This window comes from Ancylothrix sp. D3o (assembly GCF_025370775.1).
Lineage (GTDB): Bacteria > Cyanobacteriota > Cyanobacteriia > Cyanobacteriales > Oscillatoriaceae > Ancylothrix.
Window position 1 is genome coordinate 173,014 of the sequence record NZ_JAMXEX010000003.1, and the last position, 57,671, is coordinate 230,684.

59 protein-coding genes and 1 pseudogene (2 of these 60 only partly in view) are annotated in these 57,671 nt (G+C 43.1%); 30 read left to right on the plus strand and 30 right to left on the minus strand.

Going from position 1 to position 57,671, the window contains the following annotated elements:
* Nucleotides 1–522 carry the 3' end of an ABC-F family ATP-binding cassette domain-containing protein gene (locus NG798_RS08065; RefSeq protein WP_261221774.1) on the plus strand. Its footprint begins 1,404 nt before the window's first position, so 522 of the gene's 1,926 nt are visible here — the last part of the coding sequence; its start codon lies beyond the left edge, outside the window; the stop codon is at nucleotides 520–522.
* A gap of 73 nt (nucleotides 523–595) precedes the next feature.
* Complete coding sequence (locus tag NG798_RS08070; protein ID WP_261221776.1) at nucleotides 596–1,222, plus strand: TenA family transcriptional regulator; 627 nt, start codon at nucleotides 596–598, stop codon at nucleotides 1,220–1,222.
* 56 nt (nucleotides 1,223–1,278) lie between these two features.
* Here the strand turns inward: NG798_RS08070 and NG798_RS08075 are convergent, their stop codons facing one another.
* The 3 genes from NG798_RS08075 to NG798_RS08085 are packed head-to-tail and all read right to left on the minus strand — an operon-like array spanning nucleotide 1,279 to nucleotide 4,435.
* Nucleotides 1,279–2,424, minus strand: a complete 1,146-nt coding sequence (locus tag NG798_RS08075; RefSeq protein ID WP_261221778.1) for a restriction endonuclease — start codon at nucleotides 2,422–2,424, stop codon at nucleotides 1,279–1,281.
* A gap of 12 nt (nucleotides 2,425–2,436) precedes the next feature.
* Complete coding sequence (gene yhdJ / locus NG798_RS08080; protein ID WP_261221780.1) at nucleotides 2,437–3,288, minus strand: adenine-specific DNA-methyltransferase; 852 nt, start codon at nucleotides 3,286–3,288, stop codon at nucleotides 2,437–2,439.
* A gap of 22 nt (nucleotides 3,289–3,310) precedes the next feature.
* Nucleotides 3,311–4,435, minus strand: coding sequence for a class I SAM-dependent RNA methyltransferase (locus tag NG798_RS08085; RefSeq protein ID WP_261221782.1), 1,125 nt, complete (start codon nucleotides 4,433–4,435; stop codon nucleotides 3,311–3,313).
* Between the two features lie 158 nt (nucleotides 4,436–4,593).
* Here NG798_RS08085 and NG798_RS08090 point away from each other — a divergent pair, with 158 nt between their 5' ends.
* The 3 genes from NG798_RS08090 to NG798_RS08100 all read left to right on the plus strand — a co-directional run bounded on the left by NG798_RS08090 (nucleotide 4,594) and on the right by NG798_RS08100 (nucleotide 5,852).
* Nucleotides 4,594–5,013 carry a peptidylprolyl isomerase gene (locus tag NG798_RS08090; protein ID WP_261221784.1) on the plus strand — a complete coding sequence of 140 codons (420 nt, stop codon included), beginning with the start codon at nucleotides 4,594–4,596 and terminating at the stop codon, nucleotides 5,011–5,013.
* A 51-nt stretch (nucleotides 5,014–5,064) separates the two neighbouring features.
* Nucleotides 5,065–5,541 (plus strand): pentapeptide repeat-containing protein, encoded by a 477-nt coding sequence (locus NG798_RS08095; RefSeq protein WP_261221786.1) that lies wholly within the window; start codon nucleotides 5,065–5,067, stop codon nucleotides 5,539–5,541.
* Between the two features lie 182 nt (nucleotides 5,542–5,723).
* Nucleotides 5,724–5,852, plus strand: a complete 129-nt coding sequence (locus NG798_RS08100; RefSeq protein WP_261221788.1) for a hypothetical protein — start codon at nucleotides 5,724–5,726, stop codon at nucleotides 5,850–5,852.
* A gap of 62 nt (nucleotides 5,853–5,914) precedes the next feature.
* Here NG798_RS08100 and NG798_RS08105 read toward each other — a convergent pair whose 3' ends face one another.
* From NG798_RS08105 to NG798_RS08145, 9 genes are all read right to left on the minus strand, one after another.
* Entirely contained in the window at nucleotides 5,915–7,396 is a 1,482-nt protein-coding gene (locus tag NG798_RS08105; RefSeq protein WP_261221789.1) for a glutamate synthase subunit beta, read from the minus strand.
* A 267-nt stretch (nucleotides 7,397–7,663) separates the two neighbouring features.
* Entirely contained in the window at nucleotides 7,664–7,969 is a 306-nt protein-coding gene (locus NG798_RS08110; protein WP_261221790.1) for a S1 RNA-binding domain-containing protein, read from the minus strand.
* A 17-nt stretch (nucleotides 7,970–7,986) separates the two neighbouring features.
* Nucleotides 7,987–8,337, minus strand: a complete 351-nt coding sequence (locus NG798_RS08115) for a hypothetical protein (RefSeq protein ID WP_261221792.1) — start codon at nucleotides 8,335–8,337, stop codon at nucleotides 7,987–7,989.
* Between the two features lie 25 nt (nucleotides 8,338–8,362).
* On the minus strand, nucleotides 8,363–8,926 hold the full coding sequence (locus NG798_RS08120; protein WP_261221794.1) for a Uma2 family endonuclease: 564 nt from the start codon (nucleotides 8,924–8,926) through the stop codon (nucleotides 8,363–8,365).
* An 86-nt stretch (nucleotides 8,927–9,012) separates the two neighbouring features.
* On the minus strand, nucleotides 9,013–9,480 hold the full coding sequence (locus NG798_RS08125; RefSeq protein WP_261221796.1) for a hypothetical protein: 468 nt from the start codon (nucleotides 9,478–9,480) through the stop codon (nucleotides 9,013–9,015).
* Between the two features lie 149 nt (nucleotides 9,481–9,629).
* Nucleotides 9,630–10,052 carry a putative toxin-antitoxin system toxin component, PIN family gene (locus NG798_RS08130; RefSeq protein ID WP_261221798.1) on the minus strand — a complete coding sequence of 141 codons (423 nt, stop codon included), beginning with the start codon at nucleotides 10,050–10,052 and terminating at the stop codon, nucleotides 9,630–9,632.
* On the minus strand, nucleotides 10,045–10,335 hold the full coding sequence (locus tag NG798_RS08135; protein ID WP_261221800.1) for a hypothetical protein: 291 nt from the start codon (nucleotides 10,333–10,335) through the stop codon (nucleotides 10,045–10,047). Before NG798_RS08135 ends, NG798_RS08130 begins: the two co-directional genes overlap by 8 nt.
* Before the next feature lie 45 nt (nucleotides 10,336–10,380).
* The gene (gene gltB / locus NG798_RS08140; RefSeq protein WP_261221801.1) at nucleotides 10,381–14,973 is read right to left on the minus strand and encodes a glutamate synthase large subunit; all 4,593 of its coding nucleotides are present in this window, start codon (nucleotides 14,971–14,973) and stop codon (nucleotides 10,381–10,383) included.
* Nucleotides 14,974–15,497: 524 nt separating this feature from the next.
* A complete protein-coding gene (locus NG798_RS08145) occupies nucleotides 15,498–15,917 on the minus strand; it encodes a secondary thiamine-phosphate synthase enzyme YjbQ (protein WP_261221803.1) in 420 nt (139 codons plus the stop codon).
* Between the two features lie 254 nt (nucleotides 15,918–16,171).
* Here NG798_RS08145 and polA point away from each other — a divergent pair, with 254 nt between their 5' ends.
* From polA to NG798_RS08185, 8 genes are all read left to right on the plus strand, one after another.
* Nucleotides 16,172–19,093 carry a DNA polymerase I gene (polA, locus tag NG798_RS08150; RefSeq protein ID WP_261221805.1) on the plus strand — a complete coding sequence of 974 codons (2,922 nt, stop codon included), beginning with the start codon at nucleotides 16,172–16,174 and terminating at the stop codon, nucleotides 19,091–19,093.
* A gap of 119 nt (nucleotides 19,094–19,212) precedes the next feature.
* Nucleotides 19,213–19,503 carry a nucleotidyltransferase family protein gene (locus NG798_RS08155; protein WP_261221807.1) on the plus strand — a complete coding sequence of 97 codons (291 nt, stop codon included), beginning with the start codon at nucleotides 19,213–19,215 and terminating at the stop codon, nucleotides 19,501–19,503.
* The gene (locus tag NG798_RS08160) at nucleotides 19,493–19,759 is read left to right on the plus strand and encodes a DUF86 domain-containing protein (RefSeq protein ID WP_261221809.1); all 267 of its coding nucleotides are present in this window, start codon (nucleotides 19,493–19,495) and stop codon (nucleotides 19,757–19,759) included. The genes NG798_RS08155 and NG798_RS08160 overlap by 11 nt, the downstream gene beginning before the upstream one ends.
* Nucleotides 19,760–20,254: 495 nt before the next feature.
* Complete coding sequence (locus NG798_RS08165; protein ID WP_261221811.1) at nucleotides 20,255–21,655, plus strand: NB-ARC domain-containing protein; 1,401 nt, start codon at nucleotides 20,255–20,257, stop codon at nucleotides 21,653–21,655.
* A gap of 127 nt (nucleotides 21,656–21,782) precedes the next feature.
* Nucleotides 21,783–21,992, plus strand: coding sequence for a type II toxin-antitoxin system HicB family antitoxin (locus NG798_RS08170; RefSeq protein ID WP_261221812.1), 210 nt, complete (start codon nucleotides 21,783–21,785; stop codon nucleotides 21,990–21,992).
* A 2-nt stretch (nucleotides 21,993–21,994) separates the two neighbouring features.
* On the plus strand, nucleotides 21,995–22,141 hold the full coding sequence (locus NG798_RS08175; RefSeq protein WP_261221813.1) for a hypothetical protein: 147 nt from the start codon (nucleotides 21,995–21,997) through the stop codon (nucleotides 22,139–22,141).
* 136 nt (nucleotides 22,142–22,277) lie between these two features.
* The gene (locus NG798_RS08180; RefSeq protein ID WP_261221815.1) at nucleotides 22,278–22,487 is read left to right on the plus strand and encodes a hypothetical protein; all 210 of its coding nucleotides are present in this window, start codon (nucleotides 22,278–22,280) and stop codon (nucleotides 22,485–22,487) included.
* Entirely contained in the window at nucleotides 22,484–22,750 is a 267-nt protein-coding gene (locus NG798_RS08185; RefSeq protein ID WP_006633401.1) for a type II toxin-antitoxin system RelE/ParE family toxin, read from the plus strand. Before NG798_RS08180 ends, NG798_RS08185 begins: the two co-directional genes overlap by 4 nt.
* Nucleotides 22,751–22,900: 150 nt before the next feature.
* Here NG798_RS08185 and psbA read toward each other — a convergent pair whose 3' ends face one another.
* On the minus strand, nucleotides 22,901–23,962 hold the full coding sequence (psbA, locus tag NG798_RS08190) for a photosystem II q(b) protein (protein WP_261221820.1): 1,062 nt from the start codon (nucleotides 23,960–23,962) through the stop codon (nucleotides 22,901–22,903).
* Between the two features lie 457 nt (nucleotides 23,963–24,419).
* Between psbA and NG798_RS08195 the strand changes: the two genes are divergently transcribed.
* Nucleotides 24,420–26,063 (plus strand): CHASE3 domain-containing protein, encoded by a 1,644-nt coding sequence (locus NG798_RS08195; protein WP_261221821.1) that lies wholly within the window; start codon nucleotides 24,420–24,422, stop codon nucleotides 26,061–26,063.
* 59 nt (nucleotides 26,064–26,122) lie between these two features.
* On the opposite strand, the gene NG798_RS08200 is transcribed toward NG798_RS08195, so the two are convergent.
* Nucleotides 26,123–26,473 (minus strand): histidine triad nucleotide-binding protein, encoded by a 351-nt coding sequence (locus NG798_RS08200; protein ID WP_261221822.1) that lies wholly within the window; start codon nucleotides 26,471–26,473, stop codon nucleotides 26,123–26,125.
* Nucleotides 26,474–26,745: 272 nt separating this feature from the next.
* Between NG798_RS08200 and NG798_RS08205 the strand changes: the two genes are divergently transcribed.
* On the plus strand, nucleotides 26,746–28,275 hold the full coding sequence (locus tag NG798_RS08205; protein ID WP_261221824.1) for a YifB family Mg chelatase-like AAA ATPase: 1,530 nt from the start codon (nucleotides 26,746–26,748) through the stop codon (nucleotides 28,273–28,275).
* Nucleotides 28,276–28,340: 65 nt separating this feature from the next.
* Here the strand turns inward: NG798_RS08205 and NG798_RS08210 are convergent, their stop codons facing one another.
* The 4 genes from NG798_RS08210 to NG798_RS08225 form a co-directional block, all read right to left on the minus strand.
* On the minus strand, nucleotides 28,341–28,844 hold the full coding sequence (locus NG798_RS08210; RefSeq protein WP_261221825.1) for a helix-turn-helix domain-containing protein: 504 nt from the start codon (nucleotides 28,842–28,844) through the stop codon (nucleotides 28,341–28,343).
* A 51-nt stretch (nucleotides 28,845–28,895) separates the two neighbouring features.
* On the minus strand, nucleotides 28,896–30,188 hold the full coding sequence (locus tag NG798_RS08215) for a transposase (RefSeq protein ID WP_261221827.1): 1,293 nt from the start codon (nucleotides 30,186–30,188) through the stop codon (nucleotides 28,896–28,898).
* Nucleotides 30,189–30,407: 219 nt separating this feature from the next.
* On the minus strand, nucleotides 30,408–30,548 hold the full coding sequence (locus NG798_RS28160) for a hypothetical protein (RefSeq protein WP_375338955.1): 141 nt from the start codon (nucleotides 30,546–30,548) through the stop codon (nucleotides 30,408–30,410).
* Nucleotides 30,549–30,858: 310 nt separating this feature from the next.
* Complete coding sequence (locus NG798_RS08225; RefSeq protein ID WP_261221829.1) at nucleotides 30,859–35,001, minus strand: PAS domain S-box protein; 4,143 nt, start codon at nucleotides 34,999–35,001, stop codon at nucleotides 30,859–30,861.
* A 268-nt stretch (nucleotides 35,002–35,269) separates the two neighbouring features.
* On the opposite strand from NG798_RS08225, the gene NG798_RS08230 reads away from it, so the two are divergent.
* From NG798_RS08230 to purB, 5 genes are all read left to right on the plus strand, one after another.
* Entirely contained in the window at nucleotides 35,270–35,455 is a 186-nt protein-coding gene (locus NG798_RS08230) for a hypothetical protein (protein ID WP_261221831.1), read from the plus strand.
* 578 nt (nucleotides 35,456–36,033) lie between these two features.
* A complete protein-coding gene (locus NG798_RS08235) occupies nucleotides 36,034–36,411 on the plus strand; it encodes a sensory rhodopsin transducer (protein ID WP_261221833.1) in 378 nt (125 codons plus the stop codon).
* An 81-nt stretch (nucleotides 36,412–36,492) separates the two neighbouring features.
* Entirely contained in the window at nucleotides 36,493–38,142 is a 1,650-nt protein-coding gene (locus tag NG798_RS08240; RefSeq protein ID WP_261221834.1) for an alpha-amylase family protein, read from the plus strand.
* Nucleotides 38,143–38,177: 35 nt separating this feature from the next.
* Nucleotides 38,178–39,140 (plus strand): TIGR03885 family FMN-dependent LLM class oxidoreductase, encoded by a 963-nt coding sequence (locus NG798_RS08245; RefSeq protein ID WP_261221836.1) that lies wholly within the window; start codon nucleotides 38,178–38,180, stop codon nucleotides 39,138–39,140.
* Nucleotides 39,141–39,670: 530 nt separating this feature from the next.
* Nucleotides 39,671–40,966 carry an adenylosuccinate lyase gene (gene purB, locus NG798_RS08250; protein ID WP_261221837.1) on the plus strand — a complete coding sequence of 432 codons (1,296 nt, stop codon included), beginning with the start codon at nucleotides 39,671–39,673 and terminating at the stop codon, nucleotides 40,964–40,966.
* Nucleotides 40,967–41,012: 46 nt separating this feature from the next.
* Here the strand turns inward: purB and NG798_RS08255 are convergent, their stop codons facing one another.
* A complete protein-coding gene (locus tag NG798_RS08255) occupies nucleotides 41,013–41,768 on the minus strand; it encodes an SH3 domain-containing protein (RefSeq protein WP_261221838.1) in 756 nt (251 codons plus the stop codon).
* 279 nt (nucleotides 41,769–42,047) lie between these two features.
* Between NG798_RS08255 and NG798_RS08260 the strand changes: the two genes are divergently transcribed.
* On the plus strand, nucleotides 42,048–42,713 hold the full coding sequence (locus NG798_RS08260; protein WP_261221841.1) for a M15 family metallopeptidase: 666 nt from the start codon (nucleotides 42,048–42,050) through the stop codon (nucleotides 42,711–42,713).
* Between the two features lie 12 nt (nucleotides 42,714–42,725).
* Here the strand turns inward: NG798_RS08260 and NG798_RS08265 are convergent, their stop codons facing one another.
* The 4 genes from NG798_RS08265 to NG798_RS08280 form a co-directional block, all read right to left on the minus strand.
* Nucleotides 42,726–43,532, minus strand: coding sequence for a M48 family metallopeptidase (locus tag NG798_RS08265; protein ID WP_261221842.1), 807 nt, complete (start codon nucleotides 43,530–43,532; stop codon nucleotides 42,726–42,728).
* A 117-nt stretch (nucleotides 43,533–43,649) separates the two neighbouring features.
* Complete coding sequence (locus tag NG798_RS08270; protein ID WP_261221844.1) at nucleotides 43,650–44,351, minus strand: TIGR00266 family protein; 702 nt, start codon at nucleotides 44,349–44,351, stop codon at nucleotides 43,650–43,652.
* Nucleotides 44,352–44,523: 172 nt separating this feature from the next.
* Nucleotides 44,524–45,207, minus strand: a complete 684-nt coding sequence (locus NG798_RS08275; RefSeq protein ID WP_261221845.1) for a TIGR00266 family protein — start codon at nucleotides 45,205–45,207, stop codon at nucleotides 44,524–44,526.
* A 61-nt stretch (nucleotides 45,208–45,268) separates the two neighbouring features.
* Nucleotides 45,269–45,931, minus strand: coding sequence for a TIGR00266 family protein (locus tag NG798_RS08280; protein ID WP_261221847.1), 663 nt, complete (start codon nucleotides 45,929–45,931; stop codon nucleotides 45,269–45,271).
* 250 nt (nucleotides 45,932–46,181) lie between these two features.
* Here NG798_RS08280 and NG798_RS08285 point away from each other — a divergent pair, with 250 nt between their 5' ends.
* The 6 genes from NG798_RS08285 (at nucleotide 46,182) to NG798_RS08310 (ending at nucleotide 51,024) form a co-directional block, all read left to right on the plus strand.
* Nucleotides 46,182–47,405: an NACHT domain-containing NTPase gene (locus tag NG798_RS08285; protein WP_261221849.1), complete on the plus strand. Its 1,224-nt coding sequence runs from the start codon at nucleotides 46,182–46,184 to the stop codon at nucleotides 47,403–47,405.
* Nucleotides 47,406–47,735: 330 nt separating this feature from the next.
* Nucleotides 47,736–48,038 (plus strand): NfeD family protein, encoded by a 303-nt coding sequence (locus tag NG798_RS08290; protein ID WP_261221851.1) that lies wholly within the window; start codon nucleotides 47,736–47,738, stop codon nucleotides 48,036–48,038.
* A 102-nt stretch (nucleotides 48,039–48,140) separates the two neighbouring features.
* The gene (gene rsmA / locus NG798_RS08295) at nucleotides 48,141–48,995 is read left to right on the plus strand and encodes a 16S rRNA (adenine(1518)-N(6)/adenine(1519)-N(6))-dimethyltransferase RsmA (RefSeq protein WP_261221853.1); all 855 of its coding nucleotides are present in this window, start codon (nucleotides 48,141–48,143) and stop codon (nucleotides 48,993–48,995) included.
* Nucleotides 48,996–48,997: 2 nt separating this feature from the next.
* On the plus strand, nucleotides 48,998–49,966 hold the full coding sequence (gene ispE, locus NG798_RS08300) for a 4-(cytidine 5'-diphospho)-2-C-methyl-D-erythritol kinase (RefSeq protein WP_261221855.1): 969 nt from the start codon (nucleotides 48,998–49,000) through the stop codon (nucleotides 49,964–49,966).
* Between the two features lie 15 nt (nucleotides 49,967–49,981).
* Nucleotides 49,982–50,317: a DUF3082 domain-containing protein gene (locus NG798_RS08305; RefSeq protein WP_261221857.1), complete on the plus strand. Its 336-nt coding sequence runs from the start codon at nucleotides 49,982–49,984 to the stop codon at nucleotides 50,315–50,317.
* Between the two features lie 65 nt (nucleotides 50,318–50,382).
* Nucleotides 50,383–51,024 (plus strand): methyltransferase domain-containing protein, encoded by a 642-nt coding sequence (locus NG798_RS08310; protein WP_261221859.1) that lies wholly within the window; start codon nucleotides 50,383–50,385, stop codon nucleotides 51,022–51,024.
* Between the two features lie 36 nt (nucleotides 51,025–51,060).
* Here the strand turns inward: NG798_RS08310 and NG798_RS08315 are convergent, their stop codons facing one another.
* Nucleotides 51,061–51,309, minus strand: coding sequence for a hypothetical protein (locus tag NG798_RS08315; protein ID WP_261221860.1), 249 nt, complete (start codon nucleotides 51,307–51,309; stop codon nucleotides 51,061–51,063).
* 150 nt (nucleotides 51,310–51,459) lie between these two features.
* Nucleotides 51,460–51,585 (minus strand): hypothetical protein, encoded by a 126-nt coding sequence (locus tag NG798_RS08320; protein WP_261221861.1) that lies wholly within the window; start codon nucleotides 51,583–51,585, stop codon nucleotides 51,460–51,462.
* Between NG798_RS08320 and NG798_RS08325 the strand changes: the two are divergent.
* The 3 genes and pseudogenes from NG798_RS08325 to hemG form a co-directional block, all read left to right on the plus strand.
* Nucleotides 51,585–51,758, plus strand: a pseudogene (locus NG798_RS08325) (cryptochrome/photolyase family protein); the annotation flags it as partial. The gene NG798_RS08320 and the pseudogene NG798_RS08325 sit on opposite strands and share 1 nt — an antisense overlap.
* A gap of 607 nt (nucleotides 51,759–52,365) precedes the next feature.
* Nucleotides 52,366–52,590: a DUF2811 domain-containing protein gene (locus NG798_RS08330; RefSeq protein ID WP_261221863.1), complete on the plus strand. Its 225-nt coding sequence runs from the start codon at nucleotides 52,366–52,368 to the stop codon at nucleotides 52,588–52,590.
* 21 nt (nucleotides 52,591–52,611) lie between these two features.
* Nucleotides 52,612–54,054, plus strand: coding sequence for a protoporphyrinogen oxidase (gene hemG / locus NG798_RS08335; protein ID WP_261221865.1), 1,443 nt, complete (start codon nucleotides 52,612–52,614; stop codon nucleotides 54,052–54,054).
* Nucleotides 54,055–54,156: 102 nt separating this feature from the next.
* Here hemG and NG798_RS08340 read toward each other — a convergent pair whose 3' ends face one another.
* From NG798_RS08340 to NG798_RS08360, 5 genes are all read right to left on the minus strand, one after another.
* Complete coding sequence (locus NG798_RS08340) at nucleotides 54,157–54,879, minus strand: response regulator transcription factor (RefSeq protein WP_261221867.1); 723 nt, start codon at nucleotides 54,877–54,879, stop codon at nucleotides 54,157–54,159.
* A gap of 736 nt (nucleotides 54,880–55,615) precedes the next feature.
* On the minus strand, nucleotides 55,616–56,596 hold the full coding sequence (locus NG798_RS08345; RefSeq protein WP_261221869.1) for an RsmB/NOP family class I SAM-dependent RNA methyltransferase: 981 nt from the start codon (nucleotides 56,594–56,596) through the stop codon (nucleotides 55,616–55,618).
* A gap of 2 nt (nucleotides 56,597–56,598) precedes the next feature.
* A complete protein-coding gene (locus NG798_RS08350; RefSeq protein WP_261221871.1) occupies nucleotides 56,599–56,844 on the minus strand; it encodes an HNH endonuclease in 246 nt (81 codons plus the stop codon).
* Nucleotides 56,845–56,856: 12 nt separating this feature from the next.
* The gene (locus NG798_RS08355; RefSeq protein ID WP_261221873.1) at nucleotides 56,857–57,243 is read right to left on the minus strand and encodes a KGK domain-containing protein; all 387 of its coding nucleotides are present in this window, start codon (nucleotides 57,241–57,243) and stop codon (nucleotides 56,857–56,859) included.
* Between the two features lie 224 nt (nucleotides 57,244–57,467).
* A protein-coding gene (locus NG798_RS08360) for a KGK domain-containing protein (protein ID WP_261221875.1) crosses the window boundary here: on the minus strand, nucleotides 57,468–57,671 show its 3' portion. It continues 162 nt past the right edge of the window; only the last 204 of its 366 coding nucleotides appear in the window; the start codon falls outside the window, past its right edge; the stop codon is at nucleotides 57,468–57,470.

Sequence of the window (57,671 nt, forward strand, 5' to 3'; positions counted from 1 at the left end):
GATGAACCAACAAACGATTTAGATGTGCAAACTTTGGCGGTGTTGGAGGAGTATCTGGAAGAGTTTAATGGATGTGTGATTGTGGTTTCGCATGATCGCTATTTTTTGGATCGTACAGTTGAGACGATTTTTTCGTTTGAGGAAGGTGGGAATATTCGGAAGTATCCGGGTAATTATTCGGTTTATTTAGATTATAAACAAGCGGAAGAAGAGGAATCACAACAAACGGCAATTAAGGAGAAAAAGGAAGAAAAACCGAAGTGGAAAGCTGATAATAAGTATTCTTATGATAGTGGGGGTAAGCGGAAGCTTTCGTCAAAGGAACGGCGAGAATATGAGATGCTGGAAGGCAAAATCGCGCAGTTAGAAGCGGAAAAAGCGGAGGCGGAAAAGCAGCTTTATAATCCGCCTGCGGGTGCGGTTTCTATGGTGCAAGAATTACATGATAAGGTGGAAAGTTTAGCGCGAGAAATTGACAAGGCGACGGAACGGTGGTTAGAATTAGCTGAAGTTGATTCATAATCCAGAAAAACCCGGTTTCTTAAAGGAGCCGGGTTTTGAAAAACCAAAAACTGCTAAGATTGGAAAATAAAACATGACTTTAACTTGTGAAGAACTTCTCCAAAAACATCCGCAAGCGTGGAAAGAAGCAACGGTGCATTCGTTTTTGGAACAGTGTAAATTAGGGACGATTAAAGAGGAACAGTTTAATACTTGGTTGGTGCAAGATTATTTGTTTGTCGTGGAATTTACGCGGATGGTGGCGCGTGTTTTGACTGCGGCGCCGGTGCGGGATTTTGATGTGATTTTGGGGGGGTTAAGTGCTTTGAAGGATGAGTTAAATTGGTTTAGAGAAAAAGCGGCGGAACGCAATTTAGATTTTTTAGATGCTCACCGGCAGGAAACTTGCATGGAATATTGCACTTATTTGTACAGTTTAAATGGGATGCCTTATGCGTTGCAAGCGACGGCACTTTGGGCAATCGAATATGCTTATAATCAAGGTTGGCAATTGCCGGGGGAAATGCCGGCACCCTATCAAGAATTTGCCCAAAGATGGGGAAATCCAGGGTTTACGGAATATGTGAAACTGTTGGCAAAACAAGCGGATATGGCGTTGGAAATGTCGTCAGAAAATATCCAACATCAAGCGGAACAAGTGTTTTTAAATGTGGCAAGGTTAGAAAAGGATTTTTGGCAGATGGCGTTTAATGCGGGGTAGTTGATTCAGGTGCGTTACTCACGCACCTATTATGCTTTTTTGATACTAAGCTCGTCTTATTCTTCCGCATCCCCCTCTATCTCTTCTAAAAACTCAAGAGATTGGCTTTCTTCTTCATAATTAAATTCTATACGACTTTGTTTAATAATTTCGTTTAAAATTTCGTCTAAATATCCTTGGTTCATCGATTCTTCAAATCTTTGAATGAGAATAGATATATTTATAATCTCTTCAATGCACCCCATGTATTCCGCAACTATCGCTTTAATTGAATATTGCTTTTTCGCTTGGTTTTCTATCTCTTGTCTAATCTCCTGCTGAGAGGAAGAAGATTTAACTACAAATGTTATGGGATATTTTTCAACTTTATCAATATCTAAGAAATATTTTTTAACATCCACAGTTTCAGTCACTTGAAAGAATCGTCCCAAAGGTTTCATCACAAAATCAATGCCACCATCATTTGCATTTGTTCTTCCCGTCTTAAAGAGTTTTAATGTTTCTTGCTGTAAACTGTCAAGTTCATAACCCCAATAAATAAACTTATCGTGGTAATAGTATTTTAAGATGCTGTAGCTAACTATTTCAAAAATGCGAGCATCCACTGTAGGTTGAAGCAAGTTTTTTATAAAATCTATGACTTGCTGCTGGGTCAACGTTTGAGCAGTTTCGCACAGTTGAATAAAAATTTCAAAACTATCTCTCTTGGCTGCGACATAAGCCTCAATAATTTTTCCAACCGATTGAGCTATATTATATTCTTTATTATCAATGATTAGTTTTAGCAACTCTTCATTAAACCAATACCTTTTTGTCTTGGTACTTCTAATAATAGGAATAAAATCGCAGAAGGGAAAATATCTTTTAAACTCTTCATTGAGCCGGTGATTCAAAGCATGATTTTGGAGCTTTTGTCCAAATGGTAATTGTCGTTGCCGGCTCAGAAGATTTGAATAAACAGCACCTTCATAATCTGAATATCCGCTGTTGTTATGGAAATCTTTAGTGATGTAGTCTTCAACCAAAACATAGATAGCATATAAATTAGCAAAACTAGCTCTGGATTTTGAGCCTTTATTTGCAGCTTTAGTTTTGATATTCAAGTATTGAATAATTTGGCTGCGCTCAAAAATTGTTTCAAACACATCAGGAAAACTCTCTTTTAAAATAGTTTGAATTTGTTTGGTAAAGCTGTGTTCCATATTTTGATTTAACTATAAGTTAAGTGTGAGTTGTTGTGGTTCTAAAAGAAGGTTAGATGAATTTAAAGCGTTTTCCAGGTCTTCTTGATTCTCAAATGGCTGTATTTGTAACCTTTGTAAGCCTATCTTTACATACTTTTCTTGCACTTCTATTCCGATAGATTTCCTCTGAAGCTGTTTAGCGACAAATGAGGTGGTAAAAGTTCCTGAAAACAAATCAAGAACCACATCTCCCTCATTGCTACTTGCCTTAATAATTCTTTCTAATAAAGCTATTGGTTTCTGCGTAGGATGCTCTTCATACTCAGCCATTCGATATCTAACTCTAGGTATTTCCCAAACATTACCCGGCACTTTTTGAGAATTATAAACCGAAGGGGTAGCCTTTCGATAATCAATGAGTTTTCTCACTGCACCTGTTTTTGCTTCCACCAAAATTTCCGAAGCATTAAAGGTATAATTTTTTTTGTTTTTGACACAAAATAGAATCGGTTCATACAAAGAACCATAATATTTCTTTGCTTGCACACCAGAACTGTCATAAAACCATACAATCCTAGATAAAATCGTTAAACGCCGACGCAAAAATATGTCAAAATATGGCATATTTTGCGTAGAATTCATTACATATAAGCTTCCTGTTGGCTTAAGCTTATTAATGCACAATTTTAGCCAGCGATAACACCATCTTAAATAATCTTTCTCGCATTTCCACTCATCCTTTAAACCATCAAAATCTTTGCCAATATTATAAGGAGGATCGGCAAAAATTAAATCTACAGAGTTATCGGGGATGTGTTGAGAAAGAGCTTCTATCACATCCCCCAAAATAATCTCGTGTCCCTCATGTTCAAAAAGCTGCATTTTCATGTCTTTTGTTCAAACATTAATACAATTCATACTTTAACAAAGTACAAGCAATCGAACCATTAAACACCGGCATTTTTTTTGCAGTCCTTAAACCCACCCTTTTTGCTAACTCCTTATTCCCCGTCAAAATATACGCCGTCCACCCCTTAAAACGCTGCTTAAACACATCTCCCATCAACTTATAAAAATCTCCCAATTCCTCCGCATCCCCCAACCTTTCCCCATAGGGAGGATTGCAAATAAGAATCCCACTATCTGCCGGCGGTTCTATAAAATAAAGCTCTTTTTCACTAAACTGAATATCCTTTCCTAAGCCACAATTCATCGCATTATTTCGCGCTTGCTTCAACACTTCCCCATCCCTGTCACTGCCATAAATAGGCGCTTTTAATGCGGGTAAATCGGCCTTTTCTGCTTCCCCTACAATCTCCTCCCACAAAGCCTCATCATAATTTTTCCAACTCATAAACCCAAACTTTTCTCTAAACAAACCAGGGGCAATATTCAAAGCTTTTAACCCAGCCTCTAGGGGTAAAGTACCCGAACCACAAAGCGGATCATAAAACGGTAAACTCCCATCATATTCTGCCATCTCTAAAATAGCAGCAGCCAGCGTTTCTTTCAGCGGTGCTATACCCATTGCTGGACGATAACCGCGCCGATGTAAACTTCCCCCGGAACTATCTAAACTTAAAATCGCCTGATTTTCATGGATGTGTAAATTAATCAATAAATCTGGATTTTGAGCATCCACATTTGACCTTTCGCCAAATTGCTCACGTTGTTGATCAACAATTGCATTTTTAACTTGCAAAGCCGTAAAATGTGTATGGTTTAGTTGAGCATTAGAGCCGGTGCAATTTACCGCTAAACTTTGCTCAGGAGTCAGATATTCCTCCCAAGAAAATTTTTGCACTTCCCGATAAAGCATTTGGGCATTCACACAGCGAAATTCTCGAAGAGGAACCAACACCCGAAAAATAATTCTTGACCAAAGATTAACGCGGTAAAGTAAGCCTAAATCCCCCGAAAAATGCACCCCTGTGAACTCAGGACGAACATCTTTAGCCCCTAATTTCTCTAATTCTTGTGCCGCAATAGGTTCCAAACCGCGAGCAACTGTAGCAAAGTATTGATTCATTGTTGAGATGGGTACACTGATTCATTAAATACAGCAAATTCTGTTAAAAATTTTGATTTTGACAAATTTTGCTTTAATATAGTTTATCAGTGGGTGAGTGCTTTTTATCAAGCAGATCCCTCTAAAATTGTCCAATATCTAACGAACCCAGCAAAAACATGACTCGCGCAATAATGGAAACCGCCAAAGGCACCATCCATCTCGAATTATTTGATAAAGATGCACCAAACACCGTTAAAAACTTTGTTGAATTGGCAGAAAAAGGCTTTTATGACGGCTTAAATTTCCACCGCGTTATCCCTAATTTTATGATTCAAGGTGGTTGTCCATTGGGTACAGGAACCGGTGGCCCAGGGTACAAAATTAAATGCGAAATTAACCCCAATAAACACCTCGCCGGCAGCTTATCAATGGCCCACGCTGGACGCGACACCGGCGGTAGTCAATTCTTCATTTGTCACGCTCCCCAAAAACATTTAGATGGTGTTCATACTGTCTTTGGAAAAACCGAAGATATGAATGTGGTAAATGCAATTCGTCAAGGCGACAAAATCGTTTCTGTCAAAATTGAAAAGTAAGTAATTAGAAACCCGGTTCCTCTAATAAACCGGGTTTTTCAATAATAATTTATGCAAACTATCACACCAGAACAAGCACACCGACTCTCCCTTGAATTTTTAGAAAAAGACCCCCAAAATCGCTTAGAAATCCTTAATGAATTGGGTTTAGGCCGGTACGAATTTTTAACAAAACTGCCACTCACAGAAGCAAATATCCCCTGTGTAATGCGATTTTTAGGCAACCGGCAGCGCGTTAAATTTCCTAACCTCCAAGGTGCAGACTTAGCCGGTTTAAACTTAGAAGGAGTTAACTTTATTCGCGGCAACTTAACCAACGCCAACTTACAAAACAGTTGTTTAATTAAAGCAGACTTATTATTTGTCAACTTCACCAACGCCAATTTAACCAACGCTGATTTAACCGCAGCCACTCTCAACGAAACCATCTGGCTAAACGCAATTGTAGAAGGCTGTAATCTTAAAAATACCACCGGCTTAACTCAACAACAACGTCAAGATTTAACTCGGCGTGGGGCAATTTTTTAAATGCGAAAAAAGTAGGTATGAGAAAACCAGCGCATCTCCCGTCTTGGCCGGCCAACTTTAACAAAACAACCTATGCGATTTGTTGACATTATAAAACGCTTACTAGATGGTCGCAGAATTATAGATTCTCGACGATTCCATGATGTTGAGCCGGTGTAAGTTTATCGACTCTTATAAAAGCTTTGGTACAATTAAAAACCGAAAAATTTCAGGTAAATAAAAAACTCCGATATTTTACCCCCAATGGCGAGTTAGTTGCCACCCCAGAAGAAGCCGCAACTCTGACACAAAAAGCAACTTATAAACCCTAACCCCTTTGGGGGTTTTAATTAATTGTGTAGCCACCGGTTTTAACCGGTGGCATTAACGGCACCTAAGCCGGCAGATCGGTATTTCCCATCAAATACAAATCACACGCCTGCGCCGCCCCGCGACCCTCATTGATGGCCCAAACCACCAAACTTTGACCCCGGCGACAGTCACCCGCCGCAAAAACACCAGGCAGACTTGTAGCAAACTTACCGTGATCCGCCTTCACATTACTCCGCGCATCACGTTCCACCCCAAGCGCATCTAGCAAAGGCTGTTCCGGGCCCAAAAACCCCATCGCCAGCAACACCAACTGAGCAGGAATCACTTTTTCCGTGCCTGGGATATGCTTAGGAATAAACTGGCCCTTCTCATTTTTCTCCCACAGCACCTCTACCGTGTGGACAGCCTTAACATTATTGTTTTCGTCGCCCTCAAACTTGGTAGCGGTTGTGATATACACACGCGGATCATCGCCAAATTTGGCCGCCGCTTCCTCTTGGCCGTAGTCCATTTTATATACCTTGGGCCATTCGGGCCAGGGATTATCGGCGGCGCGAGCTTCGGGAGGTTTCGGCATAATTTCTATCTGCGTGACGCTGTTGCAACCATGACGAATGGACGTCCCCACACAGTCGGTGCCGGTGTCGCCGCCGCCAATAATCACCACATCTTTGCCTTCCGCCGACAAGGATGTGCTAGTTTTATCGAGGACAGCTTTGGTGTTTGTTGTCAGAAAATCCATTGCAAAATGAATGCCGTTTAACTGCCGACCTTCAATTGGCAAATCGCGGGGTTTCGTTGCGCCGGTTGCCAGCACCACAGCATCAAATTCTGTCATCAAGTTTTCTACGGGGAAGTCTTTACCTACTTCTGTATTGCAGATAAATTTCACACCTTCTTCTTCTAAAATATGAAGCCGGCGCATCACCACTTCTTCTTTATCCAGCTTCATATTCGGAATGCCATACATCAGCAAACCACCAGGCCGGTCGGCACGTTCAAACACCGTTACCCAATGACCGGCCTTATTTAATTGAGCCGCAGCAGCCAAGCCCGCCGGCCCGGAACCAATGACGGCCACTTTTTTGTCGGTGCGTTTTCTCGGTTGTTCTGGTCTCACCCAGCCTTCATCCCAACCTTTATCAATGATCGAACATTCAATATTTTTGATCGTCACCGGCGGGTTATGGATACCCAGAACACAAGATCCCTCACAAGGTGCGGGACATACACGACCAGTAAATTCGGGGAAGTTGTTGGTTTTATGCAAGCGGTCGAGCGCTTCCTGCCACAAACCGCGATAAACTAAATCATTCCATTCGGGGATCAGGTTATTTACCGGACAGCCGCTTGCCATGCCGCTGATAAGTGTGCCGGTGTGGCAGAATGGTGTGCCACAATCCATACAGCGAGCAGCCTGAGTGCGGAGTTTGTCATCCGGCATGGGAAAATGAAACTCATCCCAGTTGCGGATGCGGTCAAGCGGTGCAAGTTCTGAAGGAAGTTCGCGGAGAAATTCAATAAAGCCGGTTGGTTTTCCCATAGTCGAGTTTGTCTTAAAATCAGGGGGCAAGGCCCGTACAGTTTTTTTGTTTGTTGTTAATTTTAGAGTTGCTTTTAGAAACTTTGTCAAAGTCTACAATTTAATTAACATTTGTCGGTGTCGGTGCCGGTTGTTAGGTAAAATTGCTTTTATTCTAGCAGCCAGTCAAATAAATTGCCGATTGTTAGTCGCAGTTCGTCAGCAAAACATGGCGCCGAACTCCCAAGCAGTAGTTTTTTATAATTAGATTTAAATTAAAATTTGTTGTTAGATTTGAGTTGAAGCAGGAAGTTTTAATTTAACGAGGGACTTTTGTAGAACGCTGGGTTTAACACTTAACCAAACTTGGTTACGTTCGTCTTCCGTATAACCAACGACAACAGAACCCACAGAAGATCCTATTTCTGGATACATTTCTGGGGTCATAGATCCCGTATCCAGAAAATCGGTGATTTGAATGAGTCCCTTCACTTCTGCTTCTCCAATATCGACAAAAACTCCAAAAGGAGTATGCGCTTCAACTACGCCATAGATTAATTTGCCAACTTGATATTTAGATTTGATTTTCGTCAATACTTCTTCTTTCATAATTAACTTGGTTTTAGCACTCTAGGAAACTGATTCAATAAAGGAAACAAACTATGAGGCACTGCTAATTCGATACTTGGCCCTCCCTGATAGGCTCTTTCCAAGGGCTTAAAGATTTCATCATAAGTTTGTTTGTCTATTATAACCTCCAATATGCCTTGTTTGTAATGATTATTATATTCTTCTGCCAAACTTCTCGAAGTTGAGCCGGCAAAATAGCACTTGCCATCTGCGTAGGGAGGGTTTCTGGGAAAGTCTACGGCTTGAAAACCATCTTTTAGTAATTTTTCTGCTTTCCCTGGTTGAGGCGCTTTGTAAATTGTAACTGTTACCTCAAAACTAGCTTCTGTCATTTTATAATAAAGTTATATACCGATTTTATTCAAGCAGCCAGTCAAATAAATTGCCGATTGTTAGTCGCAGTTCGTCAGCAAAACATGGCGCCGGTAATAAATCTGCCGGTTCTTCAAAAACTTCTGGCTGTTGTTTTGGTTTAAAAACAAAGATAGAGCGCTCTTCAGGATCAATCAGCCATCCCATTTGTGTATCATATTTCAAACAATGGAGAATTTTTTTTGTAACTTTCGTTTGGCTTTGATCTGGCGATAAAATTTCAATCACCCAATCAGGAGAAAGTGAAAATGTATTAGCAACTTCCCCAGTTTCACTACGGGGGATTCTTTCGTTAAGAAAAACCGACACATCCGGCACAATAGAAATTCCCCCAAAGGTGCAGCGGAGTTCTGAAAAAGCTCGTGCGATGCGTTTAGGCTTAAGCACTGCATTGATAGCTGTAATAAGTTCACCTCGAATTGCGCTATGCTTTCCTTGTGGCATAGGTTTATGGATAATTTGTCCGTCGATATACTCACTGGCTGGTTTTGTTTCTTTGAGTTTCATAAACTCTTCTAAACTCAATGTTTTTGATGGCGTTTGTACCATTTGAACACCTCTAGTAGGATTCATATAAAATTAGGTTTAGGGGAGTAATACTTTATTATTACTAATAGAGCTTATAAATTCATTCTCTATAACAATAAGCAACTCTTGTCGCCATTTAAGGCTAAAAATGTTTCGGTGCCGGTGTAAATAATGTTTATTTGCCCTCCGAACACATCATCAATTGCTAAAAAATTTTTCCCCTCAACCTCCTCAAATTCACATCCCGCTATTGCTCTACAAATTCTTCCTATTTCAACATAATTAGCAGTATCTATTTGCTCAACGCCAAGTATTCGGATAAACAAATAAGGCCAATCATTTACAAAAGAAGAATTAGCTTTAATTTCCTGTGGCAACCAACAAGCATCCCATTGAATTGCTAAAGTTACAGCTTGAGCATACCCAACATTATAGAAAATGCCTATCCAGTAAGAATCATGGAGCGTATATTTTTGATTAAAAGCTCTAAAAGACATCTGCTTACCTTGATGCCAAGGTAAAAGCTCGTCCACCAATCCTTGATAAAGCCAGTTTGGGAAAAAACTATCAGCCACACTCTTTACCAAAACGCAACATAGAAGTAAAATTCACCGATTTTTTTATTACTAACAAAATTTCCCAAAAAAACCACCTTTACTTTTGCAAAAATTTTAAATTTTGAGTTTCATGCCTCAACTCAACCTACACAGAATGCTTATTCTAGCTATTCTCCTGAACGCATTTGCAAAAACTCATCTGGTGTAACTATTTGTACGCTGCGAAAGGGGTTGAGTACCAACAAATCCCGATCACCGGTAATAATATACTCTGCGCCTCCACTAAGCGCCAGTTCTAAAATTTTGTCATCTTTCGGATCGCGGCACTCTTGAACTTTTTCGACCAATTCAACTAATACTGAGCGCTCTACCAAAGCCTCTAAAAACTCTTCTCTCTCTTCCCTAGTTAAGTAACGATTGAATTTTTCCCGTCCGAGAACATCGTTCAACTCTTCTAGCAACTCAACAGATAACAATATTTCACCATTTTGTAAGGCATATCGAAAAGCTCTCGCAGGCATTCCTGTCTCGAACAACAACGCACTGATAATTACGTTTGTGTCAACCACATAGCGTACTTTACTACTCATTCAAAATTGAATCCAAAATTTCCGATGTTAATCCCCGTGCTTGTGTTTTCTGGCTAATATCACTCATCACCTCTTCAAGACTTCTCTTTTGGCGCGTCGCTTCCGAAAGTTTAACACTCAGCAATGCCTCCAACTTCCGCCGTTCTTCCTCAGAAACAGATTCAAAAATACGCGCTGCCTCAGCATTAACACGAATAGTAATTGTTTTCGTTTCCATCTTCACCACTTTTAACCCTAATAATTGCCATCCTAACCGAAAAGTAGGGGCGGTGACGATTGGCACGCCCGCCCCTAACCTCAATCATTAACCTTTTTTATCTAACCAAAATCAACCTCCCCCAATTCTCGAAACATCACGGACATTTTGCTCAAACGCCGCAGTCAACGCCTCATCACCACTCAAACCAGACGCCAACGCACCCTTAATAGCCTGCAAAACCCGCTTATAATCACGAGGCATCACCTTAACAAAAACCCCTACCATCGCCTCCCAATTCGCCAAAACACGAGCACCCTTAGCACTCTTCGTGTACTCAACGTGCTTCTCAATCATCTGACGAACTGTAGCAATCTCTTCGGGATCTTCCAACTTTTCTAGATCCGACATCGCCGTATTGCAGCGCGTCGCAAAATCTCCCGCCTCATCAAGGATATAAGCAACACCGCCACTCATCCCCGCCGCGAAATTGCGACCAGTCGGGCCCAGCACCACAACCTTACCGCCGGTCATATACTCACAGCCGTGATCACCCACAGCCTCGACAACCGTATTCACCCCAGAGTTGCGAACACAGAAACGTTCACCGGCCATCCCATTAATATATACCTCACCACTTGTAGCCCCATACAAAGCCACATTGCCGATGATAATATTCTCCTCAGCCGCAAACGTCGAAGCCGCAGATGGATAGACAATAATCTTGCCACCACTCAACCCCTTACCCACATAATCATTCGCATCCCCCTCAAGTTCCAGCGTCACACCCTTTGGTACAAACGCCCCAAAACTTTGACCGGCACTACCTTGGAAATGCAAATGCACCGTATCTTCTGGCAAACCATGCCAGTGACGCTTAGTAATCTCATTCCCCAAAATTGTACCCACAACTCGGTTCACATTCTTAATTGGCAGCGTCGCCTTCACTTTTTCACCGCTATCAATAGCCGGCTTACAAAGATCCAACAACACCGTCATATCCAGAGAATTTTCCAAACCGTGCTCTTGAGGAATTTGGCAGAACCGGCCCACCTCTGGCCCAACTTCCGGCTGATAAAGAATCTTTGAAAGGTCAATATTCTTAGCCTTCCAATGTTCCACAGCCTTCTTACTTTCCAGCACATCCGTCCGACCCACCATTTCACTCAGCGACCGGAAGCCAAGCTGCGCCATAATTTCCCGCAACTCCTGTGCTACAAACCGCATAAAATTCACAGCGTGCTCTGGTTCTCCCACAAAACTCTTCCGCAGTTCTGGGTTTTGCGTGGCAATCCCAGCCGGGCAAGTGTTAAGGTGGCACACTCGCATCATAATACAACCAAGCGTCACCAGCGGAGCCGTCGAGAAACCAAACTCTTCTGCACCCAGCAAAGCAGCTATGGCTACATCGCGTCCTGTCTTCAGTTGACCATCAGTTTCCACAGCGATACGCGACCGCAGATTGTTCAAAACCAAAGTTTGATGCGTTTCGGCCAAACCCAACTCCCAAGGCAAACCGGCGTGTTTAATCGAGGTTTGCGGAGAGGCGCCGGTGCCACCATCATAACCAGAAATCAGCACCACATCAGCATGAGCCTTTGCCACACCGGCTGCAATAGTCCCCACCCCAACTTCCGACACCAGCTTAACGCTGATGCGGGCCTCACGGTTCGCATTCTTCAAATCGTGAATTAATTCGGCTAAGTCTTCAATGGAATAGATATCATGGTGCGGTGGCGGTGAAATCAAACCGACCCCAGGCGTAGAGTGGCGTACTTTAGCAATCCAAGGATACACCTTTGCCCCTGGCAATTGTCCGCCTTCACCGGGTTTTGCGCCTTGCGCCATTTTGATTTGAATTTCTTTTGCTTTGGAGAGATACAAACTCGTTACCCCAAACCGGCCAGACGCGACTTGTTTAATAGCGCTGTTTTTCGAGTCGCCGAATTCATTTGTCCAGGTATAGCGTTCAGCATCTTCGCCACCTTCGCCTGTGTTAGACTTACCACCGAGCCGGTTCATGGCTATAGCGAGGGTTTCGTGGGCTTCTTTGGAAATTGAACCGTAACTCATGGCGCCGGTTTTAAAGCGTTTGACAATGCTATCTATCGGTTCAACTTCCTCGATGGGGATGGGTTGCCGGTCTTTAAATTCCAGTAGCCCGCGTAAAGTGAAAAACTTTTTGCTTTGCTCATTAACGCCTTTGGCATATTGCTTATAGGCATCATAGCTGCCGGTTCTCACCGCCTTTTGCAACGCATGGATAGTTTCGGGACTAAACAAATGCGCCTCACCATCTTTGCGCCATTGGTATTCGCCACCAACATCGAGAGTATGACCATTGGTAGGCCGGTCGGGGAAAGCGTGGGTATGGCGTAGAATGGCTTCTTGGGCGATTAGTTCGAGATCGGCGCCTTCTATACGCGAAGCAGTCCAGGTAAAGTATTTATCAATCACCGCTTGATTCAAACCGACAGCCTCAAAAATTTGAGCACCGCGATAGCTTTGGATGGTGGAAATACCAATTTTGGAAGCAACTTTAATCACGCCTTTGGTGGCGGACTTGATATAGTTTTTGCAGGCTGTTTTGAATTCAACATTAACCAGCAAGCCTTCGGCGATCATCTCACCAATAGTTTCAAAGGCGAGATAAGGGTTAATGGCGCCGCAACCATATCCGATCAGGGTAGCAAAGTGATGTACTTCTCGCGGTTCGCCTGATTCGAGAATAATGGCGACGCGGGTACGAGTACCTTTGCGGATAAGATGATGATGTAAACCGGCCACTGCGAGTAAAGCAGGAATGGGTGCGTTATTTGCATCCATGTCTCTATCGGAAAGAATCAGGAGGTTAACCCCTTCTTCGATAGCTTTGTCTACACCCGCAAAAACGCCTTCTAAGACGGATTCAAGCCCTTTTACCCCATCTTTGGGGTTAAACAAAATTGGGAATGTCTGAGACTTAAATGCCGGTTCGTTGATATATTTAAGTTTCAGCAGTTCTTCGTTGCTGAGAATGGGGCTTTTAAGTTCGATGAGATGACAGCTTTCGGGTACAGGTTTGAGGAGGTTACGTTCTGAACCGATAGTTGTGATGGGGGAGGTAACGATTTCTTCGCGGATAGAGTCGATGGGGGGGTTGGTGACTTGAGCGAAAAGTTGTTTAAAGTAATCGTACAATAATTTGGGCCGGTCGGAGAGCACAGCCAGGGGAGTATCGGCGCCCATCGAACCAATAGCCTCAACGCCATCGCGGGCCATCGGGGTCAACAGTAACCGCAACGCCTCGAAGGTATAACCAAAGGCGGTTTGACGTTGAGTGAGGTTGAGGGATTGAGTTTCAGCGGCTTTCGGTGTCTCTGCCCCTACGGTAGATAAATCTAGTTTATGTTGATTGAGCCATTCACGGTAGGGCTGGGCGCTGACAATGTTGTGTTTAATTTCTTCGTCGCTGATGATGCGTCCTTCTGCCATGTTAACAAGGAACATCCGACCAGGTTGTAACCGGCCCTTAAATGCGACTCTTTCTGGTTCAATGGGTAAAACGCCGGCCTCGGATGCCATAATTACTAAATCATCTTTGGTGACGTAGTAGCGAGAGGGGCGTAAACCGTTGCGGTCTAAGACTGCGCCCATCATGGTACCATCGGTGAAAGCGATTGAGGCGGGGCCGTCCCAAGGTTCCATCAGGCAGGAGTGATATTCGTAGAAAGCTTTTTTCTCGTCACTCATCGACTCATGGGCTGCCCAAGGTTCGGGTATCATCATCATCATGGCGTGAGGTAAGGAGCGACCGGCCAAGACGAGCAGTTCGAGGGCGTTGTCAAAAATTAGGGAGTCGCTACCATCGATGTTGATGACAGGTTTAATTTTTTTGATGTCTTCGCCAAAAAGTTCAGATTCAAAAAGCGACTGACGGGCGTGCATCCAGTTGATGTTACCACGCAGGGTATTGATTTCGCCGTTGTGGGCAATGTAGCGGTAAGGGTGCGAACGTTCCCAACTGGGGAAAGTGTTGGTACTAAAGCGAGAGTGAACTAAACCAAGGGCGCTTTCCATGTCAGGATCGCGCAAGTCGGGGTAATATTCGCCTACTTGCACCGGCATCAGCATCCCTTTATAAACCATTGTACGGGCTGAGAGGCTGGAGGGATACCAGTACGAGTCAATTTTGGTGTTGCGGATATGGGTGTGGGAGAGTTTGCGGATGACGTATAATTTACGCTCAAAAGCCAAATCATCAACAAGATCCGGGTTACGTTGAATGAAAACTTGGCGCATGAACGGTTCACTAGCTTTAGCGGTATTGCCTAAAGTAGAGTTATCGGTAGGAACATCACGCCAGCCGATGACTTTTTGACCTTCATCTGCGACAATTTTTTCAAAGACTGCGGCACTTTTTTGACGTTCTTCGGCATGAGGTGAAGTGTAGATCATGCCGACGCCATAGTGACCGGGTTCGGGTAAACTAAAGCCTAAAGGTGCAGTGACTTTTTTGAGAAATGTATGGGGAACTTGAATTAAAATTCCTGCGCCGTCGCCGGTATTTTTTTCACAACCGCAGGCGCCGCGATGGTCTAAATTTAAAAGTATGGTAAGAGCTTGTTCAACAATAGAGTGAGATTTTTGGCCTTTTTGATGGACGATAAACCCGACACCGCAAGCATCATGTTCAAATTGAGGATCGTAGAGTCCCTGAGAAAGGGGAAATTGAGTATTGTTCATTAGTGCGTATGTTGTACAGTCGTGAGTGTGAAAAGATAGGAGTGTTGCAACAAAGGGAAAAATCAAATCTTGCCGAATAAAAAACGATGGCTTTTACAGTTTTCCCAAATCAATTATTTTCAAGGTATTTAGTTGCGCTTTAGCGCCAAAAACCCCAATTTTAGGAGAGAACCTCCAGACGACTAGCTGTTTTCAGATCAAGTTACTGTAACTCTGTAACTTTAATAGATTTTGCTGTTTCATGTTCATTCTGGATGTTAATTGTAACCAATCTTAAAAAAATAGGCACTTGAGTCTACACTAATGGCAGGATTTGTTAAGATTTTCTGACAACCGGCCTTAAATAGTTCACCTCCAAAAAGAATAAAATCAAAGTTGTAGGGGAGAGTTGACCGGCATCAAAGCTTGTAACCAGACATAGCCTTAAACGCGCCCCTAAAAACAATACCAGAAACCGCTCTGGCGCTGCCTTAATGATATTGTCTAATAAGACCGGCCTGCTGCATCAAATATTAAGGAAAATTTTACATCCCCGAAATATGGACAACAACTTCGCGGATGTGACTGTGTTGCCGGTGTTCCCAGACATAAATACCCTGCCAAACACCAAGAACCAGCTTACCATCACTAATAGGAACTTGTTCAGAAGTATGAGTTAAAGCCGTGCGAATATGAGCCGGCATATCATCATCACCTTCTGAATTATGATAATATCTGCGACTATCTTCTGGTACCAACTGAGTCAAAAAATTTTCAAGATCCCGTAACACATCAGGATCAGCATTTTCTTGAATAAGCAAACTTGCCGAAGTGTGGCGTAAAAACACAGTACAAAGACCCATTTTAACCCCAGACTCAGCCACAACCGCCTGAACCTTCGCCGTAATTTTCATCAAAGACTTACCCTTAGTTTCAAGCTTAATAAACTTTTGATAATGATTCATCACAAGACACCAAAAAAACACTCCCTCCCATCCTACCGCAAAAACAGAATCCAGACCCAAAAATCGACTTTTTATAACGAACCAAAAACCTCAAACCACTCCATATTCATCAATCAAAAACCCCAAAAACAAACCATAAACCCATCTGCGTCCATCTGCGTTTATCTGCGGTTAAAAAATCCCCAAAAAGACAGACCCAAACACCACCAAAAACCAGTAAAATAGAAACAGACAAACCCACCAGCAAAAACACCGTGAAAGAAACCACCAAACCCACCCTAATTTTAGTAGACGGACACTCCCTAGCCTTCCGTTCATACCACGCCTTAGCACATAGTCGAGAAGGAGGCTTACAAACAACAACCGGCATCCCAACAAGCGTAAGTTTTGGCTTTCTAAAATCCCTCTTAGAAGTAATGACAGCCCACAACCCCGAATACTTAGCAATAGCCTTTGATTTAGGCTTACCAACATTCCGCCACGAAGCCGACGACACCTATAAATCAGACCGGCCAGAAACACCCCAAGATTTTATCACAGACTTAAAACATTTACAAGAACTATTAACAGCCTTTAACATCCCCATTGTTACCGCGCCTGGTTACGAAGCAGACGACGTTTTAGGAACCTTAGCAATCAGCGGAAAACAGGCCGGTTATCGAGTAAAAATCCTCACCGGTGACCAAGATTTATTTCAACTAATAGACACAGAAAATGATATTACAGTATTGCGGTTAGGTTCCGACAGTTTTGGCCGGTCAGGAACAGGAAAAGCCAAAGAATTTGGCCCCGAAGAAGTAAAAGAAAAACTTGGAATTACGCCTGAACAAATAGTAGATTATAAAGCACTTTGCGGCGATAAATCTGATAACATCCCCGGAGTAAAAGGCATCGGCGAGAAAACCGCAGTTCCCCTCTTGGCAAAATACGGAAAACTAGACAACATTTATGCAAACATCGAAGAAATAAAAGGCGCAGTCAAAACCAAACTAGAAACCGGCAAAGCAGAAGCCTACCACTCGCAAAAAATGGCGACAATTGTGCTTGAGGTGCCGGTGGAAATAGACATAAAAGACTGCAAACTACGAGGTTTTGACGAAGAAAAACTTACCGCCATGTTAGAGAAATTAGAGTTTAAATCTTTCTTGCCAAAAGTAAAACAATTGCAAAGAAGATTTGGGGGAGAAACAGCAGAACAAGAAAAAGCTGAAACTGCATCTAATTTTTCCGCATCTAGCACAGACGACGAACAACTGTCATTTTTCAGTTTTGAAGAAACCCAAGCCGCCAAAAATGACGCACCTCTTCCCATTAAACCTCGCATTATTCAAACAATAGAACAGCTAAACGAACTCGTAAACATCTTGAAAAAATGCACCGATCCAGAAATGCCAGTGGCGTGGGATACAGAAACAACCGATTTAGAACCAAGAGATGCAAAATTAGTAGGAATTGGATGTTGCTGGGGTAGCGGTGAGGAAGACGTCGCTTATATCCCCACCGGCCACAAAAAAGGCCAAAACATTGACACAAAAACTGTCTTAAAAACCTTACAACCAATATTAGAAAGCGCCGAATATCCGAAAGTTTTGCAGAATGCCAAATTTGACCGGCTAATATTACGCTGTCAGGGAATAAACCTAGCCGGTGTTGTCTTTGAAACCATGCTGGCAAGTTACATCATCAACCCAGAAAATAACCACAGCCTCAGCAGTTTATCCCAGAAATATTTAGGCATTCAAGCCACAACCTACGATCAATTAGTAGGCAAAAACAAAACCATAGCCGATATCGAAATACCTGCTGTTGCTAACTATTGTGGCATGGATGTATATACAACATTCATGTTAGTAGAACCGCTGAAAAAAGAATTAAAGGAAAAGGGAGAAAAATTAACAGAACTTTTGTTAAAAGTAGAAGTTCCTTTAGAGCCGGTTTTAGCCGAAATGGAATACACCGGCATCCACATCGATACCCCCTACCTAAAAGAACTTTCGCAATACTTAGAGACCGAATTAACCGCCTTAGAGAAACAAGCTTATGAGGCAGCCGGTGAGGAATTTAACTTAGGTTCACCCAAACAATTAAGCACAATTTTATTTGAAAAACTACAACTCGACACCAAAAAATCCCGCAAAATCAAAACCGGCTTTTCCACAGATGTAGGAGTCTTAGAAAAACTCCAAGGAGATCACCCCCTTATTGATAGCATCCTCGAATATCGCACCCTCGACAAACTCAAATCAACCTATGTCGATGCCTTACCAAAATTAGTAAGAAAAGACACCCAAAGAGTACATACAGATTTTAACCAAACTATTACCACAACCGGCAGATTATCTTCGAGTAATCCTAACTTACAAAACATCCCCATCCGCACCGAATTTTCCCGAAAAATTCGTAAAGCATTTATTCCTGAAAAAGGCTGGTTAATGGTATCCGCAGACTACTCGCAAATAGAACTGAGAATCATGGCAGAATTAAGCGGAGAACCGCTATTAATAGAAGCCTACAAAAACAACGAAGACGTGCATACCGTTACCGCAAAATTACTCTTTGAAAAAGACAACATCACCCCAGAGGAACGCCGTGCAGGAAAAACCATTAATTTCGGGGTAATATATGGTATGGGCTCTGGAAAATTTGCCCGTTCCATTGGTAGAACATCCGCTGAAGGAAAACTATTTATCAAACGTTTTCAACTGCGCTATGCCAAAATATTTGAATTTTTAGAAAGAGTGCAAAGACAAGCCATTTCTCAAGGGTATGTTGAAACAATCTTAGGCCGGCGCCGGTATTTTGACTTTGAAGCCATCAGTTTACGCGGTTTAAAAGGCCGGCCTTGGGATGAAATACCCCTAGAAGAGTTGCAAGGAAATAGCAGAAATGATGCTGCAAATTTACGCGCTGCGAGTAACGCACCCATTCAAGGTTCAAGCGCAGATATCATCAAAGTTGCGATGATAGAATTGCATGAGATTTTGAAAAACTATCAATCGCGTTTATTGCTGCAAGTTCACGATGAATTAGTGTTAGAAGTGCATCCCGATGAATGGGAAGAATTGCAACCTTTACTGAAAAATACAATGGAAACTGCCATTCAAAAATATCGACCTTTGAGTGTTCCCTTAGTTGTGGATATAAACGTTGGGGAAAATTGGATGGATACAAAGTAGGCTAGAGTGTGCCCACCGGCCTGATAATGGTGGGCAAAGCATTGCCCTATTAGTTGATAGGTGTTAACACATAATTTGACTATAATCATTGTGAAATCGTCTTGAAAGAGTCGTCAATTATGCAGCGGGACGAAGTATTGCGAATTCTGTTACAACATCAGCAGCCATTAAAAGATTTTGGTATCAAGTCGCTGGCGATATTTGGCTCTGTAGCTAGGGATGAAGCCAGAGCAGATAGCGATGTAGATATTTTAGTGGAATTTGAGGGGCCGGTGACATTTGATCGTTATATGGATGTCAAATTTTATCTCGAAGATCACCTAGGGACGCGGGTAGATTTAGTGAGCCGGCGTTCGCTCAGACCTATAATTCGAGCTAAGGTGGAAAAAGAGGGAATTTATGTCGCGTAGTATGCGTTTGTATTTAGAAGATATCCTCACTTCTTGTGCCAAAGTCAAGCGATACACCGAAGGAATGACATTTGAAGATTTCCAAAGGGATGAACGGACTTATGATGCGGTGGTAAGGAATTTGCAGATCGTTGGAGAAGCGGTTAAAAATATTCCCCAAGAAATGCGAGGAAAATATCCAGAAGTTGAATGGCGCAAAATTGCTGGATTGCGCGATATTTTGGCTCACGCTTACTTTAGCATTGAAAATAGATAAGCAGCAATTAAACTAAATAATATTTATTTAATTGCTACTTATATAATCAATAGCTATTGAAAACTTAAATTATTCGTGCCAACACTTTTTGTGACCATCAACATATCGGCAAACTAACTTCTCAAGAGTTAAATGTTTCTGAATTTGATCTGACTGTGAGTTGGCCGTATATGTCTGACTGATAGCAACATTATTGACTGGGCTAATAGATGGACTAGCCCATACAGGGACAACATTGCTGAAAAACAGCACAACCATTAATATTGAAACCGAGAAAAAGGTGATTATTTTTTGCATAATTTTTTCCAATCTAATTAAGACAACCTTTTTTAGAATATAAGATAATTTGAAAACTGACAACTATCAAAAAGTACGGTAAAGTCAGGAATTTTGTAAATTTATTTATCAATTTATATATGGGGTACTTGTTAAGGTACGAAAAAGTACGATAAATTAAGAAATGCTTACCCCAAGACTTTAACCCAAACACAATCCATGAATACTGAGGAAATGTTACAGTGGGCGGATGACATTCTATATACCAAAACAGCAAAACACCTCGATTCTGTGCAAAGGGCCATCCTAGAAGGCGCTTGGCAAGGGTTAAAATATGAAGACATTGCTAAAAACTGCCATCGCAGTAAGTCCCATGTTAAAAATATAGCTTCGGAATTATGGCAGACTTTATCAGATTTGTTAGGAGAAGATATCCAGAAGGCAAATGCTCGCTCTGTTTTAGAACGAAAAGCAATATCTACAATTTATAATTATGGTAAATCCTCACAGATAGTTACTAGCAACATTAATAGCCATATTAATATCTGTCCAGAAAACCGGCCCTCTTCAGAAGACACAAAACCACCCTCACCCTCACCCCCAAACACGCCCCAAAACAAAAATCAAACCCCAATCATCGACTTAACACAAGCACCGGCCCTAACCGAATATTACCCCCGCACCACAGAAGAAACAACCCTCAAAAACTGGATATTACAAACCAACGCACGCCTAATTACAATCTACGGCTTAACTGGAATAGGAAAAAGCAGCCTCACCCTCCAACTCATCGAACAAATACAAAACGAATTTGACTACATTATCTGGCAAAGCCTCAACGAAAAACCCACCCTTACCACCCTACAAACCAACCTCAAACAAATTTTTTCCCAAACCCAAAAAACCCCCTTCCCCACAATCCTAGATTATTTCCGCACCTATCGCTGTTTAATTATTATTGATGACCTACAAAACATCTTTAAACCCCATGAACTAGCCGGCCAATACCTACCCGGATATGAAGATTACAGCCAATTTTTTAAACAAATTGCCACCACAACCCATCAAAGTTGCTTAATACTCCTCACCTCCGAAAAACCGAGAGACATCACCACCATAGAAGCCGAAAACCCCTCAACCCAAACCTTACACCTCAAAGGATTACGAGAAGAACAAGCACAAGAAATCTTGCTAAAAAAACAATTAACAGATGAAGAAAAATGGCCAGAACTAATAACCATTTATCAAAGTCATCCCCTTTGGTTAAAAATCATCTCCGCCACAATCAACCAATTATTTAACGGTAGCGTCTCCCAATATTTAGCAGACCCAAATGATATATACTTAGGAGACATAGAGCCGGTTTTAGAAACTCAATTACAGCGCTTATCCGACTCAGAAAAAACCGTGATAGGCTGGTTAGCAAACCAAACAAACGCCGTAGACATCTCACAAACCCCCGCCGAAACAGCATTATCAAAAACTCAATTTTTGCAAGCCATAGAATCCTTAAACCGGCGCAGCTTAGTAGAAAAAGAGCCGGTCGCAGGACGAGCAATGTTTCAAATTAACCCAATCTTTAAACAATACATACAGTTAAACCCAGATAATCTTAAATAAAAAGAGTAGTAGGTTGCCTTTGCAATAAGGTTTCAGAAAGCTATAATTAATAGATCCACCTCAAACTAAATTAAAACTTTGAGAACAAACATTTCTTGAAGTGCGGACATACACAAAGAATCCGACTATGAAAACATTTACTGCTGTCATCGAAAAAGATTCTCAGACTAACCTTTACGTTGGCTATATCCCCGGATTTCCTGGGGCTCATTCTCAGGGAGAAACTTTGGATGAATTGCAAGCAAATTTGCGAGAAGTCATTGAGATGTTGCTGGAAGATGAGAAACTCGTGTTTGAAACAGAGTTTATAGGCACACAACAAATTACAATCCCCTAAACATGAGTAATATCCCTGTTCTTAAACCACAGGAAATTGTCAGCGTAGCCTTTCTCACCGGCCAACCCCTAGAAGTGCCCTTAAAAGGCTTTCCCCCCTATCAACCTAATTTAATATCAGCCATTGAAACCTGGTTAAAGGAGATTTAAGAAATTGAGAAAGCCGGGTTTCTGGCCACTTCTAGGAGGTGTAACGAAGTATTATCGAAAAAACCCGGTTTCTGACTCCCCGTAAACCAACGTTTCGTGATATAATAAAAGCCTTAAAAAATCCAACAAAAAAGCCATGTCGGAAATTACTTTAGACGAAACCAAACTTAAAGAATTGCTCAAAGAAGCGATTTTTGAGTTAATAACAGAACAAAAAGAAGTATTTTCTGAGATTTTAACAGAAGCCCTAGAAGATATAGGAATGGAAACTGCTATCAAAGAAGGCGAAAATACTGAAACAGTCAGCCGTGAGCAAATTTTCAACATCCTGAAGAGACAACCATGAATGTGGAGTTTAAAAAGAGCTTTGAAAAAGATTTACTCAAGATTCTTGATGCCGACTTGTTGCAAAGAATTCAGGAAGCGATAGAAGAAGTTGAGAATGCCGAAAAATTAAATGAAGTCAGCAATGTTAAAAAACTAAAAGGTGATGCAGACTACTATCGCCTGAGAGTGGGTGATTACCGAATCGGTATTAAAGTTAATGATGGCGTAGTCTATTTCGTCAGGATACTCCACCGCAAAGAGATTTACAGATACTTTCCATAATCAGCGTCCATCCAAACTAAAAACCCAAACCGAAAACCCATCCGCGTTCATCCGCGTTTATCTGCGGTTAAAAAACAAAAAGCGCCCCCCATCTCTGGAGAGCGCCTTTTGTAATTATTTAGTTTTCGAGAGTCAAGCCCTCATAAAACCTTAGCCCTTGATAGAAGGAGCCTCAACAGAAGCCAAATCAAGAGGGAAGTTATGAGCATTACGCTCGTGCATTACTTCCATACCCAAGTTAGCGCGGTTGATAACATCAGCCCAGGTATTGATAACACGACCTTGAGAGTCGATAACAGACTGGTTGAAGTTAAAACCATTCAAGTTGAAAGCCATCGTGGAGATACCCAAAGCGGTAAACCAGATGCCGATAACAGGCCATGCACCCAAGAAGAAGTGCAAAGAACGGCTGTTGTTGAAAGAAGCGTATTGGAAAATCAAACGACCGAAGTAGCCGTGTGCTGCAACGATGTTGTAGGTTTCTTCTTCTTGACCGAATTTGTAGCCGTAGTTTTGGCTTTCAACTTCGGTGGTTTCACGAACCAAGCTAGAAGTTACCAAAGAACCGTGCATAGCAGAGAACAAAGAACCACCAAATACACCGGCAACTCCCAACATATGGAAGGGGTGCATCAAGATGTTGTGCTCAGCTTGGAACACCAACATAAAGTTGAAGGTTCCAGAGATACCCAAAGGCATACCATCGGAGAAAGAACCTTGACCCAAGGGGTAGATCAAGAATACTGCGGAAGCGGCTGCAACTGGTGCAGAGTATGCTACGCAGATCCAAGGACGCATACCCAAGCGGTAAGACAATTCCCACTCACGACCCATGTAGCAGAATACGCCAATGAGGAAGTGGAAAATTACCAACTGGTAAGGGCCACCATTGTACAACCACTCATCCAAGGAAGCAGCTTCCCAGATGGGGTAGAAGTGAAGACCGATGGCGTTAGAAGAAGGAACAACTGCACCAGTGATGATGTTGTTGCCATAGAGTAAAGAACCGGCAACGGGTTCGCGGATACCGTCGATGTCAACCGGCGGAGCGGCGACAAAGGCGATTAAAAAGCAGGTGGTGGCGGTTAAGAGGGTAGGGATCATCAAGACGCCGAACCAGCCGATATAAAGGCGGTTTTCGGTGCTTGTAACCCAGCTACAGAACCGTTCCCAGACGTTAGAGCGCTCTGTGCGCTGTAATATGGTCGTCATAGTTTTATGAGTGCTATTGATTTGTTAAGGTTCGGATGATGTTTTTATCTTAGGGGTATTTTTAAGTTTTGTAAAGGCTTGTTAATAACATTTAATATTATGACTGTCATAAGTCTGGCTTATGGGACAGCTAAGGGTAGCCAGCCGTTCTGGCCTCCTGCCAAAATGTCCAAACCTTGATTGGGTTGAGATTTGTTGTTTTGTTAACGAGAAAAAAACAACCAGCAATAACAAAAGTAAGTAAATTTTCTCTACAGCTAAAACTTTTAATAATAGATAGTATTACTTATTAGAATTCTATCTTTTTAGTATGCTCGGTTGCTGGCAATAGGCGTGTTATTTGCTTATCAAAGTTAACCGTAATAAATGGGGCCAATAGGTAGAGATTGCCCCAAAAAAATATGCTAAGGTATATTACTAGGCTTTTTGAAAAAAGCCCCTGATTTCAGGAGTAAATATGCTAAAAAAACCTGTCCAAACTAACACAAGACTCAGTAGAATCTTGCCGTTTGCTTTTGGATCGCTCTTCTTATTGATGCTTGTCAACGCTTTAATTTCTCAGTCGAGCACTAAAACATTAGTTCAGTCGGTAGGTTCGGTAACGCACAGTTATCAGGTCAAAGGTAAATTGAAACAACTAGAAAAGCTTTTAGTTGATGGTGAAACAGGACAGCGCGGGTACATCTTCACAGGAAAAGAGAATTTCCTCGAACCTTACATCAACGCCAATCAAGAATTAAAAGTTAATTTTGCCGAATTATACACCCTCCTACAAGACAACCCAGAGCAAACAAAAAAACTCACAGAAGTGCAAAAATTGGCCTCCGACAAATTAGAGGAAATGGCAGAAACCATAACCCTTAAAAGAGCCGGCAAGAATAAACAGTTAATGGATTTAGTTGTTTCTGGTCAAGGCAAGAAAATTATGGATGACATCAGAAACAAACTGGCCGAAATGAATGAAGTAGAAACCATACTTTTAAGCGAAAGACAAAAAGCAGCAACTCAAGCAGAGCAATGGATGAGCGTTTCTTCTGTGGCAGTTCCCCTTGCCGCCATAATATTCGGCTTAGTAATTTTATTTTTTATCGGCAAAAAAGTCGTGTCTCCCATCAATGAAGTAGCAAGATTGATCGCCATTTCTTCTCAAGAGATCGCAGCAACAGTAGAGCAACACGAACGCACCGCCATCATGCAAGCCTCCTCCGTCAATCAAACCAGCACCACAATGATTGAGCTAGGAGCATCCTCGCGGCACTCCGCAGAACAAGCAGAATCAGCCGCAGAGAACGCACGCCTGGTCTTAAACTTAGCGGAATCATCAACCGAGGGTGCGCGTCAAGTTTTAAGCCTAGCCGAATCATCAGCAGAGGGTGCGCGTCAGGTCTTAAACCTAGCCGAAGAGGGAAGCAAGAGAGTCAGACAAACCGTCGAAGAGATGTCTATTTTAAAAGAGAAAGTCGCCCTCATCACCGACCAGATGATCCGCTTGAACGATCAAACAGGCAGAATCGGCAGCATCACCAACATCGTCACAGATTTAGCCGCTCAGACCAATATGTTAGCCCTTAACGCAGCAGTAGAAGCAGCCCGTGCGGGTTCCAATGGTAAAGGCTTTGGCATCATTGCCTCAGAGATCCGCCAACTGGCTAACGAAAGCAAAAAATCAGCCCACACTATAACCAGCCTAGTTACTGCTATCCAGTCAGCCATGAATTCGACTGTAATGGCGACAGAAGAGGGAAGAAAAACTACAGAGTCAAGTATCAAACTTTCTCAGGAAACAGCCGAAGCTTTTAGCAGTGTAACTCAGGCAATTGACGAGATCGTTTTGGCGGCTTCTACGAGTGTAACTAAAGCTATTAACGAAGTGATTTTGAGCAATCAAGAAAACTCCCTCAAAACCACCAATGAGATCGTTATCAACTCTCAACAAATCTCCCTCACAGCTAAACAACAAGCCGTAGCCATCCAGCAGGTTATCGAGGTAATGGCCAATCTCAATCAAGGTGCCGCAGAGACAGCCAGTGGCATTTCTCAAACAAAAATTGGCATTCAAAACCTCAATGAAGCCGCCCAAAATCTCAACTCTGTAGTTTAGGGATTTGAAATTTTAGATTGGGTAATTAAAAAATAGTGAGTGATGGAGAAATTATTACCCTAACCCGGTGGCCATTGCAGTTGCCGGCCCCCCAAAATATGCAAATGTAAATGATACACAGTTTGGCCTCCATCCTCCCCATTATTAATCACCAAACGATAACCATTTGTTAAACCGGCCTGTTCAGCCACCCGTTTCGCCGTCAACAACAAATGACCCATCAATTTGTGATCCTCCGCCACCGCATCCGCCAACTTAGGAATCGGTTTTTTGGGAATCACCAACAAATGCACCGGCGCTTGAGGGTGAACATCCTTAAACGCCAAACACAAATCATCCTCATAAACAATATCCGCAGGAATTTCTCGGCGGATAATTTTGCTAAAAATTGTATCGGTAGGTTGACTCATTGCAGATTATTCTTTAACACTTGCTATAAGCATCCTAAAACAACAATTGAACCTCCAAGCATAAAAGTTGAAAAACTTTATGGAGAAATGTTACAATAGCGAAATTTATCTGAAAAAATTGGCCATACGCCAAAAAACTTGATAAGTTGTGGGACAGCGATGTTGTACATCGTTAAAATGAGTGCTTAAAGTTCCCCAACTAACAACCAAGGACAGTAGGGGGGCTTTTTTATTGGCTCACCACCAATTCAATTAGTGGAGAGAAAAACAACGTGCTTGCAAGAGTTTGGAGTGCATCATTAGTTGGAATAGACGCCGTAAAAGTCGGAGTAGAAGTTGATGTATCCGGCGGCTTACCCGGCATCGTCGTAGTCGGACTGCCAGACACCGCCGTGCAAGAATCAAAAGAGCGCGTCAAAGCAGCCATCAAAAATGCCGGTTTTGCTTTCCCGATGCGAAAAATCGTCATTAACCTTACCCCCGCAGACTTACGCAAAGAAGGGCCAAGTTTCGATTTAGCCATCAGTATTGGCATCCTCGCCGCCTCTGAACAACTTTCGCCCGAACTACTGGGAGATTTCCTATTTTTAGGTGAAGTTTCCCTAGATAGCAGCTTGCGTCCGGTTGCCGGTGTCTTACCCGTCGCCGCCGCCGCCCAAAAACTCGGCATCACCGGCCTGATTGTTCCCGTCGATAATGCACAAGAAGCTGCACTTGTCAAGGGTCTAAGTGTTTATGGATGCAAAAATTTAGCAGAAGTCGCCGACTTACTCAACAACCCCGAAAGATATCAGCCTACTAAATTAACAAACTTCGCAGAATTAAGCACAAATCAAAACCCCGGCCTCGATCTCAAAGACGTAAAAGGCCAAATACACGCCCGCCGAGCCCTCGAAATTGCTGCCGCCGGTGGACATAACTTAATCTTTGTCGGCCCCCCAGGAAGCGGCAAAACCATGTTAGCCCGTCGTTTACCCAGCATTTTACCCCCTTTAACCTTTGAAGAAGCCCTCGAAGTAACGCAAATTCACTCAGTAGCCGGTTTATTAAAAAATCGAGGTTCCCTTGTCAGCGAAAGACCCTTTCGCAGTCCCCATCATTCGGCGTCTGGCCCTTCCCTGGTTGGCGGTGGCAGTTTTCCTAAACCTGGCGAAATTTCTTTAGGCCATAGGGGTGTCCTTTTCGCCGACGAATTAACAGAATTTAAACGCGACGTTTTAGAGTTTTTAAGACAACCTTTAGAAGATGGATTTGTGACAATTTCTCGCACCAGACAATCTGTAACTTTTCCCGCCAAATTTACCTTAGTTGCCAGTACAAATCCTTGTGCTTGTGGTTATTATGGAGACCCAATTCAACCTTGCACTTGTTCACCGGCCAAACGTGAACAATACTGGGCAAAACTATCTGGGCCTTTAATGGATCGCATCGATTTACAAGTAGCCGTTAACCGGCTCAAACCCGAAGAAATTACCAGACAAACCACCGGCGAAGAATCCCAGCCCGTCAGGGAAAGAGTACAAAAAGCCCGTCAACTTGCCACCGAAAGATTTTCACAAGAAGCCGGTTTACGATGCAATGCAGAAATGCGTTCAGAACATTTGCGCCAGTGGTGTCAACTTAATGATATTTGTCAAACTTTATTAGAAAACGCCATCCGCAAACTAGGACTATCAGCACGGGCCACAGATAGAATTTTAAAAGTATCAAGAACCATTGCCGATTTAGCAGCAGAAAAAGACATTTCACCGGCTCACGTTGCCGAAGCAATACAATATCGAACCATTGACCGAATGCAATAAAAAACCTTTCAATTCCCAAACCCCATTTCTAAACCAAACCGGCCTATTTATTTGGTTGGCAAAATTCAATATTCACCTTTGAGCGTTTTTTTACGCCGTTGTTGTGGTGCCGAAACTTCCTCAACGCTTTCGCGCTCGCCATTTAAACGAAACCCCATTTGTTGCAAATAATCCCATCCCCGCTGCATTGCCACCGGCCGGTTAATTTGGGCAGAGATCCACTCCGCAACCTTGCGACTGTTCCACAAACCCCCATCCGGGGCCGGCCCATGTAAAGCTTGCCATAGTTGAGCTTGTTGCGCTTCCGACAGCAACGGCTCACCGCCAGGGTTATCGTGGCGGCGGTCTCCCAAACCCTCAATACCCGTTTGATTGTAGCGGCGGACAATTTTACGAATCCAATCTAAACTATAGCCGGTCACTTGGGCGACCTCCTGGGTAGTTTTCCCCGAAGCCAGTAACCAAACAATTTGATAGTGAGTGCGCTCAACCGGATCTTTTGCTTGACGATAGCGGCTTTCCAGTTCAGATCCACTCAAGTGAGGTAGAACAGTAACTCGTTTAGGCATAGTTGGCACTCGTACCTGCTGACTATAAGTTTATAGCTGGCAAAAGTATAGTCATTTATAGACATGAGAGGCTTCGAGTCCCTCCCCTTTCGCTTTTACTTTGAGCGGATTAACCCGCCTTGGCTGAACTACGCAGCTCTCTATCCCATGGCTGAACGCATTTGGGATTGCCTTTCTAAGAATATTGTAAGAAGCATTCACATCAGAATTAATTAACTGACCAGTTGATGTTTTGTACAAACCTCGTTTAATCCGTTTCCCAGTAAATACAGACTCTTTTTCTATGTTCCCGTAAACAGGAATTGGGTCTAAACCCAGAAAGCTACTTCTGGACGTGTAAGATTCTTCCTGCACAATTACTGTGATTCCCACCAACCGAGCTTTGTACTCTAACATTTCAATTAATCGAGAGTGAGGAATGCTGACAAAGTTTTGATTGATTTTTTTTCCTAAATTAATCTCAGTTTTCCACTGGACATTTTTGCCAATTACTAGCGTCCCCATTTGTTGCGTGACCAAAATATCAACAATCATGCGACTGGTATGATGCAAATAATTATCTACTTTTTGATGGCGACAGCGGGTTAAGCGTTGAATGCGTGACGAGGTTTTGCGACCCCCTTTTAATTGGGATTGTAATTGTGCCTTGCGCTTGTTGTAGAACTGGTTGAGAGATTTTAATGGTCGCCCGTTAATCAACAAAGGGATAAATCCCGGTTGATTTGAAGTTAACGCCACTAAATTATCGAGCCCCAAATCAATACTAGCTACAAAGTTGTTATCTTTAGTGGTGGACTCCCGTTCACTTCGACTACGCTCAGTACAAGCATCATAAATCACCTCTATTACATAGGAATCGCATTTTGGAACCAGTCTAACTTGACAAATCTGGTTGGGATTGACTTGGGTTTTAATTGAAAGTTCAGTGCCGGAAAGTTTAATGACTCCTTTCTTCAACTGTTTGCTGCTAATTGCTTGAATTGTGTAGACGAGAAGGTTTCGTCCTTTGGTTTTGTCTTTGTACTTTGGCAATTTTGGGCGACCAGTGAATTTTGAAGAGTCAGCCTTGTAAGTTTTAGCTGCTTCAAAAAACGATTTCCAATTCTTGTCTAGTACCATCAAGATTTGCTGACTTACTTTAGCAGGTAAAGCCTTGTAGGCTTGATGAGACTTCATCAATCGATTCATTTCGTTGTAATTGAGATAACCCCATCCATAAACAAAATTCTGACGAATGACGTAATTGGCGGCATTGTAGAGGTTTTTGGATAAAAAGGCTAGGTCGTCAATTTGAGTGAAACGGTGATCCGTTGATTTAATGATGTGCCTTTCTGTTAGCTGCATTCAGTGCCTCCATCTCTCAATTCAGCAATTATTTTTTCCGTCTTTCTGCTAGCACGACGTTGCCCCTAAAGTCGTGCAGCAAAACTTGTAACTATCGCTACCAAGTCTTGCCTTAACTCATCTTTGCCGTTCTCAGCAAGATTAACTATTTCTAGTTTTACTCCTAATCGAAGAAGCAATACGCTTAAATAATTCGTACCAAATCGAGCCAATCGGTCTTTATGTTCCACGCTTCAGAATGTCGTAGTCATCTTGTTGTAGCAGTGCTTCTAAATGCTTTCTGTGGTCATTCAATCCGCTGCCGATTTCTTTTACGTTTCTAACGATTTGATAGCCATTAGCAATGGCGTATTCAGTCAACCGCTCTGATTGGCGGTTAAGGTTTTCTTTGTTTTCGGAGGAACAAACTCTACTTTAGATAGCGACCCGATTCTTCTTGACTTCGGTGGATGACGCTTGTGGCACGTAGTCAACGATGATTAGACCGCTTTCTGTTTGTCGTGCCGGATGTGGTAGTTTATTCGCTTTCCACCACCGCCACGCAGTTGTGTAACTTATGCCTATTGCTTTGGCGTAGTCAGGTAGTTTCATTTTGACCTCCTGACTAGATATTACTATCTTTGCTTACTAATGCTTATTAGCTTAATGAAGTTTTACCATACTTCAGCGGCTAAACGCGCCCCACCACACCGGCTATCGCCTTAACCAACTCCACCGGCTCAACAGGTTTAGCAATGTGCTTTTGGAAACCGGCAGCTTTGGCGCGCAATTGATCTTCTAATCGAGCGTAGGCGGTTAAAGCAATGGCAGGAACACTAGAGGAAAATTGGGAGCGAATTTGACGAATTAATTGATAGCCATCCATTGCCGGCATTTCAATATCGCTCACCAAAATATCAGGGACTTGTTTTGTTAACTCTTGTAGAGCCGCAGACGCAGAGGCTACCAGTATGACAGAAGCGCCGGCATCCGCCAAAATCATCTCCAGAAGTTCGCCGGTATCTGGTTCATCATCTACCACCAGCACCCGCAAACCATAGAGAGGCTGCTCAAAGCTTTGCCCATTTATTGATTGTTGGCCGGTTTGCGGTAAGGCAGAAAGAGAAGTTTCTGCGGGAGATAGTGTTTCTTTTGATTCTACCGGCACGAGTGGTAATTTTACAGTGAAAGTTGCCCCTTGCTCTAGGCCAAGGCTACTCGCAGAAACCGAACCACCGTGCAATTCTACTAAATGACGAACAATGGCTAAACCTAAACCTAAACCGCCGTGAGAACGGGTGGAGGAGCTATCGGCTTGGCGGAACCGCTCAAACACAAACGGCAAAAAGTTTGGATTGATGCCGATGCCGGTATCGCTGACTGTAATTTCCACCACGTCCGCACTTTGCTGCATTTTCACCGAAATACTGCCACCTTTGGGCGTAAATTTAATTGCATTGGATAGCAAATTCCAGATCACTTGTTGCAGCCGGTTTTGGTCGCCATAACACGAGGAAACAGCCGGATCTATGAGGGTTTGAATCTCGATAGACTTGGCGGCAGCGGCGGGGCGCACGGCATCCAGGGCATTTTCGAGGACGGTGTTTAAGTTAACAGGGATGATATTGAGACGCAACTTGCCGGTGATGATGCGGGAAACGTCCAGCAAATCTTCTATCAGTTGAGCTTGGGATTTAGCGTTGCGCTCAATAGCATCTAAAGCTTTTTCAAGGGTGGTTTGGTTAAAGGAGCGAGTTTGCAAAAGTGTTGCCCAGCCCAAAATTGAAGTCAGGGGGGTGCGGAGTTCGTGAGAAAGGGTAGCTAAAAATTCGTCTTTGATGCGGTTGAGAGTTTCTGCCTCTGCTCTGGCGCGGTGGGCATTTTGATACAATTTGGCGTTTTCGATAGCTAGGGCGGCTCGGTAGGCCAAATCTTCGGCAAAACCCAGGTCGATTGGGTCGTAACACCGGCCCCCCTCGGCACTGACAAAGGCAAGAACTCCTAAAATCCGCGAAGGAACTTTAATCGGCACGATCATCACCGAGGAGTATCCTACTTGCCTTAAAATTTCGAGGTGTTCTGGATCTTTAGCGGAACTGACGAGTATTTCATCGCTAATTTCGGGATAAATTTCGGAGATGCCGGTTCGCAATACTTGCGCTGTGCCTATTGGCTCGTTTGGGTCGAAAGGATAGCGGATGGATAGCGCGCGGGCCCACTTTACTTTGTCTGGATCAACATGAGCTACTACTAACTGCTCGATGCTGTTGTCTTCGGCGACTAAATGAATCGTACACCAGTCTGCCAGTTGAGGTACGGCTAACTGGGCAACTTGTTCTAGGGTGGTGGAATAGTCGAGGGAAGATGCTAAAACGGCGCTGGCGCGGGCCAGAAATCGCTCTTGTTCTTCGGCACGCACTCGCTCGGTGATGTCAAATTGAATGCTTAAATATTGAATGGGCTTTCCTTGGGCATCCAAAAAAGGAACTATGGTGGTATCTACCCAATAATTTCTGCCATTTTTTGCTTGATTTTGAATGGCTCCTTGCCAGACTTTTCCTTTTGACAGACTTTGTTGCCAAATTTGTGCAAATATTTCTTGAGAATTGCTGTCTGGATTAAGGGAAATATAGGTTTTTCCTAGCAGTTCTTCTTGGGAAAATTTGGAAATTTCACAAAATTTATCATTGACATAGATCAGTTGGCCGGTGGGATTTGTAACTGATACTATCCCTACTTTATCTAAAGCAAATTTTATGTCTGACAGTTCTTTGAGTAAGTTTTGTAAGGCTTTTTCATTACGTTTTCTTTCTGTGATGTCTAATATGGCGGCTACGCAGCCTCGACTTTTATTTTCTTCGTCAAATAAAGGAGCGGCTGATATGAGGACGTTTTTGATTTTTCCATCTGCAAATACTATCTCGCATTCTGCATCTAAAACTTCAACGCCATTAGCTGCACAATATTGCAGGGGCATTTCTTCTGGCAACATTTCTTTGCCGTTTTTACAGGCTTTTATATGAGTGGGTTTTTCTGATTCTATTGCTGTGAGTGAGGCGTTGCCTTTGACCTCAATTTCTAGCCATTTGGCAAAGTAGGGGTTTGCTTGAATGCGCCGGCACTCCGGATCTAATGCTATGCCAATGCCAATGGGCATGACTTCGAGTAAGGTTTCAAATTCGGCTACGGTTCGCTGTAGTTGGGTGTTGAGGTTAATAATTTTTTCTTGGGTAGCTCTGCGTTCGCTGATATCGTTGATAAAGGCTACAAATCCTTGGACTTCTCCTTGTTCGCCAAAATGGGGTACATAGGTGGCTTCGATGTATTGTGGTAAGCCTTCTTTGTCGGGTAGTGTTTCTTCGTAGGTGATTTTTTCTCCGCTAAGGGCGCGTTTGATATAAGGTTCTATTTGCTGATAAATTTCGTTTCCTACAACTTCTTCTAGGGGTTTACTGACAATTTCATGGCGGTTTCTTTTGAACCAGGTTTCGTAGGTATGATTGATAAAAACATAGCGTTCTTCTTTGTCAATATAAGATATGAGGTAAGGCAAGCTATCAGTTACTAACCTAATCATTTCTTCGCGGGATTTTAAGCTAACTTCTGCTTGTTTTCGTTCTGTTATATCCACGCAAGAACCAATATAGCCCACAAACCTGCCATCGGCGGTAAATCGGGGGATGCCGGTGTCTAATAACCACCTATATTCTCCATCATGGCGCTTAAGCCTATATTCCATTTGAAAGCTGTCGCGCCGGTAAAATGAAGTGCTATAAATCTCTAAACAATGTTTAAAATCTTCTGGATGTACGCCTTCTGTCCAGCCGTTTCCGCTTTCTTGTTCCATTGTTCTGCCGGTGAAGTCTAGCCAGGACTTATTAAAGTAATTACACAGTTGATCTTGGCCAGACATCCATATTAAAACCGGCGCGGTATCTGCCATGATCCGAAATCTTTTTTCGCTTTCTTCTAAGGATTGTTGTAATTGTTTGGCAAGGGTAATGTCTCGTTGAGTTCCCCAAGCTCTGACAAGATATCCATTTTCTATGATGCCGATTAAGCTATTTAAAAAATATTTTGAGTTGCCTTCTTTATCAATTTCGTGGGACTCGGCATTGCTGATTCGGTAGCCTGAACTGATAAAATTTTGTAGGTATTCGGTATTTTTTGGATCAGAAGTAATCAGGAAATCTTTAAGCTTGACTCCAATCAGTTCACTGGCTTTTGTAAAGCCATACATTTGGGCCATTACGTCGTTACATTCGGAGAGATAGGCAGATTCATAAAAGCGTTGAATTTGTTCATCTTCGGGCGTGTCTATTGATAGAGAACCAGGCATATCAAAGCACCAAATACCCTCAGAACTTTGCTCAACAAATGTGCGGTAGCGTTTTTCTGTTTCTTCCCAATTTTGTTGTATTTGGTTGAGTTTACTGGGTTCTGGAATACTGCTAGGGGAGGATGTTTGTTCTGTTTTAATGCCACGCTGACTGGCTTGGTGGGTTAGGAAGGCAATCGAAGTGAATAAAACCCAATCTATGATGCTATCTGCTGTGATTGTCAAGCTATATTGGGGGGGCATAAAAAAGTAATTTATGGCCAAGGTAGAGAGGAGGCTGGTGAAAATGGCTGGTTTGAGTTGGCTTTGCCATGAAATATAGGCGACGGCACCCATAAAGGGAAGGCTGAGGTTGTGCTCGATCACCGGCATCGTTAGCTTGGCTACGATGGTGGCGATGATGACGCTGAGAATTGCCTTCGCGTAGGGTTTAAAAAGCCGGGGGGCTAGTTCTATGGATTTGAATGTTTGATGATCACGGTTTGGCGTTGGCATCTAATTGTTGTTGTAGCTCGATCTCTCCCTTATTGTAATTATGACTCTTGACTAGATGTGTGGCAATAAGTTGAAGGGTTTGCCGGGGTGTTTGTTAAGTAGCTTTTCCTGATGCCGGTTTGTTGAGGTTGGCTTTTTTATTTATATGGCTTGGTTAATTTTTTTAACAAAACAGGTTTGTTTATAAAAATCGTCTGTCATTTCTCAACAAAAAAAGCGACAATATAACTATAGGCTTAAAGAGGCGTTTATCGTCGTCTCAAAGGTTATGAATAAACTAAATCTGGGTTTGGAATCTCAACTGCGATCTGCGGCCAATATTTTAGAAAAATCAAGACTGGGCCGGTGGGTTGAGGGTGCTATTGTTGGTTGGTTTTATATTTCTAGGGAGTTTGCACGCTCTTATACTATTTTGTCTGCACCTCATCCTCAATCGCAGCGCATTGAAGGTTAAGTTGGCAAAGAATATTGCTTAAGCCAATCAGTTGTAAAAATTTCGGCAACTGATTGGTGCATCTAAAGATGCCGAGGCTTATAAAATAACTAATTTTTGTTTTGTAGAGCGACACTGGCGAAATTGAATTTATCAAACGCAGTATTAGTCATACGGAAAAGGCCCCTTACTTAATAGATACTTAATAGATATTGCCAGCGGTCAAGATCAAGTGGATGGAGATGGCCGAGCATTTGCTTATCGTAATTTATCGAAATCAAAGTTGTAGGTGCCCCCGTCTCAGGTGATCTATGTCGGAGATGGTAGAGCAGACGTGCCTTGTTTTTCTCTCTTAAATGATGAAGGCGGAACCGCCATAGGTTTTTATAAAGGGGATACCATAGAAGGGTGGGCTCACCAAGTTGAGATTAGTGAAAGCCAGCGAGTAACCAATATTGCCCCTGCGGATTATCATAAAGATTAGGAGTTAATGCTCTCTCTAACTTTAGGAATAGAAAATTTGTGAAAACAACTTTCTCTTCGCCAATTAAGTGTCGGAAAATAAAACAAGTATCACAACATCAAGAGGTAATAAAAGAATGAGTCAACCTATTGGACAAACTCGTTGGGCAATCGCTGAAGGCTATATTCCTGGCTATGGTAATGGCCCCGAACCGCAGTTTACCAGCCATGAAACTGCCTGTCTACTGAATACCTCGAACGAGGATGCTCATGTTGAGATCCTGATTTATTTCGCTGATCGTGAGCCGGTCGGGCCCTATCGCGTCACTGTTCCGGCTCGTCGCACTAAGCATTTACGGTTCAATGACTTGTCTGATCCTCAACCAATTCCTCTTGATACCGACTACGCCTGTGTTATTGAATCTGATGTGCCGATAGTTGTTCAACACACTCGTCTGGATTCACGTCAGGCTGAAAATGCCCTACTTAGTACGATTGCCTATCCCAGCAGTTGATAGACAACAGCATTTCAAATAACTGTACCTCATACAGTAAAACCGCCATGAGAAAAGTAGTTAAATTAGGCTGCGAAGATTATGCAAACATTTTGGTACAAAAATGCACTTGTCTATTCATTAGACGTGGAAACCTTTATGGATTCCGATGGTGATGGTATTGGGGATTTTCGAGGGTTAACTAATTGCCTAGATTATTTAGCTGGTTTGGGTATTAATTGCCTCTGGCTTTTGCCATTTTATCCATCTCCAAACCGAGATAACGGCTACGATGTGATGGATTACTATGATGTCGATCCCCGCTTAGGAACATTAGGAGACTTCGTAGAATTTATACATCAATCGCGCGAGCGCGGTATTCGAGTTTTGGTGGATTTAGTTGTTAATCACACCTCCATTGAGCATCCCTGGTTTCAAAGCGCACGACAAGGCAAAACATCAAAATACCATGATTACTATGTCTGGTCAGATAATCCCGAACCTAACCCTGCTTTGGTGGCATTTCCTACTGTAGAAGAGAGCATTTGGGAATATGACGAACAAGCCGGTGCATCCTATTTACATCACTTCTATAAAGAACAGCCGGATCTCAATATAGCTAACCCAAAAGTGCAGGAAGAAATTCTCCGCATTATGGGCTTTTGGCTGGAATTGGGGGTTTCAGGATTTCGGATTGATGCGGCTCCTTTTTTGATTGAAGAAGTAGGCATGGAAAATGCCCATTTATTTGATTTAAAGCAATTCCTAGAACGGATGCGAGAGTTTTTGGCGAATCGTAGCGCCGATGCCATTTTACTAGCAGAAGCTAATGTCTCACCCGATCAAATTCCTGTTTATTTTGATGAGGGTAACAGAATGCAGATGCTATTTAACTTTTTGGTAAACCAGAATTTATTTCTGGCACTAGCACGACAAGATGCAGCTACCCTCAAAGAGGGGCTTAAAATTTTGCCTAGTATTCCTCACAACGCGCAATGGCTCAATTTTGTGCGACATCACGATGAACTGACCCTTGATCGCCTTAGTGATGAACAACAACAGGAAATTTTTGCTGCGTTTGCTCCCGAAGAGTCTATGCAAATCTTTGGCCGGGGTATTCGCCGACGCCTACCCCCGATGATGCAAAATGATCGCCGTCGCATTGAAATGACCTACAGTTTAGCGTTTACCCTACCTGGTACTCCGCTAGTGCGCTATGGCGATGAAATTGGCATGGGAGATGATTTGTCGCTAGAGGGACGGGAGAGTGTTCGCACAGTGATGCAGTGGTCAAACGCTGCGAATGGTGGCTTCTCAAAGGCGTCTCCTGATGCTCTAACACGGCCGGTGATTTCAAAGGGTGAGTATGGTTATCAGCAAGTTAATGTTGCTTTTGAACAACGCGATCCGACTTCTTTTTTAAACTGGATGGAGCATCTTATTATTACTCGCAGACAGTGCCCGGAGTTTGGCAGCGGAAAATGGCGGATTTTAGAAACCGACAAAAGTGCGGTTTTTGCTCATGCCTGTGAGGTAGATAAAACAACTGTTATTGCTCTGCACAACTTAAGTGATCAGTCTTGTATTGTCAACTTGCCAGAGATTCCGCATCAGCATTTGATGGAAATTTTTAGTGATAATTTTTCTTTGAGTAGACAGCAACAAAAGTATGATCCGCTTGATGAAAACTCCTATGCAATAGCAATCAATGCTTACGGATATCGCTGGTTTCGCATGAGTTCAATGGACTAATTTTGTGTTTTAACTATCATTATTTCGGAGGTTTTATGGCACATATCGGTTATCACTCATCCCACGAACAGTTTAAGCCGAGCGAATTGTTGAAATATGTCCAAATGGCTGAACAAGCCGGCTTTTCCCTTTCTCTTTCCTCGGATCATTTTTATCCCTGGAGTGAAAAGCAGGGGCAGAGCGGTTTTGCCTGGTCTTGGCTGGGTGCGGCGATGCAAGCGACTCCTAAACTTTCTTATCGGGTGGTGAATGCCCCAGGAGATCGATATCATCCGGCGATTATTGCACAAGCGGCGGCAACTTTGGCAGAGATGTTTCCTAATCGATTTTGGCTTACGGTTGGTAGCGGGCAAGCATTGAACGAACATATTACGGGTGGAAAGTGGCTGATCAAGGCTGATCGCAATGCGCGTTTAAAAGAATGCGTTGATATTATTCGGGCATTATGGGCTGGGGAAACTGTGACTCATCATGGCTTAGTTTGTGTTGAAGATGCCAAACTTTACACGCGCCCTAGTGTTGTTCCTTTGATTATTGGTGCAGCTATTACGCCAAAAACTGCGGAGTGGTTAGGAAGTTGGGCAGATGGTTTAATTACTGTTTCTCATCCAATAGATGAACTCAAAACTGTTGTGGATGCTTTTCGCCGAGGGGGTGGAGAAGGAAAACCAATGATTCTTAAGGTGCAGCTTTCTTATGATCGCACGGATGAACAAGCCAGACAGGGAGCTTACGACCAATGGCGGAATAATATCTTTAAAAGTGTGGTGCTCGGAGAACTTAAAACGGTAGAGCAATTTGATGCTATAGGGCAATTTGTGCAGCCAGAAGAGTTAGAGCCATCTGTCCGAATTTCATCTAATCCTAACCAGCATATTGAGTGGCTTCAGCAATATATTGAATTGGGATTTGATGAAATTATTTTGCACAATGTTAATCGTGAGCAGGAACAATTTATTGAGGTATTTGGAGAGAAAGTGCTGCCGGCGCTGAGATAACAAAAAGTGTAGGAGTATTGGCGGTATGGGGGTTTTATTGCTCTACCGCCATCTTTGAAACTGTGCTGGTTGTTTAATGCTTGAGTTGGTTTGATATTATATCCGTTAACATCGGTTGCATAAAACATCCTTTTCTTATCTGCGTCCATCTGCGTAGCGCTACGCGCGGCTACGCCTAACATCTGCGGTTAAAATTTAACCCTTAACTCTAAAAGATAACCTTCCGCACCACTCATATACTACCGATGCCAACGAACACGAGATGAGAAAGTGATATTGATAGCTCAGTCAAACTGCCTCAACAATGGTTAATCGTGCAACCGGCCTGCTGGGGAAGACGAGTAAAACGTTTATAAAGCTTGCCGGCAGGTCACTTTGACGGTTTTGTTTTGCCTAGTTTTCCTAAAACGCAGGCAGAGGTGAAAAAGGTAGTTTTAAAAGAAACCGGCTTTCTAAACCTATAAGCGTTTGTCTTGATTAAAAAGGCCACTGATGCTGTACAATGGGAAGGTTGTACTCTGTGCCGGACAGTGATCGAGCGCTATACTTTGCCCGAAATGGGCGATTTGTGGACTGAAACTTATAAGTTGAAAACGTGGCTTGATGTAGAAATAGCCGTTTGTGAAGCGCAGGCTGAATTAGGCTATATTCCAAAAGAAGCGGTTGAAGAAATTAAGGCAAAAGCAAATTTTGATCTTGATCGGGTTCTGGAAATTGAGGCGGAAGTCCGCCACGATATGATTGCATTTTTAACGAATGTCAATGAATATGTGGGGGATGCGGGGCGGTATATTCATTTAGGCTTAACCAGTTCTGATGTTTTAGATACGGCGCTGGCGCTGCAATTAGTGGCAAGTTTGGATGTGTTGCTGGCACGAGTTGAAGATTTCATTCAAGCGATTCGTTACCAAGCGCAACAACACCGTTATACGGTGATGATTGGCCGGTCCCATGGCATTCATGCGGAACCGATTACTTTTGGTTTTAAATTGGCCGGTTGGCTGGCAGAAATGTTGCGAAACCGCGAACGTTTGTGCAGTCTGCGTAAGCAAATTTCTGTGGGTAAAATTTCGGGGGCTGTGGGAACGTATGCGAATATTGACCCGAAAATTGAGGCGATTTCTTGTCAGAAATTAGGGTTAGAACCGGATACGGCTTCTACTCAGGTGATTTCCCGCGACCGGCACGCTGAATATTTACAAGTTTTGGCGCTGGTGACGGCTTCTATTGAGCGTTTTGCGGTGGAAATTCGCAATCTTCAAAGGACTGATGTTTTGGAGGTTGAGGAGTTTTTCTCGAAGGGGCAAAAAGGTTCGTCTGCTATGCCTCATAAACGCAATCCGATTCGCTCTGAACGTTTAACCGGCATGGCAAGAATTGTGCGGGGTCATGCAATTGCGGCGCTGGAAAATGTGGCGCTTTGGCATGAGCGAGATATTTCTCACAGTTCGGTTGAGCGTGTGGTTTTTCCTGATGCTTGCATTTTAACGCATTTCATGCTTGTAGAAATTACTGATTTGGTGAAACACCTGTTAGTTTACCCGCAAAACATGGAACGCAATATGAATGTTTACGGGGGCGTGGTGTTTAGCCAGCGGGTGATGTTGGCGTTGGTGCAAAAGGGCATGAAACGCGAAGATGCTTATCGGGTTGTCCAGGGTTGTGCTCATCAAGCTTGGAATAAAACTGATGGCAATTTCCGCGATTTAATTTGCAAGGATGAAGAGGTTAAATCTTTTCTATCTCCGCAAGAGTTGGAGGATTGTTTTGATGCAAAACACCATTTGCGGAATTTAGAGCAAATTTACCAAAAGTTGGGAATTTAAGTTTTTAAAAACCCGGTTTCTTAGGGGAACCGGGTTTTTTTTGAGGTTATTGCAGTTCGACAGTGGTGTTATAGTTATAGCCTCGGAAGTTTGATTCAAATTGAATTTTATACTCGCCAGAGGCTGGTAGTTTTCCTGTCCATGATTTTTTGCCGGTGTAGTCGCCGCCGCCGGTGAGTTCTTTTTGATCGGGGGAAATGATGAATGGTAAGGGCCCTTCTTGGACGGCGACGGTGAGGGTTTGACCTTCTTTTGCGGTGAATAAATAGGTGTGGCTGCCGGTGCCTATAAACCTTCCGTTAATGGTTTTTGAATTGCTGTTTGAAGTGAGGGAAATTGTTTCGGTTTTTTCGCTGCATTCGGTTTCGGTGATGGTTTTAGAAATCCATCCTTGGGGTTCGCTAATTTGAAGCCAGTTGTTTTGTTCTGCTAAGACGCCGACTATTCTGCCGTTTTCAACTTTACCAACAATATTATCGGGTTTGACTTCGGGGCTGGATCGCACGTTGGCGGGGGGGTTGGGGTCGGCTATTTTGGCGTTGGTAATTTTACATTCTTGGGGTTTTGTAGTTTTTAATGGAATTGAGGCTGGGGCTTGTTTTGGAGGGGTTTGAGTTGGTGTTTTGGCGACGGGGGTGGCGACGGGGGTGGGGGGTGCCGGTGTGCTGGCGATGGGCGATGGCTGGCTGGGTGCTTGAGTTGTGGGGGTTTGGGTTGGTGTACAAGCAACGGTGAGTAAGCCGGCGCAGAGAGTGATCCAAGTTAATTTAAGTGAATTTTTGCTGTTTTGATAAGTTTTCATGGCAGAATCATTCCGGTTTTTGTTTGTAATGGATATTGAGATAAAGCGTATTGGGGGGAGAGTGATATTAATTTTAGGGCGGGTTAATATGTTTTTATCGGTTGGGGCATAAGACTGTGGCCGGTTTAAATGTAGCCGGTTTAAAAAGGTTTGCACCGGCAACTATACCTGATCCGGAGAAAATTGCTGGGAATAATTAGATAAACTTGTGGGTATAAATTGATGAAAGCACCTCGTTGGATAAAGTTTTTTATTGTTTTCCTGGCGGTCTTTTTTTGTGTGGCTGGACGAAATTTTCTGGTTTCATCGGCTGTTTCTTCTGCGCGTCCGCCATTGACCCAAAAAGCAGCCAAGCAAAGCACTTCTTATACTGTACCAGATTGGGCGCGGATGATTGATATTGGGTCTGTGAATCGGAATATTAAGTTGGATATCCGCTATGCAACAACGAATAATTTTTTAAAGCGGAAACTTTATAAAGATGCGCGTTGTATTTTGCGGGCCGGTGTGGCTCAAAAGTTGGCTCAAGTTCAAGAAGATTTGCAAAAAAGAGGGATGGGTTTAAAAGTTTATGATTGTTACCGGCCTTTGTCTGTGACTAAGCAAATGTGGGAAGCTTTACCGGATGGGCGTTATGTGGCAAACCCGGTTCGTGGTTCGCGTCATAATCGCGGTGCGGCGGTTGATTTGACTTTGGTGGATAGTAAGGGAAAGGAGTTAGAAATGCCGAGTGGTTTTGATGATTTTAGTGAGCGAGCTTGGCGGACTTATGCGGGTAAGGATGTGAGTGAAAAGGCGCGAAAAAATAGCCGTATTTTGGAGGAGGTGATGGTTAAATATGGGTTTATTTCGCTTCCGACAGAATGGTGGCATTTTGATGCGAAAGGGTGGGAAGGTTTTTCGCTTTTGGATGTTCCTTTTGGGGCGGTTCCGAAGGTGAAGTGAAGGATATAAATTTTATTTTTTATTTTGGGCAAGGGTTGGTGGTAAAGGCTTAAGTTTGCCTATTTTTAAATTGCGTTTCTCTATCAAACTTTGCAAGCGAACCACCCGATTTTTTGGTGATGGATGACTTGCCAAAAATGCCAACTCCCCGCCAGACTTTGCAGCCATTCGGGCAAAAAAATCTGTTGCTCCTGCTACTTGTCCGTAAGTTTTTTCTAATAAAATTAAGCCAAAATCATCGGCTTGACGTTCTTGGTTTTGGGAATATTGAGCGCCGGAAACTGACTCAATTGCTGATGCAACAGCACCACCTAAAGCACCGCTATCTCCCAAAATACTAGAAAGGGCGATTTGCACTAAAATTCCCCGTCCTAAGCGGCGTAAATGATCGCGGTTGGCAAAGTGTCCGAGTTCGTGGCCCATGACCATCATTAATTCATTTTCTGATTGGGCTTGGGCTACTAAACCGGCATAAATAATAATTGTATCTCCGGGTAAAGCAACGGCGTTGATGGTTTTTTCTGGAATATATAAAACTTGATAATTACGTCCTTGGCGGTTGGCTGCCGGCAAGTTATTTTCCAGCCGGTCTAGCATTTGATTAAGGGTATCTTGGGCGGGGGAAGGTTGAGCAAATTTTTCGTATGCTGGGGCTATAATTGCCCCTAGTTGCTGTTCGACTTGTGGCGGAATCAACCAAACAATATTATCGACAGCTAACCAAATTAACCAAAGCGCTAATATAATAAAACCGCCAAAAATTCCTAACAAAGTTAGTAGTTGTCGGTTACTTGGCGGTGCATTTCTATCGCTTGTCATGGGTAGTGGGGAGTTGGGAAAGGAAAGTTTTTCAAAAAACCCGGTAACTTTGACGAAACCGGGTTTGGTGCTGACGGCATGAGCTAAAAAACGCTTTTTTGTTAATCCCTAATTAATTTAATTGTTGCTTTTTACTGGTCGAAAAGGGTCTAAGAAATTGAGCAAGGGGAAAAGGTTTCTTGATTGAACCCACAACCGGCCTTGACCTTGAAACCGGCACACAAACCCCTCACCGCCAAGGATGCCGGTTCTGAGCCCTTTAAATGATAAACCTCCCATCATTTCGACATGATAATCAAGGGTATCTTCAAAGGCGACAACATAGCCGGTATCGACAACATAGGCGCCAGTGACGGGAATTTCTAAAATTGCGCCATAGGAACTAAACCAAATATCTCCTTGACCGCTTGCTTTGATTAAAAACAAAGATTCGCCGCTAAAAAAGCCTTTGAATCCTTGAAATTTTGTGTTAACTTCTACGGTTGGACTGCAAGCTATAAACCCCGAAGATTGAACCATTAAACTGTTGTTGCCGGTGAGATAATAATGGCGAATATCTCCGGGGGTGCCGGGAGAAATATAGATTTGTGCTGGTCGATTTTCCGCAGTAAATTCGCTGAGAAAAAGGGATTCTCCGCTGATCATGCGACCTATGCCTTTCATTATGCCGCCTTTCATTTTTGATTTCATTTTAATGCCGGTATCCATTGCTGCCATTGCGCCTGCTTCTACAAGTACCGTTTGGTTGGGTTGTAAATCTAATCGCAAAGAGGCATAGGAGGGTGCGTGCTCAATTTCGTAGGCGATTTTTGTGATCATTTTTGTTAGAGTTTGGGGATATTGTTGTTACCGCAGATGTATAGCAGGCATCCTGCCTGCTCCACCAGTGGGGCGGGCATCTTGCCCGCCATTAGATGAATTGATGGTTGTTTTGATTGATAGATGGTTTGTTTAATTGATGGCTTTTTGGAGTTTTTAAATTACTTTCTGGTTATTTGGGCGGCAATTGACTTCCTACCAATTGACCAAAAGCATTTGGGTTATGGGTTTGGCAAAAAATTCGGCCTTTGCCTTTAAACCGGCAGACTAATCCTTCGCCGCCAATTCCTAATAGGGAACCTACCCAACTTGAGCCGGATTTTGTGACTTCAAAAGATAGGGATTTTTCAAAGGCAACTATATGGCCGGTGTCTACGATATATTCTCCGTTGACTGGGATTTCATAAATGGCTCCAAAAGAACTTAATAGCACTGAACCTTGGCCAGAGATATCTAACCAAAAAATACTTTCACCGGAAAACATCGATTTAAAACCTTGCCATCCTAAGTCTATATTTACATCAGATTCACTAGCTAAATAAGAGGTTGCTTGGACAATTATACCGGGTTCAGATACGCGATAATGAAGCAAATCACCTAACATTTTTGGGGCTAAAAAAACTTCGCCGCCGCTGTTGGGAGAACGAAATACACTTAAAAATAAAGACTCTCCGGTTAACATTCGTTTTAAACCGCCCATAATACCCCCGCCTTTGCCTTTTCTGAGGGTGGTACTGGCGTTGATATAACCACTCATGGCAATCATTGAACCGGCTTCTGCGATTAATTCTTCACCGGCACTCAGGGTGATTTTAGCAATTGCGCTGTCAGGTTGTTGTAAAATATCAATATTCATTGAATGAGTTTGTGTTTGGGTAAGTAAGTTAACCAATCAGGAAATGTTTAGAAAATAATGTTTAGAAAATTTTGGGCCGCAAAAATCGAATTAACCCATCAATGCTTCGAGATTGTAAATAGATAACACCGGAACCAGAAAGCCGGTTAATTATGCCTTCCCCAGAGGTGACAGAACCAAATAAACCACCGGCTAAACCCAAACTCATTTTAATATTGGGTTCATAGGCAACTAAATGACCGCTATCAACAATAAATTCGCCGTTAATTCGTTTTTGGGTTAAGCCACCATAGGCACCAAAAAATACTTGGCCGGTGCCGGATAATTGCAGTTTAAATAAGCCTTCACCGGCAAATAAACTGGAAAACCCTGCCCATCCCAACCCCATATTTACCCCCGGAGTGTGAGCAATATAAGCACCCGGTTGAAAACAAATTCCATTCCCTCTTAAATCAATACAAGCAATATCGCCGATAGTTGATTGTGTTAACACCAGTTGCAAACGTTCTTGGGTTGGGTTTGTAAAGGTATTGACAAAAAGCGATTCACCCCCAAAAAATTTTTTTAGTAACCCAGAGAAAAATCCCCCAGAGAAATGAGTCTTCATGGAAATGCGAGCATCCATACTCGTCATCGCCCCCGCTTCCGCCGTGATGCTTTCTCCGGGTTCTAAAGTTACAAAAACCACAGCAAAGGAAGGTTTGTAGCGGATTTCGTGTTTCACAGATGCGTCTCCTACAGTAAGCTGATGTAAATAACTACAAGTCTGCCAGCAGTTTTACGTCTGCGAGCAGTTCTTTAGAAAAAATCAATATATTAATTTTTGTCTCATGTTCACCGTTAACTTTCCTCTGTTTTTTATGCTGGCATCGTTTGCTGGTCAACTATTCCATAGCTTCCGCGATGCCTCGATTTCACTTTTTTTGTTTGTGATTGCCGGTGGCATGATATGTGCGCTGCCAAGGGGAAGAGCAATGTCATCTAAGCCCTCAGCTAAAGGCAGCAGACTGGATTTATTAACAGCTATTGAGCAAGAAATCACCCAAAGGCTGCAACAAACTTTACACAACGCCGTTCTTAAAACCCTTCTCCAAGAAGATCCGCCAAAACAAACACTGCGCCCCGATATAGACGTAAAAATCGCCAAACAGCCTCGTTATGAACTTCCACCGGCAGCTAATATCACCACAGTTTTTGACCAAGCAGAGGGCAGAATGTTGATTTTAGGCGCCCCCGGAAGTGGCAAAACAACTTTGCTTTTAGACTTAGCAAATGAATTATGCCGGCGTGCTTTTGCTGATGATTCTGCTGCGGTGCCGGTGTTATTTGATTTGATGGGTTGGAGGGAAGATCAACCCCTTGCTAGTTGGTTGGTTTCCGAACTAAATGCTAAATACAAACTTCCCACCAATCAGGGCTGGCAATGGTTAGAAAGCGGCAAATTGCTGTTATTATTAGATGGATTAAACGAACTAGAAGATCGACAAGAAAAATGTATTTTAGCCATTAATCACTTTGTAGAAAATTCCAGCTATTCCATACCTATAGCCGTATCTACGCGTTTTAAAGAATATAAAAGCTGCAATGCCAGACTGCGTTTAAAAGCAGCAATTTTACTACGCCCCCTCAACGAAACCCAAATTCGTGCCTATTTAATCAATGCCAGAAGTCGAGAGCTTTGGCATAATATAGAAACCGAACCTAATTTATTAGAATTGGCAAAAACACCCTTGCTTTTAAACATGATGACTCTGGCTTATGAAGAAATTTTAATTCACTCTTGGAAACGTCTCACAGAAAAAGAAGAAATGCGCCAATATTTATTTAATGCCTACATTCGCCGCCAACTTTCCAGACAAATCAACTCCCGCAAACAACCAACACCCGAAAAAGTCCGCTTTGGGCTAATTTGGTTAGCAAAACAAATGGAAAAAAATCACCAAAGCGAGTTTGGTTTAGACAATATTCCTGTCAGTTGGCTGCCACCGGCAACAAAAGCCAAAATCAATTTAATTGCTTTGCCGGTTCTCAAAAATTTGGTTTTGCGGATAATTTTATGGCAAAAAGGATATATTCCCTGGAATTATCGCAAGTTTTTAGATTATGTTAGTCAACAATTCTTAATGCAGAAAGTCGGTAGACGCTACCGTTTTCAACACAAATTATTACAAGAGCATTTTTCCCAAATGGCTGATTAGTCAAAAGCCGTTTGTTTGGGGGGTTTTTTTCAAGCACAGATGGATGGCAGCCAGAATGCCTGCCCCACAGATAGGTTAACTTATAAACCGGATAGGGTATAGTTTGCTGGAGTTTTTAATCACAGATGTGCTTTTCTATAAGTAGAAGCACTTAATTATTTGTAGGATGGGTAGAGCGTAAGCGAAACCCATCAAAGCCTCTGTTAGGTTTCGTTCCTCTACCCAACCTACATTATTAAGTTGACTTACTTAGATTGGCTGATAAGTGCGGCCAAATTGAGCTAAAATAAAGATCCGATATCTAGCCTTAATAAAAAGGTTTTTTTTCAAATGAGCAGCAGTGTAATGGCTCCTTCTGTGACTTTGTTCCCTGAGCCTAAAGAGGGAATTGTTGATCAAGAAATTACCACTGAGCAAGCCGGACGAGTAAAATATGACGGAAGTTATTGGCCGGCTCGCTTTTATGATCCCAACTGCCAAGCAAAACTAGAACCTAAAAATGCTGTCAGTGTGCTTGGTATTGCTGGAATTACTCTCTTAGTCATGCCTATAAATATACCCGAAACAACAAATGCTCCTGAACAAGATAAAATCACAGAAGGCGACGAGCAAAAAAATACTCTTGAAACTTAAAAATCCCTGCGTTTCTTGCAAGCGTAAAGTTTTTTGTTTGTTTTAAGCCGGCCGGTGGACATTGCCCAGCATACTAAAATTTAAAACCGAAAATCCAGAAGAATGCCTCAACCTCGTAAAAAATTTGCCCAACATTGGTTAAAAAGCGAAAAAGCTCTCCATCAAATTGTCACAGCAGCCTCGCTTTTGCCAACAGATAGAATTTTAGAAATTGGCCCCGGCACCGGCAATCTCACCCGTCAACTTTTACCCTTAGTGCAATCGCTTTTAGCCGTTGAACTTGACCGAGATTTGTGCGAATTCTTGGTTAAAAAGCTTGGGCAAAAAGATAACTTTTTATTGGTACAGGGCGATTTTTTATCCTTAGACCTAGATGCCCAAATTGCCTTGTTTCCCGCCTTCCAAAACCCGAAAAAAGTAGTCGCCAATATTCCATACAATATCACCGGCCCGATTTTAGAAAAACTCCTCGGAACTATTAGCGAACCGGCCCCAAATCCTTATGATTTAATTGTCTTATTAGTGCAGAAAGAAGTCGCCGAAAGACTATATGCCAAACCAGGCTCAAAAGCCTTTGGAGCGCTTTCTGTGAAGGTACAATATTTAGCAAGCTGCGAATTGATTGCTCATGTACCCGCAAGCGCATTTCACCCCGCGCCAAAAGTAGACTCCGCTATCGTTCGCCTGCGTCCGCAAACTCCAGAAATAGCGGCGCAAAATCCGCGACTGCTTGACAATTTGCTAAAAATGGGTTTTTCTAGTAAGCGAAAAATGTTGCGAAATAACCTGGCCGGTGTCATCGAACGAGAGGAACTCACAAAAATACTCGAAAACTTAAACTTAAACCCCCAATTTCGCGCCGAAGACCTCAGCGTTACCGACTGGGTGACATTATCTAATATTATTAATCAAAGAAACCAAGAGCCTGTCTTTGCCTCCCCAATTTCTCCTCCCTAACCATGCAATCCTATACCCTTCTTGCACCGGCAAAAATTAATTTGTACCTAGAGATAATTGGCCTTCGGGCCGATGGTTATCACGAATTAGCGATGGTTATGCAAACCGTCGATCTTGCCGATAAAATTGTTTTGCGTCCCAATGGAAATGACGCATTTCGCCTTAGTTGCGATCATCCCCAAGTGCCGGCAGATCAAACAAATCTTGCCTACAAAGCCGCACAATTAATGGCCAGCGAATTTCCTAAAAGTTTTGCTAATTATGGCGGCGCAGATATCCACATTCAAAAAAATATTCCCGTCGCCGCAGGATTAGCCGGTGGTTCCACCAATGGCGCCGCCGTTTTAGTAGGATTAAATTTAATCTGGCAACTCGGTTTAACCCACTCAGAATTAGAAGAATTAGCCGGCCAGCTTGGTTCCGATGTACCCTTTTGCATTAGCGGCGGTACAGCCCTCGCCACCGGACGCGGCAATGAACTCGACACCTTACCACCATTAAACAATTTATATGTTGTGCTAGGTAAATATGAAAGCCTAGCCGTGCCGACTCCTTGGGCATATAAAACCTATAAAGAGCAATTTAGCGAGACTTATGTAAGCGATATAGCAACCCTAGAAAGCCGGGGTAAACGAGTCCATTCCGGGCCAATGGTCAACGCAATTGCTCATCAAGATAGCCGCAAAATTGGCGAATTGCTACATAACGACTTAGAAAAAGTTGTATTACCGGCCTACCCCCAAGTTGAGCAATTAAGGCAAGCATTTTTAAACGAAAAAGAAAGTTATTCTGAAACAATTTTAGGCGCAATGATGTCTGGTTCTGGCCCCACAGTCTTTGCCATAACAACCACCCTCACCCAAGCCGAAAATCTTAAACAAAAAATCCAAACCACTTTACCCGATCCAGATTTAAAATTATGGGTAGCAAAATTTATTTCGTCCGGCATTAGTATCGCCGGTGATTCCTAATAAAGGACAAATGACATGACCACAAATGACAAACCCCAAATGACAAATGACAAAGGACAACCCACTGTATTCAGTTGTGTAAGCGGATCATTAGTAGCCGGTGCAATGGCAAGCGGTAGCTATTTCCTCACCTCTTCAATAGCTCAAACTTTTGCCAACAAGCCGGTACATTCTGCTAATATAACGGTTGTGAATATTACTATTGCTGTCCGTACTCTCGTTGTCGGAATGTGTGCTTTAGGTTCTGCCATTTTTGGCATCGCTGCTTTAGGATTAATGGCATTAGGAATCCAAATTCTTATCCAAAAACTAACAAAGCAGCCAGCCACTCCACCCGACTCACAACCCTAGACTACAATAGCCTTATAATTCACATAATTTAACTTTTAATAGTCATCCCAGGAGACTGTCAAGCGGTGGAAAATAGCTCCCATAAATATGAATATCGCTATCGAGACAGCAAACCCAGATATCATCATCCCTATTTGATGAATCCCCTTTTAGCAATGTTAAAGGAAGCAAAACCTGCTGATTCTTCCACCATCAAAGTGCTGGATTTAGGGTGCGGAAATGGCAGTCTCACCCATATTATTGCTCAACAAGGGTATGATGTCGTAGGGCTTGACAGTTCCGAACAAGGCATTACCATTGCTCAACAAAGTTTTCCCGAATGTAAATTTATTGAAGCAGATATTTATGACCAGCCGCCCTCAGATTTACTCAATACTTTTGATATTGTCATTGGCGTAGAAGTCATCGAGCATTTATTCTTTCCAAAAGAGCTAGTACGCTACGCCCAACAATGCCTTAAACCAGGTGGTTCTCTAATTCTCAGCACTCCTTATCACGGCTACCTCAAAAACTTGCTAATCGCCCTCACCGGCAAAATGGATGAGCATTTTACGGTTTTGTGGGATATGGGTCATGTAAAATTTTTCTCAGTCGCCACCCTCACCGCTTTATTAAAAGCAGAAGGTTATCAAGAAATACAGTTCAAATTTGCCGGCAGACTTCCCTACTTGTGGAAATCGATGTTATGTTCAGCCCGTATTAAGTAGCCCACCGGCCAGTAATTTACAACGTCCATCAGCCAATTAATTTAAAACCGGCAAAAATTGCCCAGTGTGCAAAACAGCTTCCCCATGATCCGGTATCCAAACCACCCACCGGTCATCCTCAAGCCCGCATAACAAAAGCGCTTCATCAAAACTATACGCACTCGGAACATCTAACAACTTTACCCAAGTATTCGGCTCAAATTTTTCTTGCCAAATCTCTTTAATTTCACTGAGAGGATAAAAAGGCGACTGGCCGTTTAATGTAGGTTTGATATCAAGTTTCATGGTTTTCTCCTTTAAAGCACGATGCCGACTGGGGGCTTGCTTTGGCTTTTTTTTCTCAAGCTGGCCTACCCAGAGGGCAAAAAACAAAATAATTCTGTAATTAAAGATACAAAAAATTTCTCCCCACCGGCAAGCAATTGTTGCAGAACTTCACAACCCCATATTCGCTTGGGTTGGATCACCCCATAACCCCCGCAATTCCATGACCACCGGCAGGCGACCAACTCTCAACCGGCCAAGCCGCACTACAAACACCCCATCAGCCGGCCAGCACACCAGTCATCCTCATCGAATCCTTGGCCCACATCCGCCAAAGACCCTATCACCGCCAAAAACTTGTCCTTGTTTGGTCAGCCCTGCGAGATTTTGCAATAGAACTGCAAAGCTTAGGCTACCCCGTAACCTACATCAAAGCCTCCCAAAAATTTCAAATAACCTCGACCGTATGATTACTGAACAATTGCAAGTAATAGGCAAGCAAGCGGAGAACTGGCATCAACAAACCTAATGGGGGATGTTGGCACCATCTCTGTTGCAATTCTTATTTTTTGGCTAAATTTTCCCCAACTATTCCACAAACATTCCACAGGAGACTCACAGGTTTTCCACAATTTAGACAGAGTTTTCCACAGGCAACAAGGCTACGCCGCAAGCGCGAGTGTTGGGTTGGGGATATCTGGCAGAGGGAATTTTGGGGGGGCCGGTGGAGAGAGTTTAATGAAGTTTTGTAACAAAAATAGTGTTATAACCCTTATTGTTTCGTGAGAGGTAGACCGTGTTTGCCTGGGTCTGTAACATTTCGCAGCATTGACAACCCACCCCCCTGATAGCGGACAATGTTGCAGCCACGCTAAAACATTTGCCTCCGCAACGAGAGTGATGGCAAAAGCAAACGGCACCTAAAAAACTGCTCTTTTGCCTTATATTTGCAAGGAAATATCACGGGTGACACTTCCTGAAACTAGCTTTGGGTGAGGAAGCTAGGCAAATTTCAAGCACCTAAAATCCAACTTCGCCGAAAACTTGAAGATACATTTTGCCCCCAAAGGAGGAATTATGAAGACCAACATCAGCATCCTGGCGGAAATACCCGAAGAATTGCACGAATCACTCAAAACCTATTTAGACAGCCATCCAGACTGGGATCAAGACCGAGTTTTTACCTCAGCTTTGTCGCTGTTTTTGCTGCAAAATGGTAACAGTGCGACGCCAGACGCATCGCGCTGCTATCGGCAAGCAGCCAGAGTTTACCTAGAATCGCTGTTTCGCCACACCGCTTAATCAAAATACTTTTTGAGCAAAATGCAAGTAACTGAACCGCTGCATCAAACCAATCTCATCGATACGCTGATTGTCGGGGCTGGAATTACCGGCCTGTCTTTGGCCCACGCCCTCAAAAAAAACGCATCTCCTCACCAAAGGCAATTTTGGGTGACAGAAACCCAGGGACGAGTAGGCGGACGCATCGTGACTTCTGCGGGGGATGGGTTTATTTGGGAAGAAGGGCCAAATAGTTTTTCCCCAACACCGGCACTTTTGAAATTGGCGGTGGAGGTGGGTTTAAAAGACGATTTGGTTTTTGCAGATCGTAAGTTACCGCGTTTTGTCTATTGGAAAAATCAGTTATTAGCGGTGCCGATGAGTCCACCGGCTGCTATTAGCACAAAATTGCTGAGTTGGCGCGGCAAGTTACGCGCCGCTTTTGGTGCCTTGGGGTTTGTTCCCCCGGCGATGGGAGGCGCTGAGGAAAGCGTAGCGGAGTTTTTTGGCCGGCATTTGGGGTCAGAAGTTCTCGAAAGAATGGTTCAGCCTTTTGTTTCTGGGGTGTATGCCGGCGATCCAACTCAACTCAGCGCTTATTCTGCCTTTGCCAGAGTGGCAAAACTGGCTGAGTCTGGTGGTGGTTTGATGGCCGGTGCCTTGTTATCGCGTCCCAAGGGGAAAAAGAAAGCGCCAATTGATGCAAGCATTCCCCAAACTCGCCCCGGAGAGTTGGGTTCCTTTCGGGCCGGTATGCAGATGTTGCCAGAGGCTATTGCCAAGGAATTAGGCGATGCAGTGAAGTTAAACTGGCATTTGTTGCGTTTAACGCGCACGGAAAGAAACACTTATTTAGCGGAATATGCCACGCCAGAGGGTTCGCGTTGCGTTGAGGCAAAGACGGTGGTGTTAACAACGCCTACTTATGTGACTGCGGAGTTGATGCAAAACTTGCAAGTTGAAGTAAGTAAGGCTTTAAGTGAAATTGAGTATCCGCCGGTGGCTTGTGTGGTTTTGGCATATCCAACGGATGCTTTTAAAATGAATTTGCAAGGTTTTGGTAATTTGATTCCCAGAGGGCAAGGCGTGCGGACGCTAGGGACAATATGGGCATCTAGTTTGTTTGCCGGTCGGGCTCCGCAGGGCTGGAATTTGTTAATTAATTTTATTGGTGGTTCGACGGATAAGGAAATTGGCAATTTAGATAAGGAAGAGATTGCCCGTGCGGTTCATCAAGATTTGTGCAAGACGCTGTTAAAAAATGATGTGTCGCCGAAGGTTTTGGCGGTGAATTTATGGAAACGGGCCATCCCCCAGTACACGAAGGGACATCAGGGACGTTTAGAGACGATTGACCGAGGTTTGCAGGAGTTGCCAGGGTTGTTTTTGTGTGGAAATTATACGGATGGTGTGGCGCTGGGCGATTGTGTGCGGCGGGGGAATGAGTGGGCCGGTAAGGTTTTGAGTTATTTGGGGGAGGGTTGATTTTTTAACCGCAGATGTATAGCAGGCAAGATGCCTGCTCCACAGATAACCCATCCGCGTTTATCCGCTATAGGCTGCGGTTTATATTTTCTTGGAGCAGTTTTATTCGAGTGTTTTACCTAGAGATGCGGTGGCTGTTTCAAATTTGTAGCCAACTCCTCGTACTGTTTGGATGAGGGATGGTTGGCTGGTGTCTATTTCTATTTTGCGGCGAATTTGGCCGATATGGACGTCTACGACGCGCATATCTCCGACGTCGCTGCGGTCATAGTCCCAGACTTGTTCGAGGAGTTCGGCGCGTCGCCATACTTTGTTGGGGTTGCTGGCTAAAAAATATAGCAGGTCAAATTCCAAGGCAGTTAGGGCCACAGTCTCATTGTTGAGGGTGACTTCCCGGCGCACGGGGTCGATGAATAGTTGCCCAAAGGTTAGGGTTTGTTTTTCGGCGGGGATGATCGTGCGTTGGCGTTTTAAGATGGCGGCGACTTTGGCGGCTAAAACGTCTAGGTGGAAGGGTTTGGTTATGTAGTCATCTGCACCAAGCCCATAGGCTCTCAGCATATCAGCTTGGTCTGTCCGGCTGGTTAAAAAGAGGACAAAAACGCCGGTGCGCTTTTGCATTTCTTGGCAAAGCTGAAAGCCGGTTGTGTCTGGCAGGTTTACGTCCAAAACCACTAGATCCGGATTGAAGTCCGCGAACACATCCAGCGCTGTTTTACCGCAGTCAGCAGATTGCATTTCATAACTCTGCTGTTTGAGGTAACGCAAAATTAAATTACGGATTGCAGGATCGTCATCAACGACAAGTATCTTGGCAGGGGCCATGTCTACAACCTGGCTCTACGAATTGGGCAATAAGGATAGCAATAGACCGATAGCGCAGTGCATTTTTTATGTTGGCAAGCGGGGGGATTGATGCTAAAAAGCAGTTCGTCCCAGCACAGTCTTTTATCCAGCATTTTAAATAATTATCGGCTCTTAATACCATTGGTCAATGTTTTTGACCGGCTTGGTGGGAGGCTCGATATTCTATGTCTGGACTTTACCGCCATTGTCTGTCACTTTTTCTGTCTATTCCCAGATTCCGGGAAGCGACAATTTAAGGGCCAGCAATTAGGCTACCAAAGAAAGCGCCTTTTTTTTGGGCGACTTAATGGCGATGGGGCTGTTTTCCGCTGTCTGGTGGTGGCGGTAGCCGGTGCACCAGATTAATTAAGTTTTAATTTACTGCAACTATTTTAAAGGCTTTGAGAGTGTACAGACTGTAATAATATATCGCGTCTCTACTATTTTTTGGCTTTTATTGTCCAAGGACGCATGGCTTAAAAGCGGCTGCGTGTGGGGTTGGACTTTTGGCCGGTGTTTCTCTCAAATGCCATTGTCTAAATTTTGATGGCGCTTTGTATATTAACCATTTTTACCACCTCTGGCAAGTTTATTTTTGTGTTGTTTGTTTTTTCTCAACAATTATGGGGGATTTTTTGGCGGCCATCGGAGCTATTCTGGTTGTTTATTAACAAATCTAAAGGAATTTTACTGTGGGGCCAAAAATTCGGTTTTTTTAAGAAAGGGGGTTTTTTGCGTTTGTCCTATTAATAAATCTAAAGGAATTTTCGTCCCAAAAGTTGCTGGGCAATTGTTTGGCTGGTTCGCTGTTGGTATTTTTGAAGAGGATGGTAAATGCACCGGCGCCCTCTCCTGTGTGGGGCCACATTCGGTAACAAGCTAAGTCTGTAAGATGAGATTGGTGGGGGGTTAGGTGGGGGATTTGTTGTGGTTGAAAGTGGGGAAATTTGGAGATGAACCAGTCGCCAATTTTTTCGTTTTCTTCGGGGGAATATGTGCAGGTTGTGTAGGCTAGATATCCTTGCGGTGCGACAATGTGGGCGGCGTTGGCGATGATTCTTTTTTGCCGGTTGGCGTTTTTGTTAATATTTACGGGATGAAAACAACCGTCTGCTTTTTCGCCTTTGGCGATTAAAGATTGTCCGCTACAAGGTGCATCTACTAGCACAACTTGGGCAGTTTGTGGGATAATTTCTCCAAAAAATTCTGGGTCACGGTTAAGAACGGCGCAGGGTTGAATTTGGCAACGTTTAATATTAGAAATCAGCATTCCGATTCGTTTGCTGATAACTTCGTTACATAATAATAATTGAGGTTGTAAACTTTTCCAAGCAAAGATGCTTTTGCCGCCTGGGGCTGCACACATATCAAATATAATATTAACCGGCTCTTTTATGCTTAATAAGCTAGATGCGGCAAAAACTGAGGAGAAGTCTAGGCAGTAATAATATCCTTGTTCGTGGAGGGGGTGTTTGCCTGGTTTTTCTGTGGGGGAAAGACGATCTATAAAATGGGGTTGCCAGGATAGTGCCGGTGCTGTTTCAAAGGGTAAGGTTTGGGGTTTTTCTTGAGTCCAAAGAATGCAGGGATTAAATTTTTTTGGGGTGAGGAGTGAGTGGATAAAGGTTTCTTGTTCGCCGGTGTCGGTGAAGAGTTGCCGGCTGAGTTTGAGGAGGAGGTTTGAGGGTTTTTCCATGTTTAAATATCGAAGTGCCGGTTAAAACGTGGGTCTATTTTATGGGTTTTCTTTTGGTTACAGGTAAGGCAAAGTGTTTGCAGGTTGCTGACATCGTTTGATCCGCCTTTGGCGAGGGGGATAATGTGGTCGATGCTGAGTTGGGTTTCTTGGTGAGTTTTGCCGCAACTTTGGCATTGATAGTTATTGCGTTGATAGACGTATTTTCTGACTTCTGGGGGGATGGGAATACGGGGAGTTTTGTTCATATTTTTAGGGGATTAATTTTCGTCTTTCATTAGCCGGCGGATATCGTCAAGGGGTGATTCGTTTTCGGGGGGTGCCGGTGTTCCTTCAATTTCTGGATTTTCTGGTTCGTTGGGAGAAAATTCTATGCTGTATTTAATTCTAATTGTACCTTCTTGCCATGCCTGAGATCCAATTCTTAAAACCTCGGCATTGACTCCTTTGGTAAACAACAAATAAGATTCATTATCATCATCTATCATCAGCCCCTCATCAACTAAGGCTTGGAGGTTACTTTTTTCATTATGTTTAATCACTTCTTGGAAGGAGGTTACAAGTTGTTCACTTGTTATTCCCCAACCCCCAACAAAACATATTACATCCCCATCGTCTAATTCCACCGGCCTAAATTCCTCACCCATCTTTTACCTCCCCCAACTATCTTTTTAGTCTACCATATTCTGCCACCCAACTCACCGGCTTTAAATAATTAACCGCAGATGAACGCAGATAAACGCGGATGAGCTATCTGCGTTCATTTACGTTTATCTACGGTTCTTTTAAACTCATCCTTGTTTAAATATCGAATTTTCTGGCTGCTGGGGAGATGAGGAGACGGGGAGTTTTCTTATTTAGCGGTATTTTTTTATTCTTTCATTAGCCGGCGGATGTCGTCTAGGGGTGATTCGTTTTCAGGGGGTGCCGGTGTTTCTTCCTCTTCCTCTGTTAAAAATTCAACTGTTACATTAAATCTTATTTTTCCCTTTTTCCAATTATCACCTACTCTTAGGATTTCACACTCCATGCCTTTATCAAAACAATGTTCGGACGCTTGTTCAGGAAACTCAGA

Coding starts and splice junctions, on each gene's coding strand:
- NG798_RS08350 (WP_261221871.1), bottom strand. CDS start 56,844: ATGAACAAAACTCCCCGTATTCCCATCCCCCCAGAAGTCAGAAAATAC.
- NG798_RS08315 (WP_261221860.1), bottom strand. CDS start 51,309: ATGAAACTTGATATCAAACCTACATTAAACGGCCAGTCGCCTTTTTAT.
- NG798_RS08180 (WP_261221815.1), top strand. CDS start 22,278: ATGTCGGAAATTACTTTAGACGAAACCAAACTTAAAGAATTGCTCAAA.
- NG798_RS08215 (WP_261221827.1), bottom strand. CDS start 30,188: ATGCAGCTAACAGAAAGGCACATCATTAAATCAACGGATCACCGTTTC.
- NG798_RS08245 (WP_261221836.1), top strand. CDS start 38,178: ATGGCACATATCGGTTATCACTCATCCCACGAACAGTTTAAGCCGAGC.
- NG798_RS08235 (WP_261221833.1), top strand. CDS start 36,034: ATGAGTCAACCTATTGGACAAACTCGTTGGGCAATCGCTGAAGGCTAT.
- NG798_RS08230 (WP_261221831.1), top strand. CDS start 35,270: ATGAATAAACTAAATCTGGGTTTGGAATCTCAACTGCGATCTGCGGCC.
- NG798_RS08185 (WP_006633401.1), top strand. CDS start 22,484: ATGAATGTGGAGTTTAAAAAGAGCTTTGAAAAAGATTTACTCAAGATT.
- NG798_RS08075 (WP_261221778.1), bottom strand. CDS start 2,424: ATGGAACACAGCTTTACCAAACAAATTCAAACTATTTTAAAAGAGAGT.
- NG798_RS08145 (WP_261221803.1), bottom strand. CDS start 15,917: ATGAATCATTATCAAAAGTTTATTAAGCTTGAAACTAAGGGTAAGTCT.
- NG798_RS08330 (WP_261221863.1), top strand. CDS start 52,366: ATGAAGACCAACATCAGCATCCTGGCGGAAATACCCGAAGAATTGCAC.
- NG798_RS08285 (WP_261221849.1), top strand. CDS start 46,182: ATGTCATCTAAGCCCTCAGCTAAAGGCAGCAGACTGGATTTATTAACA.
- NG798_RS08345 (WP_261221869.1), bottom strand. CDS start 56,596: ATGGAAAAACCCTCAAACCTCCTCCTCAAACTCAGCCGGCAACTCTTC.
- NG798_RS08130 (WP_261221798.1), bottom strand. CDS start 10,052: ATGAGTAGTAAAGTACGCTATGTGGTTGACACAAACGTAATTATCAGT.
- NG798_RS08170 (WP_261221812.1), top strand. CDS start 21,783: ATGAAAACATTTACTGCTGTCATCGAAAAAGATTCTCAGACTAACCTT.
- NG798_RS08255 (WP_261221838.1), bottom strand. CDS start 41,768: ATGAAAACTTATCAAAACAGCAAAAATTCACTTAAATTAACTTGGATC.
- NG798_RS08175 (WP_261221813.1), top strand. CDS start 21,995: ATGAGTAATATCCCTGTTCTTAAACCACAGGAAATTGTCAGCGTAGCC.
- NG798_RS08210 (WP_261221825.1), bottom strand. CDS start 28,844: ATGCCTAAACGAGTTACTGTTCTACCTCACTTGAGTGGATCTGAACTG.
- NG798_RS08070 (WP_261221776.1), top strand. CDS start 596: ATGACTTTAACTTGTGAAGAACTTCTCCAAAAACATCCGCAAGCGTGG.
- NG798_RS08265 (WP_261221842.1), bottom strand. CDS start 43,532: ATGACAAGCGATAGAAATGCACCGCCAAGTAACCGACAACTACTAACT.
- gltB (WP_261221801.1), bottom strand. CDS start 14,973: ATGAACAATACTCAATTTCCCCTTTCTCAGGGACTCTACGATCCTCAA.
- NG798_RS08270 (WP_261221844.1), bottom strand. CDS start 44,351: ATGATCACAAAAATCGCCTACGAAATTGAGCACGCACCCTCCTATGCC.
- NG798_RS08240 (WP_261221834.1), top strand. CDS start 36,493: ATGCAAACATTTTGGTACAAAAATGCACTTGTCTATTCATTAGACGTG.
- NG798_RS08105 (WP_261221789.1), bottom strand. CDS start 7,396: ATGGGAAAACCAACCGGCTTTATTGAATTTCTCCGCGAACTTCCTTCA.
- NG798_RS08225 (WP_261221829.1), bottom strand. CDS start 35,001: ATGCCAACGCCAAACCGTGATCATCAAACATTCAAATCCATAGAACTA.
- NG798_RS08160 (WP_261221809.1), top strand. CDS start 19,493: ATGTCGCGTAGTATGCGTTTGTATTTAGAAGATATCCTCACTTCTTGT.
- NG798_RS08095 (WP_261221786.1), top strand. CDS start 5,065: ATGCAAACTATCACACCAGAACAAGCACACCGACTCTCCCTTGAATTT.
- NG798_RS08155 (WP_261221807.1), top strand. CDS start 19,213: ATGCAGCGGGACGAAGTATTGCGAATTCTGTTACAACATCAGCAGCCA.
- NG798_RS08120 (WP_261221794.1), bottom strand. CDS start 8,926: ATGGTACAAACGCCATCAAAAACATTGAGTTTAGAAGAGTTTATGAAA.
- ispE (WP_261221855.1), top strand. CDS start 48,998: ATGCAATCCTATACCCTTCTTGCACCGGCAAAAATTAATTTGTACCTA.
- NG798_RS08195 (WP_261221821.1), top strand. CDS start 24,420: ATGCTAAAAAAACCTGTCCAAACTAACACAAGACTCAGTAGAATCTTG.
- NG798_RS08165 (WP_261221811.1), top strand. CDS start 20,255: ATGAATACTGAGGAAATGTTACAGTGGGCGGATGACATTCTATATACC.
- psbA (WP_261221820.1), bottom strand. CDS start 23,962: ATGACGACCATATTACAGCGCACAGAGCGCTCTAACGTCTGGGAACGG.
- NG798_RS08090 (WP_261221784.1), top strand. CDS start 4,594: ATGACTCGCGCAATAATGGAAACCGCCAAAGGCACCATCCATCTCGAA.
- rsmA (WP_261221853.1), top strand. CDS start 48,141: ATGCCTCAACCTCGTAAAAAATTTGCCCAACATTGGTTAAAAAGCGAA.
- yhdJ (WP_261221780.1), bottom strand. CDS start 3,288: ATGCAGCTTTTTGAACATGAGGGACACGAGATTATTTTGGGGGATGTG.
- NG798_RS08115 (WP_261221792.1), bottom strand. CDS start 8,337: ATGACAGAAGCTAGTTTTGAGGTAACAGTTACAATTTACAAAGCGCCT.
- NG798_RS08355 (WP_261221873.1), bottom strand. CDS start 57,243: ATGGGTGAGGAATTTAGGCCGGTGGAATTAGACGATGGGGATGTAATA.
- NG798_RS08085 (WP_261221782.1), bottom strand. CDS start 4,435: ATGAATCAATACTTTGCTACAGTTGCTCGCGGTTTGGAACCTATTGCG.
- NG798_RS08290 (WP_261221851.1), top strand. CDS start 47,736: ATGAGCAGCAGTGTAATGGCTCCTTCTGTGACTTTGTTCCCTGAGCCT.
- NG798_RS08340 (WP_261221867.1), bottom strand. CDS start 54,879: ATGGCCCCTGCCAAGATACTTGTCGTTGATGACGATCCTGCAATCCGT.
- NG798_RS08275 (WP_261221845.1), bottom strand. CDS start 45,207: ATGAATATTGATATTTTACAACAACCTGACAGCGCAATTGCTAAAATC.
- NG798_RS08305 (WP_261221857.1), top strand. CDS start 49,982: ATGACCACAAATGACAAACCCCAAATGACAAATGACAAAGGACAACCC.
- hemG (WP_261221865.1), top strand. CDS start 52,612: ATGCAAGTAACTGAACCGCTGCATCAAACCAATCTCATCGATACGCTG.
- NG798_RS08200 (WP_261221822.1), bottom strand. CDS start 26,473: ATGAGTCAACCTACCGATACAATTTTTAGCAAAATTATCCGCCGAGAA.